The sequence below is a fragment of the Rhizobium sp. CFBP 13726 genome (genome assembly GCF_014841925.1).
GTDB classification, from domain to species: domain Bacteria; phylum Pseudomonadota; class Alphaproteobacteria; order Rhizobiales; family Rhizobiaceae; genus Neorhizobium; species Neorhizobium soli.
Window position 1 is genome coordinate 113,875 of record NZ_JACYUU010000003.1, and the last position, 54,902, is coordinate 168,776.

60 protein-coding genes, 1 tRNA gene and 2 pseudogenes (2 of these 63 only partly in view) are annotated in these 54,902 nt (G+C 59.8%); 30 read left to right on the top strand and 33 right to left on the bottom strand.

What is annotated here, in order from left to right:
• The 14 genes from phnN to phnG form a co-directional block, all read right to left on the bottom strand.
• A protein-coding gene (phnN, locus tag IFT66_RS14510; RefSeq protein ID WP_192078049.1) for a phosphonate metabolism protein/1,5-bisphosphokinase (PRPP-forming) PhnN crosses the window boundary here: on the bottom strand, nucleotides 1-495 show its 5' portion. 99 nt of this gene lie to the left of the window's left edge; 495 of the gene's 594 nt are visible here — the first part of the coding sequence; the start codon lies at nucleotides 493-495; its stop codon lies beyond the left edge, outside the window.
• Complete coding sequence (locus IFT66_RS14515; protein WP_192078050.1) at nucleotides 495-1,634, bottom strand: alpha-D-ribose 1-methylphosphonate 5-triphosphate diphosphatase; 1,140 nt, start codon at nucleotides 1,632-1,634, stop codon at nucleotides 495-497. The genes phnN and IFT66_RS14515 overlap by 1 nt, the downstream gene beginning before the upstream one ends.
• Nucleotides 1,631-2,344 (bottom strand): DUF1045 domain-containing protein, encoded by a 714-nt coding sequence (locus tag IFT66_RS14520; RefSeq protein WP_192078051.1) that lies wholly within the window; start codon nucleotides 2,342-2,344, stop codon nucleotides 1,631-1,633. Before IFT66_RS14520 ends, IFT66_RS14515 begins: the two co-directional genes overlap by 4 nt.
• A 114-nt stretch (nucleotides 2,345-2,458) precedes the next feature.
• Complete coding sequence (phnE, locus tag IFT66_RS14525) at nucleotides 2,459-3,811, bottom strand: phosphonate ABC transporter, permease protein PhnE (RefSeq protein WP_192078052.1); 1,353 nt, start codon at nucleotides 3,809-3,811, stop codon at nucleotides 2,459-2,461.
• The gene (gene phnE / locus IFT66_RS14530) at nucleotides 3,811-4,731 is read right to left on the bottom strand and encodes a phosphonate ABC transporter, permease protein PhnE (RefSeq protein WP_192078279.1); all 921 of its coding nucleotides are present in this window, start codon (nucleotides 4,729-4,731) and stop codon (nucleotides 3,811-3,813) included. Before phnE (IFT66_RS14530) ends, phnE (IFT66_RS14525) begins: the two co-directional genes overlap by 1 nt.
• A gap of 162 nt (nucleotides 4,732-4,893) precedes the next feature.
• Nucleotides 4,894-5,799 (bottom strand): phosphonate ABC transporter substrate-binding protein, encoded by a 906-nt coding sequence (phnD, locus tag IFT66_RS14535; RefSeq protein ID WP_062578625.1) that lies wholly within the window; start codon nucleotides 5,797-5,799, stop codon nucleotides 4,894-4,896.
• 82 nt (nucleotides 5,800-5,881) lie between these two features.
• On the bottom strand, nucleotides 5,882-6,736 hold the full coding sequence (gene phnC, locus IFT66_RS14540) for a phosphonate ABC transporter ATP-binding protein (protein WP_192078053.1): 855 nt from the start codon (nucleotides 6,734-6,736) through the stop codon (nucleotides 5,882-5,884).
• A gap of 113 nt (nucleotides 6,737-6,849) precedes the next feature.
• A complete protein-coding gene (locus IFT66_RS14545; RefSeq protein ID WP_192078054.1) occupies nucleotides 6,850-7,467 on the bottom strand; it encodes a DapH/DapD/GlmU-related protein in 618 nt (205 codons plus the stop codon).
• Nucleotides 7,464-8,174, bottom strand: coding sequence for a phosphonate C-P lyase system protein PhnL (phnL, locus tag IFT66_RS14550; protein ID WP_062578631.1), 711 nt, complete (start codon nucleotides 8,172-8,174; stop codon nucleotides 7,464-7,466). The genes IFT66_RS14545 and phnL overlap by 4 nt, the downstream gene beginning before the upstream one ends.
• A 9-nt stretch (nucleotides 8,175-8,183) precedes the next feature.
• Complete coding sequence (gene phnK, locus IFT66_RS14555) at nucleotides 8,184-8,960, bottom strand: phosphonate C-P lyase system protein PhnK (protein ID WP_062578633.1); 777 nt, start codon at nucleotides 8,958-8,960, stop codon at nucleotides 8,184-8,186.
• Nucleotides 8,957-9,841: an alpha-D-ribose 1-methylphosphonate 5-phosphate C-P-lyase PhnJ gene (locus IFT66_RS14560; RefSeq protein ID WP_113109309.1), complete on the bottom strand. Its 885-nt coding sequence runs from the start codon at nucleotides 9,839-9,841 to the stop codon at nucleotides 8,957-8,959. Before IFT66_RS14560 ends, phnK begins: the two co-directional genes overlap by 4 nt.
• The gene (locus IFT66_RS14565; protein WP_192078055.1) at nucleotides 9,838-10,944 is read right to left on the bottom strand and encodes a carbon-phosphorus lyase complex subunit PhnI; all 1,107 of its coding nucleotides are present in this window, start codon (nucleotides 10,942-10,944) and stop codon (nucleotides 9,838-9,840) included. The genes IFT66_RS14560 and IFT66_RS14565 overlap by 4 nt, the downstream gene beginning before the upstream one ends.
• 20 nt (nucleotides 10,945-10,964) lie before the next feature.
• Entirely contained in the window at nucleotides 10,965-11,564 is a 600-nt protein-coding gene (gene phnH / locus IFT66_RS14570; RefSeq protein ID WP_192078056.1) for a phosphonate C-P lyase system protein PhnH, read from the bottom strand.
• Nucleotides 11,564-12,037: a phosphonate C-P lyase system protein PhnG gene (gene phnG, locus IFT66_RS14575; protein ID WP_192078057.1), complete on the bottom strand. Its 474-nt coding sequence runs from the start codon at nucleotides 12,035-12,037 to the stop codon at nucleotides 11,564-11,566. Before phnG ends, phnH begins: the two co-directional genes overlap by 1 nt.
• A 98-nt stretch (nucleotides 12,038-12,135) precedes the next feature.
• On the opposite strand from phnG, the gene phnF reads away from it, so the two are divergent.
• Nucleotides 12,136-12,861, top strand: a complete 726-nt coding sequence (phnF, locus tag IFT66_RS14580; protein ID WP_446737908.1) for a phosphonate metabolism transcriptional regulator PhnF — start codon at nucleotides 12,136-12,138, stop codon at nucleotides 12,859-12,861.
• Nucleotides 12,862-12,925: 64 nt separating this feature from the next.
• Here the strand turns inward: phnF and IFT66_RS14585 are convergent, their stop codons facing one another.
• From IFT66_RS14585 to mepA, 6 genes are all read right to left on the bottom strand, one after another.
• Nucleotides 12,926-13,561 carry a 2,3-bisphosphoglycerate-dependent phosphoglycerate mutase gene (locus IFT66_RS14585; RefSeq protein WP_192078058.1) on the bottom strand — a complete coding sequence of 212 codons (636 nt, stop codon included), beginning with the start codon at nucleotides 13,559-13,561 and terminating at the stop codon, nucleotides 12,926-12,928.
• A gap of 22 nt (nucleotides 13,562-13,583) precedes the next feature.
• Nucleotides 13,584-14,402 (bottom strand): 4-hydroxy-tetrahydrodipicolinate reductase, encoded by an 819-nt coding sequence (gene dapB, locus IFT66_RS14590; RefSeq protein ID WP_192078059.1) that lies wholly within the window; start codon nucleotides 14,400-14,402, stop codon nucleotides 13,584-13,586.
• 23 nt (nucleotides 14,403-14,425) lie between these two features.
• A complete protein-coding gene (locus IFT66_RS14595) occupies nucleotides 14,426-16,213 on the bottom strand; it encodes an ABC transporter ATP-binding protein (protein ID WP_092663929.1) in 1,788 nt (595 codons plus the stop codon).
• A gap of 134 nt (nucleotides 16,214-16,347) precedes the next feature.
• Nucleotides 16,348-17,367, bottom strand: a complete 1,020-nt coding sequence (locus IFT66_RS14600; protein ID WP_192078060.1) for a glucokinase — start codon at nucleotides 17,365-17,367, stop codon at nucleotides 16,348-16,350.
• A 16-nt stretch (nucleotides 17,368-17,383) separates the two neighbouring features.
• The gene (locus IFT66_RS14605; protein WP_092663925.1) at nucleotides 17,384-17,758 is read right to left on the bottom strand and encodes a methylglyoxal synthase; all 375 of its coding nucleotides are present in this window, start codon (nucleotides 17,756-17,758) and stop codon (nucleotides 17,384-17,386) included.
• A 101-nt stretch (nucleotides 17,759-17,859) separates the two neighbouring features.
• Nucleotides 17,860-18,936, bottom strand: coding sequence for a penicillin-insensitive murein endopeptidase (mepA, locus tag IFT66_RS14610; protein WP_192078061.1), 1,077 nt, complete (start codon nucleotides 18,934-18,936; stop codon nucleotides 17,860-17,862).
• A gap of 177 nt (nucleotides 18,937-19,113) precedes the next feature.
• Here mepA and IFT66_RS14615 point away from each other — a divergent pair, with 177 nt between their 5' ends.
• The 7 genes from IFT66_RS14615 (at nucleotide 19,114) to pncB (ending at nucleotide 27,908) form a co-directional block, all read left to right on the top strand.
• Nucleotides 19,114-20,955, top strand: a complete 1,842-nt coding sequence (locus IFT66_RS14615) for an extracellular solute-binding protein (protein WP_192078062.1) — start codon at nucleotides 19,114-19,116, stop codon at nucleotides 20,953-20,955.
• 201 nt (nucleotides 20,956-21,156) lie between these two features.
• The gene (locus tag IFT66_RS14620) at nucleotides 21,157-22,242 is read left to right on the top strand and encodes a microcin C ABC transporter permease YejB (RefSeq protein ID WP_062454147.1); all 1,086 of its coding nucleotides are present in this window, start codon (nucleotides 21,157-21,159) and stop codon (nucleotides 22,240-22,242) included.
• A complete protein-coding gene (locus IFT66_RS14625; RefSeq protein WP_192078063.1) occupies nucleotides 22,242-23,384 on the top strand; it encodes an ABC transporter permease in 1,143 nt (380 codons plus the stop codon). Before IFT66_RS14620 ends, IFT66_RS14625 begins: the two co-directional genes overlap by 1 nt.
• 4 nt (nucleotides 23,385-23,388) lie before the next feature.
• Nucleotides 23,389-25,017, top strand: a complete 1,629-nt coding sequence (locus IFT66_RS14630; RefSeq protein ID WP_192078064.1) for an ABC transporter ATP-binding protein — start codon at nucleotides 23,389-23,391, stop codon at nucleotides 25,015-25,017.
• Between the two features lie 22 nt (nucleotides 25,018-25,039).
• Entirely contained in the window at nucleotides 25,040-25,990 is a 951-nt protein-coding gene (locus IFT66_RS14635; protein ID WP_192078065.1) for a 2-hydroxyacid dehydrogenase, read from the top strand.
• 109 nt (nucleotides 25,991-26,099) lie between these two features.
• Nucleotides 26,100-26,444: a hypothetical protein gene (locus IFT66_RS14640; protein WP_139283899.1), complete on the top strand. Its 345-nt coding sequence runs from the start codon at nucleotides 26,100-26,102 to the stop codon at nucleotides 26,442-26,444.
• A 159-nt stretch (nucleotides 26,445-26,603) separates the two neighbouring features.
• Nucleotides 26,604-27,908 (top strand): nicotinate phosphoribosyltransferase, encoded by a 1,305-nt coding sequence (gene pncB, locus IFT66_RS14645; protein WP_113109321.1) that lies wholly within the window; start codon nucleotides 26,604-26,606, stop codon nucleotides 27,906-27,908.
• A gap of 43 nt (nucleotides 27,909-27,951) precedes the next feature.
• Here the strand turns inward: pncB and IFT66_RS14650 are convergent.
• Nucleotides 27,952-28,329: pseudogene (locus IFT66_RS14650) on the bottom strand (DUF1236 domain-containing protein); the annotation flags it as partial.
• Between the two features lie 191 nt (nucleotides 28,330-28,520).
• On the opposite strand from IFT66_RS14650, the gene IFT66_RS14655 reads away from it, so the two are divergent.
• The 7 genes and pseudogenes from IFT66_RS14655 (at nucleotide 28,521) to IFT66_RS14680 (ending at nucleotide 33,446) form a co-directional block, all read left to right on the top strand.
• Complete coding sequence (locus tag IFT66_RS14655) at nucleotides 28,521-28,916, top strand: response regulator (RefSeq protein ID WP_062454141.1); 396 nt, start codon at nucleotides 28,521-28,523, stop codon at nucleotides 28,914-28,916.
• 63 nt (nucleotides 28,917-28,979) lie between these two features.
• Nucleotides 28,980-29,987 (top strand): NAD-dependent epimerase/dehydratase family protein, encoded by a 1,008-nt coding sequence (locus IFT66_RS14660; protein ID WP_192078067.1) that lies wholly within the window; start codon nucleotides 28,980-28,982, stop codon nucleotides 29,985-29,987.
• A gap of 311 nt (nucleotides 29,988-30,298) precedes the next feature.
• A pseudogene (locus IFT66_RS23940) lies at nucleotides 30,299-30,502 on the top strand (hypothetical protein); the annotation flags it as partial.
• Between the two features lie 411 nt (nucleotides 30,503-30,913).
• Complete coding sequence (locus tag IFT66_RS14665; protein ID WP_192078068.1) at nucleotides 30,914-31,075, top strand: hypothetical protein; 162 nt, start codon at nucleotides 30,914-30,916, stop codon at nucleotides 31,073-31,075.
• A 149-nt stretch (nucleotides 31,076-31,224) separates the two neighbouring features.
• Nucleotides 31,225-31,491 (top strand): hypothetical protein, encoded by a 267-nt coding sequence (locus tag IFT66_RS14670; RefSeq protein ID WP_192078069.1) that lies wholly within the window; start codon nucleotides 31,225-31,227, stop codon nucleotides 31,489-31,491.
• Between the two features lie 11 nt (nucleotides 31,492-31,502).
• Nucleotides 31,503-31,748 carry a hypothetical protein gene (locus IFT66_RS14675; protein ID WP_192078070.1) on the top strand — a complete coding sequence of 82 codons (246 nt, stop codon included), beginning with the start codon at nucleotides 31,503-31,505 and terminating at the stop codon, nucleotides 31,746-31,748.
• Nucleotides 31,749-32,216: 468 nt separating this feature from the next.
• Nucleotides 32,217-33,446, top strand: coding sequence for a phage major capsid protein (locus IFT66_RS14680; RefSeq protein WP_207105887.1), 1,230 nt, complete (start codon nucleotides 32,217-32,219; stop codon nucleotides 33,444-33,446).
• A gap of 264 nt (nucleotides 33,447-33,710) precedes the next feature.
• On the opposite strand, the gene IFT66_RS14685 is transcribed toward IFT66_RS14680, so the two are convergent.
• From IFT66_RS14685 to IFT66_RS14700, 4 genes are all read right to left on the bottom strand, one after another.
• Nucleotides 33,711-34,382, bottom strand: coding sequence for a hypothetical protein (locus tag IFT66_RS14685; RefSeq protein ID WP_192078072.1), 672 nt, complete (start codon nucleotides 34,380-34,382; stop codon nucleotides 33,711-33,713).
• A 179-nt stretch (nucleotides 34,383-34,561) separates the two neighbouring features.
• Nucleotides 34,562-35,212, bottom strand: coding sequence for a hypothetical protein (locus IFT66_RS14690; RefSeq protein ID WP_192078073.1), 651 nt, complete (start codon nucleotides 35,210-35,212; stop codon nucleotides 34,562-34,564).
• A gap of 41 nt (nucleotides 35,213-35,253) precedes the next feature.
• The gene (locus IFT66_RS14695) at nucleotides 35,254-36,003 is read right to left on the bottom strand and encodes a hypothetical protein (RefSeq protein ID WP_192078074.1); all 750 of its coding nucleotides are present in this window, start codon (nucleotides 36,001-36,003) and stop codon (nucleotides 35,254-35,256) included.
• A gap of 191 nt (nucleotides 36,004-36,194) precedes the next feature.
• Entirely contained in the window at nucleotides 36,195-37,301 is a 1,107-nt protein-coding gene (locus tag IFT66_RS14700; protein ID WP_192078075.1) for a HEPN domain-containing protein, read from the bottom strand.
• Between the two features lie 360 nt (nucleotides 37,302-37,661).
• Here IFT66_RS14700 and IFT66_RS14705 point away from each other — a divergent pair, with 360 nt between their 5' ends.
• Nucleotides 37,662-38,066, top strand: coding sequence for a hypothetical protein (locus tag IFT66_RS14705; RefSeq protein ID WP_192078076.1), 405 nt, complete (start codon nucleotides 37,662-37,664; stop codon nucleotides 38,064-38,066).
• Here the strand turns inward: IFT66_RS14705 and IFT66_RS14710 are convergent.
• Entirely contained in the window at nucleotides 38,032-38,502 is a 471-nt protein-coding gene (locus tag IFT66_RS14710; RefSeq protein WP_192078077.1) for a hypothetical protein, read from the bottom strand. The genes IFT66_RS14705 and IFT66_RS14710 overlap by 35 nt on opposite strands.
• Before the next feature lie 163 nt (nucleotides 38,503-38,665).
• Here IFT66_RS14710 and IFT66_RS23750 point away from each other — a divergent pair, with 163 nt between their 5' ends.
• From IFT66_RS23750 to IFT66_RS14725, 4 genes are all read left to right on the top strand, one after another.
• Nucleotides 38,666-38,800 carry a hypothetical protein gene (locus IFT66_RS23750; RefSeq protein ID WP_274604852.1) on the top strand — a complete coding sequence of 45 codons (135 nt, stop codon included), beginning with the start codon at nucleotides 38,666-38,668 and terminating at the stop codon, nucleotides 38,798-38,800.
• A gap of 45 nt (nucleotides 38,801-38,845) precedes the next feature.
• A complete protein-coding gene (locus tag IFT66_RS14715) occupies nucleotides 38,846-39,325 on the top strand; it encodes a hypothetical protein (RefSeq protein WP_192078078.1) in 480 nt (159 codons plus the stop codon).
• Nucleotides 39,322-39,537: a hypothetical protein gene (locus IFT66_RS14720; RefSeq protein ID WP_192078079.1), complete on the top strand. Its 216-nt coding sequence runs from the start codon at nucleotides 39,322-39,324 to the stop codon at nucleotides 39,535-39,537. The genes IFT66_RS14715 and IFT66_RS14720 overlap by 4 nt, the downstream gene beginning before the upstream one ends.
• Before the next feature lie 189 nt (nucleotides 39,538-39,726).
• The gene (locus IFT66_RS14725) at nucleotides 39,727-40,833 is read left to right on the top strand and encodes a tyrosine-type recombinase/integrase (RefSeq protein ID WP_192078080.1); all 1,107 of its coding nucleotides are present in this window, start codon (nucleotides 39,727-39,729) and stop codon (nucleotides 40,831-40,833) included.
• 32 nt (nucleotides 40,834-40,865) lie between these two features.
• Here the strand turns inward: IFT66_RS14725 and IFT66_RS14730 are convergent.
• Nucleotides 40,866-40,955, bottom strand: a tRNA-Ser gene (locus IFT66_RS14730).
• A gap of 187 nt (nucleotides 40,956-41,142) precedes the next feature.
• Here IFT66_RS14730 and IFT66_RS14735 point away from each other — a divergent pair.
• The 10 genes from IFT66_RS14735 (at nucleotide 41,143) to deoA (ending at nucleotide 50,574) form a co-directional block, all read left to right on the top strand.
• A complete protein-coding gene (locus IFT66_RS14735; protein ID WP_062454139.1) occupies nucleotides 41,143-41,472 on the top strand; it encodes a hypothetical protein in 330 nt (109 codons plus the stop codon).
• A gap of 41 nt (nucleotides 41,473-41,513) precedes the next feature.
• On the top strand, nucleotides 41,514-42,164 hold the full coding sequence (gene msrA, locus IFT66_RS14740) for a peptide-methionine (S)-S-oxide reductase MsrA (RefSeq protein WP_192078081.1): 651 nt from the start codon (nucleotides 41,514-41,516) through the stop codon (nucleotides 42,162-42,164).
• 253 nt (nucleotides 42,165-42,417) lie between these two features.
• The gene (locus IFT66_RS14745) at nucleotides 42,418-43,410 is read left to right on the top strand and encodes a BMP family lipoprotein (protein WP_062580101.1); all 993 of its coding nucleotides are present in this window, start codon (nucleotides 42,418-42,420) and stop codon (nucleotides 43,408-43,410) included.
• Between the two features lie 78 nt (nucleotides 43,411-43,488).
• On the top strand, nucleotides 43,489-45,009 hold the full coding sequence (locus IFT66_RS14750; protein WP_113109323.1) for an ABC transporter ATP-binding protein: 1,521 nt from the start codon (nucleotides 43,489-43,491) through the stop codon (nucleotides 45,007-45,009).
• Between the two features lie 76 nt (nucleotides 45,010-45,085).
• Nucleotides 45,086-46,204: an ABC transporter permease gene (locus tag IFT66_RS14755; protein ID WP_062578673.1), complete on the top strand. Its 1,119-nt coding sequence runs from the start codon at nucleotides 45,086-45,088 to the stop codon at nucleotides 46,202-46,204.
• A 4-nt stretch (nucleotides 46,205-46,208) separates the two neighbouring features.
• Nucleotides 46,209-47,180, top strand: a complete 972-nt coding sequence (locus IFT66_RS14760) for an ABC transporter permease (RefSeq protein WP_062454135.1) — start codon at nucleotides 46,209-46,211, stop codon at nucleotides 47,178-47,180.
• Nucleotides 47,181-47,185: 5 nt separating this feature from the next.
• Nucleotides 47,186-47,590 carry a cytidine deaminase gene (locus tag IFT66_RS14765; RefSeq protein WP_062454134.1) on the top strand — a complete coding sequence of 135 codons (405 nt, stop codon included), beginning with the start codon at nucleotides 47,186-47,188 and terminating at the stop codon, nucleotides 47,588-47,590.
• Nucleotides 47,587-48,375, top strand: coding sequence for a purine-nucleoside phosphorylase (locus IFT66_RS14770; protein WP_062454133.1), 789 nt, complete (start codon nucleotides 47,587-47,589; stop codon nucleotides 48,373-48,375). The genes IFT66_RS14765 and IFT66_RS14770 overlap by 4 nt, the downstream gene beginning before the upstream one ends.
• Nucleotides 48,376-48,487: 112 nt before the next feature.
• Nucleotides 48,488-49,258 carry a deoxyribose-phosphate aldolase gene (gene deoC / locus IFT66_RS14775; protein ID WP_192078082.1) on the top strand — a complete coding sequence of 257 codons (771 nt, stop codon included), beginning with the start codon at nucleotides 48,488-48,490 and terminating at the stop codon, nucleotides 49,256-49,258.
• Nucleotides 49,259-49,263: 5 nt separating this feature from the next.
• On the top strand, nucleotides 49,264-50,574 hold the full coding sequence (gene deoA / locus IFT66_RS14780) for a thymidine phosphorylase (RefSeq protein ID WP_192078083.1): 1,311 nt from the start codon (nucleotides 49,264-49,266) through the stop codon (nucleotides 50,572-50,574).
• Between the two features lie 3 nt (nucleotides 50,575-50,577).
• On the opposite strand, the gene IFT66_RS14785 is transcribed toward deoA, so the two are convergent.
• The 6 genes from IFT66_RS14785 to IFT66_RS14810 all read right to left on the bottom strand — a co-directional run.
• Nucleotides 50,578-51,102 carry a TIGR02281 family clan AA aspartic protease gene (locus IFT66_RS14785; protein ID WP_192078281.1) on the bottom strand — a complete coding sequence of 175 codons (525 nt, stop codon included), beginning with the start codon at nucleotides 51,100-51,102 and terminating at the stop codon, nucleotides 50,578-50,580.
• A 113-nt stretch (nucleotides 51,103-51,215) separates the two neighbouring features.
• Nucleotides 51,216-51,845 (bottom strand): uracil phosphoribosyltransferase, encoded by a 630-nt coding sequence (gene upp / locus IFT66_RS14790; RefSeq protein WP_192078084.1) that lies wholly within the window; start codon nucleotides 51,843-51,845, stop codon nucleotides 51,216-51,218.
• A 59-nt stretch (nucleotides 51,846-51,904) separates the two neighbouring features.
• Nucleotides 51,905-52,891, bottom strand: coding sequence for an adenosine deaminase (locus tag IFT66_RS14795; RefSeq protein WP_192078085.1), 987 nt, complete (start codon nucleotides 52,889-52,891; stop codon nucleotides 51,905-51,907).
• Complete coding sequence (locus IFT66_RS14800; protein WP_192078086.1) at nucleotides 52,888-54,108, bottom strand: phosphopentomutase; 1,221 nt, start codon at nucleotides 54,106-54,108, stop codon at nucleotides 52,888-52,890. The genes IFT66_RS14795 and IFT66_RS14800 overlap by 4 nt, the downstream gene beginning before the upstream one ends.
• Nucleotides 54,109-54,222: 114 nt before the next feature.
• Nucleotides 54,223-54,813, bottom strand: coding sequence for a TadE/TadG family type IV pilus assembly protein (locus tag IFT66_RS14805; RefSeq protein ID WP_062454127.1), 591 nt, complete (start codon nucleotides 54,811-54,813; stop codon nucleotides 54,223-54,225).
• A protein-coding gene (locus IFT66_RS14810; protein ID WP_113109329.1) for a TadE/TadG family type IV pilus assembly protein crosses the window boundary here: on the bottom strand, nucleotides 54,813-54,902 show its end. The gene runs 564 nt beyond the window's last position; 90 of the gene's 654 nt are visible here — the last part of the coding sequence; its start codon lies beyond the right edge, outside the window; the stop codon is at nucleotides 54,813-54,815. Before IFT66_RS14810 ends, IFT66_RS14805 begins: the two co-directional genes overlap by 1 nt.

Consider the following 54,902-nt stretch of genomic DNA (forward strand, 5'->3'; position numbering starts at 1 on the left):
GCCATCGACAGTGAGGGAGCCGCGCTCGAGACGCCGCAGGATGTCCTCGCGGCACTCCCGTCCCCGCGCTTCGAGCCGCGCGGCCAGCACGTCGCGCGAGGCAATGACGTTGATGACCAGCATGGCCGGATACGCTGATTGGAAGTGTGCAAGCGCCGAACGGGAGCCATTGGCGATGACCAGACGGCCATCTTCGACAGCATCGAGCGTATCCTTGGGAATGCCATAGGATAGCCCATGCGCATTCCAGGACACGGCAAAGCGTCCGGCTTTTTCCATCGCAGCGAACTCGTCCTCCGAGACGCCGTCGTGGTCCTCGCCGCCGGAAGCCGGGTCCCGGGTGATTGTGCGGCGGGCAAACACCACGTCGTCACGATCCGCAAAATGCCGCGCAGCCTCCGCCATCAGCGTGTCCTTGCCTGCACCGCTCGGTCCAACCACGACGACGATCACGCCGCTTTTGCCACTGTCGCTATCTGTCGGGCAGCCGTCCATCAGGCGACCCGCCGACCTTCGCGCCAGACGGCGCGCGCCACCGGCACACCCTCCGGACGATGGACCCGGACCAGATCGGCGCGCAGGCCGGTGGCGATCCGGCCGCGATCGTCGAGCCCGACGGTGCGGGCAGGCGTCGCACTCACCATGGCAATGGCCTTCGGAAGCGAAATGCTGTCGACGTCATCGGCCAGAATGAACGGCGCGTAGAGCAGGCTGAGTGGCACGTAGTCGGACGAAAGCACGTCGAGCACGTCTTTCTCAGCGAGATCGCGGGCGGCAATATTGCCGGAATGCGACTTGCCGCGCACGATATTGGGGGCGCCCATCAAAACGCTCATACCGGCCTGATGCGAGGCTTTGGCGGCATCGAGACTGGTCGGGAATTCGGCGAGCTTCACACCGTTGCCGATCGCCTCGTCCACATGCGCAAGCGTCGCGTCGTCATGGCTGGCGACCGTAATGCCGTTATCGGCGCAGACCTTTGCGATGGCGATGCGATGCGGCGTCGAATTGCGCTCGGACTCCTCGACGCGCTTGTCGATGAAGATCTTGAAGGCCTCGTCGGAAAGCCCGCGCTTCTTCTGATAGTAGAAGATGTACTGGTCCATTGTCTGGAACTGGCGCTGGCCAGGAGCGTGGTCCATCAGCGAAACGAGCCGGACATAAGGATCGTTGGCAAAATCGGCGAAGTGATCAAGCACATTGTCTGCCGAAACTTCGCAGCGAAGGTGGATCAGATGTTCGGACCGCAGGCGGCCCTGGCGCTCGGCGGCCTGGATGGCGTCGGCCATTGCCCGCATCTCGCCCTGCTCGAAGCCGCCATCCTCGTCCGAGCCCATCCGCAGGCAATCGAATACGGTGGTGATGCCAGAAGAAGCGATCTGTGCGTCATGCGCCTGGATTGCCGCTGTTGCGTTCCAGCGCACGCCCGGACGTGGCGAATAGTGCTGTTCCAGATGGTCGGTATGGAGTTCGACAAGCCCGGGGATCAGGTAATCGCCCTCGAAGTCCTCGCCAGCCTGTGCCGTGCCACTGGAGATGTCTGCGATCTTGCCGTCCCGGATCTGGATGGAGCCGGTCACGATGCTGTCCTCCAGCACGATACGGGCATTTGTGAATACGGTCTCGACGGTCATGGGGTCGTCTTTCTGATGTCGGAGGCGGGCGCTAAGGGCAGCCAGCGGTGAACTGTAAAATCTGCGCCCCGCTCGGGCTCTACGAAGAGCGCAATTCCGTTGATGGAGAGCGGTGCGTTGGTAAAATCTGCAAATCTGGTTTCAAGTGCCTTGCGCATCGCCGGCGCCTGTTCGGGCGGAACCTGTCCGGTCAGCGTCATGTGAAAGCGGAACTCGTCCATGACGTAGGGGTAGCCCCAGGTCATCAGGTTGCCGCGGTGTTCGGGTGAAAGGTTCTCCGGTTTGCGCCGGGCAATATCGGCATCCGAAAGCGGCGCGCGGAACGGCTCGAAATCTTGGACCACGCGGGCGGCAAAGGCCTGCAGTTCCGGATAGACCTGGTCAGGCACCAGAGCGAAGAAACGGCCGAGCTGGCCGATGACGGCATTCGGAATGTCGAAACCCGGTGTCGCCGCCGCAAACCTCTCGAAACCGTTGAGCAGTTCGGCCTCGCTGCGTCCTTCGGCAAGCTCGAACGGCGCCTTCAGCGTCGCATGAAAGGCGTAGCGCCGCGGATCGGCCGTCAGCGCGTGCACGTCCTCAGTGGAAATGCCTTCCACGACCGCCGTCTCGAAGCGCTCACCGCTGAAGGCATCGCGGCCGAGCCAACGGGAGGCGGTCTTCGTCAGCGGATGATCCGCTGCGGGCGAAAAGTAGAGAGCATATCGCAAGGCATGGTTCCGGAATCAGGAAAAGGGGCGATGTCCGAGACTAACCATCTGTCGCGCCTCGAGACAGCCTTCGGCTAAAAGATTTCCATGACAGAATGATGATGCGGCAACCTTTTAATGTGTCGGGCCACCGATCAGACGGGAGCGGATCGCGTTGGACACATTGTCGAACAGGAAGACCACCATCAGGATGAGCAGAACCATGTAGGCAACCTTGTCCCAGTCCGCATTGGTGCCCATCGCTTCGAGCAGCTTGAGGCCGATGCCGCCCGCACCGACGGCGCCGATAACAGTCGCCGAACGGGTGTTCGATTCCCAGAAATACAGCGACTGCGAGATGAACACCGGCAGCACCTGCGGCACGACGCCGAAGCGGTTGACGATGACGGAGGGCGCGCCGACCGATTTAACACCCTCGCGCTGCTTGTCGTCGACATTCTCGACGGCTTCCGAATAGACCTTGCCGAGCGCACCCGCATCCGTGAAGAAGATCGCCGCGATACCGGGGATCGGTCCGGGGCCGAAGGAGCGGGTGAAGAACAGCGCCCAGATCAGCATGTCGACGGAGCGCAGGAAGTCGAACAAGCGCTTCATGCCCCAGTTGGCGGCCCGGTTGCGGGTAATGTTGCGCGCCGCGATGAAGGCGAGCGGGAAGGCGAACAGCGTCCCGAGCAGCGTGCCGACAAAGGCCATGACCAGCGTCTGAAGCAGTTTCGACAGAATGTCCGCATGCTGCCAGACATTATTGCCAAGGAAGTCGTCGCGCATGTGGCCGATGTTCGAGCGTTCCGGATCCAGCCGCTCGCCGATCGTTGCAAGGTGTGCAAGCTCGCCCCAGCTCTTGCCCCAGAATGCCGACTTGGTGTCGAACAGGAAGTTTGCCCAACCAAGGAAGCGACGCTGCACATAGACTTGTGCCGGGCGGATTTCCGCCTGACCCTCAAAGCCGTAATCGACCAGCACCTTGGCTCCGTCTTGGCGGAGTGCCGAAGGCGCATCGGCTGGCGCCGTCGCTGCGTTGCTGTCGATGGTGACCGGATAGACCGTGCCGTTCAGATAGACATCGACCCGGCCCGGCGTCACATCCAGACGGTCTGCCTCACTGCCATAGGTCACGCGGTAGCCACCGCCTTCGGTTGGCTTCAGCCAAGAGATGTCGGAACCTTCGGCATACTGTCCACGGCTCGACCACTGCGGCTTGACGGTGCCGTCGTCCTGGAACCGCAGGCGCGGCTGGGCGCGCCAGGAATACCAGTCCTGGAGATAGAGCGATGCTCGGTCCCACTGGCCGTTCCTGAAGGCGGGACCGACATTGAAGGCCAAAAAGCAGGCAACCAGATAGGCGAGGATCAGTCCGGAGCCGATCACCAGTCCGTAGCGCTGCAGGAAGGACCGCTGAAACACCTGCGGATAGGTTTCGCGCAGGCGCTCTCTGTCAGATGCGTTGATTGCAGGTACCGATGGCATCAGGCTGCTCCCCTGCCAAGTTCGAAGGACTGCTGACCGATCAGCCGGCGGCGAAGCCAGGACGAGAACTGGTCGATGGCAATGACGCTGAAGAGCAGCAGAATGATGATCGCATAGGTCTTGGCTGCGTGATCGCGACCGATCGCCAGGCGAAACACCTCTCCGATACCGCCGCCACCGACCGCACCGATAATGGTCGAGGCGCGCACGTTTACCTCAGCGCGCAGCAGCGTGTAGGAGACGAAATTCGGAAGCACCTGCGGAACGATCGCGAAGCGCACGCGCTCCACCCAGGACGCACCGGCGGCCCGCAAACCCTCATCCGGCTTCATGTCCGAATTCTCGACCACCTCGAAGAACAGCTTTCCGAGTGCGCCGATCGTGTGGACGGTGATCGCGATGATCGCTGCGATCGGCCCGATCGACAGGATCGCCGTCAGAAGCCCGGCAATGACGATTTCCGGAAAGGCACGCAGGATTTCCATGAAGCGGCGAACGACGAAACGCACAGGCCCGGCGCCGACAAGATTGGTGGACGCGAAGAAGCAAAGCAGAAAAGCGATGGCGGAACCGATGATCGTCGAAACCAGCGCGATATTGATGGTGATGATCAGCTGGTAGAAGAAATTCGGGATGTAGAACGTGTCGGTAATATAGTGGCGATCGGCCGTGTAATCGTATTTCAGCGAGCCGTCGGCGTAAGGGGAGGGAAGGTCGAACATCGCCCGGATGATTTCCATCGGGCTGTCAGGCACGAAGCTGCGAATGAAATCGAACATATAGGGCAGGCGTTCGAAGAACTTGCCCGCATTGGCGTCATTGGCGAATTTCAGCGAGGCGAACAGCACGACCAGAAACACGCCAATCGTAACAGCGGTATAGACGCGGCGGGTTCGCAGCTGCTGCCGGTAATGCTGCATCATCAGCGATGCCGCCGGTCCTAGTCTGCTAGCGGTATCGCCGCCGAGATTTCCGCCGAGGTTTCCGGTCGTCTGTTTGCTGCTCGTCGCCATGCCCGTATCTCTCGTTGCAGAACGGCGGCACCTTCTGCAGATGCCGCCGCCAGGTCTTTTGAAGGATGATCAGCCGCCGATAACTGACTTACGGGCGTCGACGATCGTCTGGTAGAAGGCCGGATTGACTTCGATGTAGTCCTTGTTTTTGCCCTGGGTGAAGGACTGGAAGCAGGCGAGGTTCTTCTTCGGCAGTTCCATGAAGAAGGCCTTGACCTTGGCCTTCATGTCGGCCGGAACCTTGTTGGAGACCATCAGCGGACCGTTCGGGATCAGCGGCGACTTCCAGACCTGGACGATATCGTCCATGTCGAGGTTACCCTTGGCGACCATCTGGTGCAGGTTGCCGCCGCTATAACCTTCTTCCCACTTGCCAACGCCCGAACCGAAGGTCGTGCCGGCATCGAACTTCTTGTCGAGCACGGCGAGAACCAGGTTCTCGTGACCGCCGCCAAAGCCGGTTTCGGAGAAATACTGCTTGACCGGCATGCCGATTTCCTTCGGCAGCGCGACGTTCGGGACGAGATAGCCCGAGGTCGAATCCGGATCGGCGAAGCCGATCTTCTTGCCCTTCAGGTCGGCCAGCGTCTTGATGCCGCTGTCCTTGCGGGCAACCATGATCGAGTAGTAACCGCTGGAGCCGTCCGAACCCGTGTAGGTCAGGATCGGGTCAACGGCCTTGTCGTCCTTGAGCGCGATGGCTGCATAGGAAGCCGCACCCATCGAAGCAATGTCGATCGTGCCGCCGAGCAGGCCTTGGATAACGCCGTTATAGTTCGGCGACGGGAACAGCTTCACTTCGGATACGCCGGTCGCAGCCTTCAGGCCATCGGCAACACACTGGGTGTTGCGGATCTGGTCGGCTTCGTTTTCCGAGCCGTCGAGACCGATGCGCAGAACCTTTACGTCCTGGGCAAGGGCGGAACCGGCGAGCAGGCTGAGCGTCGCGGCAGCAAGCAGAGTTTTTCTGAACATGGTGATCTCCTGTTTCCGGATCATCCGGAGTTGGGTCGTGAAGCAACGCGCCCTTAACGTGGGCAGACGATCTGGATGCGGCTCAGGCCCTGGCGCTTGCCAGGCTGCCTATTCCGGCCGATTGCTTGGCCGCAGCCGCAGTGGCCGCGGGATTGTTGATGCTGGTCGAGGTCATCGTCTCGTCGATGCCGGCACCGTCGCGGTCCGATCCGTAGATCTCGCTGACGGCCTGCGCGTTCAGCTGCGACGGCGTGCCGTCGAAGACGACGCGGCCGCCGGCCATCCCGATGATCCGCTCGCAATAGGCGCGGGCCGTATCGAGCGTGTGCAGGTTGGTGATGACGGTAATGCCCTCGCGCTCGTTGATGTCGCGCAGCGCGTCCATGACGATCTTGGCGTTGAGCGGGTCGAGAGAGGCGATCGGCTCATCGGCCAGAAGCATTTTTGGGGCCTGCATCAGGGCGCGGGCGATGGCCACGCGCTGCTGCTGTCCGCCGGAAAGCGTGCCGGCGCGCTGCATGGCCGTCTGCTCGATACCGAGACGCTCGAGAGCGGCGATCGCAGCCATCCGCTCGTCGTCGGTAAAGATGTTGAGAAGGCTCATGATGGTGGATCGGTGGTTCAACCGGCCAAGCATCACGTTGGTCATGACGTCGAGACGTGGCACGAGATTGAACTGCTGGAAGATCATCGCGCAATCGCGCTGCCAGTTGCGCAAGCCGGCGCCCTTGAGAGCGGAAACCTCGAGATCGCCAAATCGGATGGAACCGGAGCTCGGCTCCTGCAGGCGGTTGATCATGCGCAGGAGGGTCGATTTGCCGGCGCCGGAGCGACCGATGACGCCGACCATCTGACCTTGAGGTATCTCCACGCTGACGGCGTTGACTGCGATATGATCGCCGAAACGTCGGGTGACATTCCTCAATTCAAACTTCATGTTTTTCAATCCGTCCCATTGCCTGGTGAGGATCGGATTAGACTTGGTTGATGAACCCTGAATGTCGGTTTTATGTAGGTTTTGTTACATCTTTGCGCGGCTTGAATGCTTTGCTAAGCCGCATATTTGGCAAGAAAGTCCTCAGCCGAAAGCGCCCGGAAATCGTCGAGTGCGGTGCGCAGCTTGAGGTGATCCCAGTCCCACCACGCCAGCCGGTCCATGCCGTCGCCGACCTCCCTCGTGAACCGCTCCCGGATGAGCTTGGCCGGCACGCCGCCGACGATCGTGTAGGGGGCGACATCCTTTGACACCACGGCTCCGGCGCCGATCACCGCGCCGTTGCCGACCGTCACGCCCGGCAGCAAGGTGGCACCGTGGCCGATCCAGACGTCATGGCCGATCGTCACCCGGTTGTCGCGTCGCCACTCGAAGAAGTCCGTCTCGTCTTCCGCGTCGTCCCAGTAGTTGGCGGCACGATAGGTGAAGTGATGCAGCGTGGCGCGCCATGTCGGATGGTTAGTCGCATTGATGCGCACGGAAGCGGCCATGTTGACGAATTTGCCGATCGTCGCGCACCAGATGGAGCCGTCCTGCATGATGTACGAGTAGTCGCCGATCTCTGCTTCGTCGATGCGGCAGCGCTCGGAAATTTCCGTATAGCGACCGATCGTCGAATTGCTGACGCTCGCCGTCGCGTGGATGACGGGGTTGATACCGACCTTGGCACTCATGCGGCAACTGCCTTTCGTGGTGAAAACGCGCTGACATCGAGAATACGGTCCGCAACGGCCTCGCGCACTTCCTCGTCATGGAAGATGCCGAGCATGGCAACGCCTTCGGCTTTCTTGGCAGCGATCATCTCGATCACCACACGCCGGTTGGTCGCATCGAGAGATGCGGTCGGCTCGTCGAGAAGTAGAATGCGGTGGTTGGTGATGAAGCCGCGGGCAATGTTGACGCGCTGCTGCTCGCCGCCGGAAAAGGTGGCGGGAGGCAGCGACCAGAGTTCGCGCGGAAGGTTCAGCCTGGCGAGCAGTTCGACCGCCCTGTCCTTGGCTTCCGCCGCGTCGATACCGCGGGCAACGAGCGGCTCAGCGACCACGTCGACGGCAGCGACTCTCGGCACGGTGCGCAGGAACTGGCTGACGTAACCCATCGTATGCCGGCGAACCTCGATGATCGTGCGCGGATCGGCTGCCGCGATATCGACGATCTTCTCGCGGTGGTTCACCAGGATCTGGCCTGCATCGACGGCATAGTTGCCGTAAAGCATTTTCAGGATGGAGCTCTTGCCGATCCCCGAGGGGCCGCCGAGCACGACGCATTCGCTGCCGGCCACGGAAAAGCTGACGTCGTTGACGACCGGCAGCTTGATGCCGTCGCGCAGGTGCATGATGAAGCTTTTGGAGACTTCCGAGACGACGAGTGGAGTGGCCATCGGTCTGTCCTATACCTGGAGAATCGAGGAAACGAGCAACTGCGTGTAGGGCTCGCGCGGGTCGTCGAGGACACGGTCGGTGAGCCCCTGTTCGATCACATGACCGTCCTTCATCACCATCATCCGGTGCGAAAGAAGCCGGGCGACGGCAAGGTCATGGGTGACAACGATGGCCGAGAGACCGAGATCGTTGACAAGCCCGCGCACAAGGTCGAGCAGTCTTGCCTGCACCGAGACGTCGAGACCGCCGGTCGGTTCGTCCATGAACACGAGGCGCGGACCCGTGACGAGATTGCGGGCGATCTGCAGACGCTGGCGCATGCCGCCGGAAAAGGCGCGCGGCTGGTCGTCGATGCGGTCTGCGGAAATTTCCACGCGTCCCAGCCAATCGGTCGCCGTCTCGCGGATCTTGCCGTAATGCCGGTCACCGACCGCCATCAGCCGTTCGCCGACATTGGCGCCTGCCGATACCGTCATGCGCAAACCGTCGGCCGGGTTCTGGTGCACGAACCCCCAGTCGGTGCGCATCAGGAACCGCCGTTCGGCCTCGCTCATGTGATAGAGATCGCGGAAGTTGCCGTCGCGCATCCGGTATTCGACGCTGCCGGCGCTCGGCATCAGCCGGGTCGACAGGCAGTTGAGAAGCGTCGTTTTGCCCGAACCGGATTCGCCGACGATGGCCAGCACCTCGCCCGGCCACAGATCGAAACTGACATCCTGGCAACCGATCCGGCTGCCATAGAATTTCGAAACGCCGCTGACTTTGAGAAGGGGATTGTCGCTCATTCCGCAGCCTCCTTGTTGGGGGCGAGCATCTCGCCGACATGGCCGTGTTCGCGTCGGTCTTCGCAATGGTCCGTGTCCGAGCAGACGAACATCCGTCCGCCCTGGTCGTCGAGCACCACTTCGTCGAGATAAACGCCGTGTGCGCCGCAGAGTGCGCAATCCTGCTCGAATGTCTGGATCTCGAACGGGTGGTCCTCGAAATCCAGACTGACCACTTCGGTATGCGGCGGAACCGCGTAGATCCGCTTTTCACGTCCGGCGCCGAACAGCTGCAGCGCATCGGACATGTGCATTTTCGGATTGTCGAATTTCGGGGTCGGCGAGGGGTCCATCACATAGCGACCGTCGACCTTGACCGGATAGGCATAGGTCTTGGAGATGCGGCCGTTATGGGCAATGTCCTCGTATAGCTTCACATGCATCAGGCCGTATTCTTCGAGCGCATGCATTTTCCGGGTCTCGGTCTCGCGCGGCTCTAGGAAGCGCAGCGGTTCCGGGATCGGCACCTGATAGACCAGCACCTGGCCTTCGGTCAGCTTCTGCTCGGGAATGCGGTGGCGCGTCTGGATGATCGTCGCGTCCTTCGTGTGGGTGGTGACAGCGACATTGGCGACCTTCTGGAAGAAGGCACGGATGGAGACCGCATTGGTCGTGTCATCGGCACCCTGGTCGATGACCTTCAGCACATCGTCCGGACCGATGATCGCGGCCGTCACCTGCACGCCGCCGGTACCCCAGCCATAGGGCATCGGCATTTCGCGCGAAGCAAACGGTACCTGATAGCCGGGTATAGCGATCGCTTTCAGGATCGCGCGGCGGATCATCCGCTTCGTCTGTTCGTCCAGATAGGCGAAATTGTAGGTGGCGAGATCGGCACTCATTCGGCAGCATCCTTCATCTCGGTATCGGCATGGCGAGCGGCCTCAATCTCGGCGCGCATCTTGCGCACCATGGCAAGCTCCGCCTGGAAGTCGACGTAATGGGGCAGTTTCAGGTGTTCGACGAAGCCCGTCGCCTGCACGTTGTCGGAATGCGAAATGACGAATTCCTCGTCCTGCGCCGGCGCCGTGATGTCCTCGCCAAGCTCTTCCGCACGAAGGGCGCGATCCACCAGCGACATCGACATCGCCTTGCGCTCGCTCTGCCCGAACACCAGCCCGTAGCCGCGGGTAAACTGAGGCGGTGCTATGGAGGAGCCCTTGAACTGGTTGATCATCTGGCACTCGGTCAGCTGAATGCGTCCGAGCGAGACCGGGAAGCCGAGTTCCGGCATGTCCATTTCCACCTCCACCTCGCCGATCCGGATTTCGCCGACGAATGGATGGTTGCGGCCATAGCCCCGCTGCGTCGAGTAGCCGAGCGCCAGCAGAAAGCCCTCGTCGCCGCGGGCCAGAGCCTGAAGCCTGAGATCACGGCCCATGGGGAATTCCAGCGGCTCGCGGGTCAGGTCTCCTGCCGCGTGGTCATCGGGCAGGTCGCCATCCGGCTCGATCAGCCCCTCGTGTGCGAGGATGTCGGAAACGCGCATGATCTCCTCGCCGGACGGCTCCCTGCGTGCAGGATCGGCGATCGCCTCATCTGTCAGCAGCGAGGGATCGAGAAGACGATGGGTGTAATCGAAGGTGGGACCAAGCAGCTGGCCGCCCGGCAAATCCTTGTAGGTCGCCGAGACGCGCCGCTCGACCTTCATGGCTGCGGTATCGACCGGAACGGAAGAACCGAAGCGGGGCAGCGTGGTGCGGTAGGCCCGAAGCAAAAAGATCGCCTCGATCAGGTCGCCACGTGACTGGCGCACCGCAAGTGCGGCTAGCGACCGATCATAGAGCGAGGCTTCCGCCATCACCCGATCGACGGCAAGACCAAGCTGTTCGGCGATCTGCTCGATCGTGAGTGCGGGAAGCGCCCGGTCGCCGCGACGGCGGTCGGCAAGCAATGCGTGAGCGTTGGTAATGGCGGCCTCGCCACCCTTGACTGCAACATACATGGGGTTTGATCTCCTTCGGCTCAGCCGGCAATCCGGGTGGTGCGCGGCAGGCACAGGAACTGCGCTCCGGCGGTGAGGATGACGTCGACTCCGCGGGGAAAGAGCGCCCTGTTGTCGTCCCAGAGCCTCCCGAACATATCCGGCAGTCCCGAGACTGCGACCGTCCTGGTGCCGAGGATCCCCGGTCCGGTCAGGCTCAGTTCTTCGCCGCCGCCAAGAGCTGAGACCTCGATGATCAGCGTCGTGGATCGGTCAGGGTATTCCTGGGTGCCGGCGGCAAACAGGCCGAGGGAAGAGGGCGCTGTCCCGGCTTCGATGAAGGCGAAGCTGCTCTGCGCCTTTTCGCGGGTGATCGGTGCACCCGTATGAAAGCCGATCCATTCCGGCATCGCAGACTTTGCAAGACCGGCACTCAGCCAGACGGGGGTATCGTGATCGCAGAGCGTCAGAGCAATCGCGCCGGCCGCATTGCCGAGCGGTTCCGGCTGGCCGGCCTGAAGAACGGTGTCATAGATCGTTCCGGGCCGCGCCATTCCGTCCATCAGCGTTTTGAAGACAGTCTGGGACTGGAAGACCGGATCGGTGAACCCACCGGCGAGGGCTTGTGCATGAACGGCCATCAATCGTCTCCCCGTACCATTGTGAAGAAGTCGACGCGGGTCGCCGAGGTCTCTTCGGCTTTCTGTCTGTCGTCAGTGGCGATGCGGCTTTCGGTCGGTGAAAGAAGCGCCGTTTCGACGAAGTCGCGGGTCTCTGCTTCCTGCCACAGCGCATGGAAGATCGCAGACAGCCGCGCCTTCTCCTTGTCGGTGCCGAGCGCCTGGGCATGGCCCGCCGTGCCGGAGGCAAGAAGGATCGTTGCGCGGGTGACTGTTGCTTCACCCAGATTGAAGGGCGAACCGCCGCCACCGATCCGGCCGCGAACCATCACCAGACCGGTTTCCGGTCCACGCACCGGCTTGACGGTTGGCTTTTCGGATAGCCCGTTCCACGCGGCCTTCAGTTCGTCGCACGAAGTCTGCGCCAGAAGTTCGATGCAGCGGCGCCGCTGTTCCGGTTCCGCCAGCGCCTTGTGATTTCCCGCAAGATCCATCGGTCATCTCCTAAATGTCTATTTATATAGACAACCATACAAATTACATGTACCAATAAAGGTGGCGTATAACAAGCGTGTGACAGGGGTACCGACTGGTGATTGTTCAGAGGCAGAGCGGCGTCGCGTTGTGGCGGCAGATAGCCGACCGTATCCGCACGGCGATCGCGAACGGCGATTACGACGCGACCGGCAAGGTGCCGCCGGAGATTTCGCTGGCGGCGGAATTCGGCGTCAACCGCCATACGGTCAGAAGCGCGCTGGCAGCGCTGGCGCAGGAAGGCATCGTGCGGGCTGTTCAGGGCCGGGGAACGCTGATCGAGCGAAAGGAGCGGCTGAATTTCCCGATTTCCAGGCGCACCCGGTTCAGCGAGGGCATCGGCGATCAGGCCAAGGAAAAGGAAGGTCTGCTGCTGGCGGCATCCGAGGAACCGGCGACATCGGATCTGGCGTCGCGACTGCAGCTACCTGTCGGTGCTGCCGTGATCCGGCTTGAAACCTTGCGCAAAGCGGATCGCCGTCCGGTCTCACGGGCAACCGCCTGGTTCCCGGCCGAACGCTTTGCAGGGATCGCAGATGCATATCGCGACAGCGGCTCCATCACGGCGGCCTTCGCGGCGCTCGGCCTGACCGACTATCTCCGCGTCTCGACCGAAGTCACGGCGGTGCACGCAGACAGCGGCGATCTTGCGGATCTGGAATTGTCGCCGGGTGCGATCATGCTGGTAACGCGTGCGTTGAACGCAGATCCGGATGGCGTGCCCGTGCAATATGCAATCAGCCGCTTCCCGGCCGACATGGTGCAGTTCACGATCGAGAACTGACAAATGCAAACGCCGGCCCGCATTGTCCATGCGAGCCGGCGCGATCTTGAAGACTTGGCGCGTATTAATGCGCGGCGGACATGTCGCCCAGAACCTTTTTCGACGCGACGGTCGAATCCGCGTTCAGCAAGTAGACCATCGGCACGCCGGTCGCGAGGTTGAGCTTGAGGATCTCTTCCTTGCTGAGACGGTCGAGAACCATCACCAGCGAGCGCAGCGAATTGCCGTGGGCGGCAACGAGAACCTTCTCGCCGCGCAGCACGCGCGGCAGGATCTCGGTCATGAAATAGGGCCATACGCGGGCACCGGTGTCGCGCAGGCTCTCGCCGCCCGGTGGCGGGATGTCGTAGGACCGGCGCCAGATATGGACCTGTTCCTCGCCCCATTTCGCCCGCGCGTCGTCCTTGTTGAGGCCGGAGAGATCGCCGTAGTCGCGCTCGTTCAGGGCCTGGTCGCGGATGGTTTCAAGGTCGGTCTGGCCGAGCTTGTCGAGCACGATCTTCAGCGTATCCTGCGCGCGCTTGAGGTCGGAGGTGAAGGCGATATCGAACTTGATGCCGGTATCGGCAAGCGCCTGGCCGCCGGTCTCGGCTTCCTGAATTCCGAGCGGGGTAAGCTCCGGATCCTTCCAGCCGGTGAAAAGGTTCTTCAGGTTCCAGTCGCTCTGGCCGTGGCGAACGAGGACGAGTGTACCGCTCATGAATTGAATTCCTCCGATAGTGTCAAGAAAGCCCGAGTACGTCGAGCATGGAATAGAAACCCGGCTTTTCGTTGCGCGCCCAGACGGCCGCAGCAACCGCGCCGCGGGCAAAGATCGAGCGGTCGCGGGCACTGTGCGACAGCGTCACCAGCTCGCCTTCGCCGGCGAGGATGACCGAATGATCGCCGACAACGGAGCCGCCGCGAAGCGTCGCAAAGCCGATCGTGCCGGCAGGGCGAGGGCCGGTATGGCCGTCGCGCACCCGAACCGACTGCGTGGCAAGATCGATGCCACGACCAGTAGCCGCGGCTTCGCCAAGCAGCAACGCGGTGCCGGATGGCGCATCCACCTTGTGCTTGTGGTGCATCTCGACGATTTCGATATCCCAACCGATAGCCGGAAGCGCTTTCGCTGCATCCCTGGTCAGAACGCCGAGCAGGTTGACGCCGAGGCTCATATTCCCGGATTTGACGACCCGTGCATGCCGGGCGGCAGCCTCGATTTTTTCCTCGTGCTCCGGTCCGCAGCCGGTCGTGCCGATCACATGCACGATGCGCGCCTGTGCGGCGAGCCCGGCAAACGTCACGCTTGCGTCAGGTGCCGTGAAATCCAGAACGCCATCGGCGTCGAGAAACGCCTTCAGGGGATCGGTGGTAACGGTAACGCCAAGCGGCCCGGTTCCGGCAAGATCACCGGCATCCTTGCCGACGAAAGCTGAGCCTTCCCGTTCGATTGCGGCATGAAGCGTGACGCCGTCGGTCTCGTGGATGATCCGGATCAGGGCCTGGCCCATACGGCCTGCCGCGCCAACCACTACAAGCTTCATGTCGTTTGCGGCCATGGGCGACGGGTTTCCTAGAGAGTTTACGAAAAATCTTTGACGGGCAGTTGCAGGTTGTTGAGGCGAGCGTAGAGCCCGTCCTTGCGCTGCGCAAGAACCTCATGCGTGCCTTCTTCCATCACCCGGCCTTCGTGCATCACGATGATCTTGTCGGCCTTGACGACGGTCGAAAGCCGATGCGCGATGACGATGACGGTGCGTCCGCGCATGGCGGTATCGAGCGCCTTCTGAACGGCGGCCTCGGACTCGTTGTCGAGCGCAGACGTCGCTTCGTCGAGCAGCAGGATCGGCGCATTCCGCACCAGTGCGCGGGCAATCGAAAGCCGCTGCCGCTGGCCGCCGGAGAGGCTCATGCCGTTTTCGCCGACAGGCGTTTCATAACCGAGCGGCTGCGCCAGGATAAAGTCGTGGGCATAGGCAAGTCTTGCTGCCTCTTCCACTTCTGCATCCGTCGCTTCCGGCCGGCCGTAGCGGATGTTGTCGCGGATCGTGCCTTCGAACAGGTAGGGCTGCTGCGAGACATAGGCGAGCTGATGGCGCAGCGACGACTTGGTGACCTCGGCAATGTTTTGCCCGTCGATCAGGATGGCACCTTCCGCGGGGTCGTAGAAACGTGGAATGAGGCTGATGATCGTCGATTTTCCGGCGCCGGATGGACCGACCAGCGCCGTCGTCTGGCCACCTTCGGCCACAAGATCGACACCGCGCAGAATCGGGCTGCCGGTCCCATAGGAGAACACGACGTTCTTCAGTTCGACGCGCGCCTTGTCGACGACGAGGTCCTTGGCACCGGCCATTTCCCGCTGTGCCGGCTGCATATCGAGAAGGGCATAAATCATCTGCGCGTTGACGACGGCACGGTCGAGCTGCACCTGAAGCTTGGCCAGCCGTCGTGCCGGGTCATAGGCCATCAGCAGCGCGGTGACGAAGGCAAAGAAAGCGCCGGGCGGCACGTTGTCATAGATCGAGCGGAACGCCGCATAGGCCAGCACGCTGGAGATCGCAAAGCCGGCAAAGGTTTCCGTCAGCGGCGACGTGCGCTCCGACAGACGGGCGATACGGTTGGCGCGGCCTTCTGCCGCTTTGATGATCCGGCTCACCTTGCTGTCGAGTTCGCCTTCCATCGTGAAAGCTTTGACCACGGCAATGCCCTGGATGGTTTCCTGCATGGCGCCAAGCACGCGGCTGTTCTGTTCAACAGCCTCTCTTGTGGCGGCGCGAAGGCGCTTGGAAACATAGCGCAGCGCATAAAGAAGCGGCGGTGCGACGGCAAAGACGATGAGCGACAGGACCCAGTCCTTCGTCACCATCACCCCGATCAGCGCGACCAGCGTCAGGAGATCGCGCGCCGTGGAGGTGACCGTCAGGTTGAGGACGTCACGAACGCCGTTGATGTTCTGGCTGATCTGGGCTGCAAGATGGGCGGATCGGGCTTCGGCAAAGAAGCCGACCGACAGCGACATCAGGTGCGAGTAGATCCGGCGCTGATAGCGGGCGACGATATTGTTGCCGATCTTCGACAGCGTCACGGCCTGGCCGTAGGTGGCAAAGCCGCGCAGCACGAAGGCGGCAAGGATCGATCCGCAGATCAGCCAGACGATATCCGCCCGCTTGTTTGCGAACGCCTCGTTGACGACCTTTTCCATGATCCACGCCGTGAAGGCTGTCGAAAGGGCGACCATGACAAGGCAGGATATTGCAAACGCGTAGGATCGCACGTGATCCCGGCCATTCTCGGCGATCACCCGCTTGAGCACGCTCACGATGGTGACGGAATCCACGTGGCGCTTCTTGTCTTTTGCGGCGTTCAATAGGGCGTTCCCGTTTCGGCGTCATGCCGGAGTATATTTCCGAAGGCGCTATTAAACGCTTGGGCAGGCTTTTGCCAGCCAATCGCGGGTGATTCCATCGCGCTGTTGCATTCGGGCACGTCGGCCCGGCGCAACTACCGCTGCCAGCAACGGCCTTCCAGCGCAATTCCGTAGGTCGCAGGCGAGCGCGCAAAGCTGGCGAGACCGGCAAGGGCCGCCTGCGGATGCGTGACGACGAAGGTCGGAATGGTCTTCATCAGCTCGTTGTGCGGCGCCTTGTCTTCGAACTCTTCACGAAACTCGGGTTTCTTCAATGCATCAAGGATCCGCGGCGAGATGCCGCCACCGAGGAAGACGCCGCCGCGTGCCATGAAGATGAGCGCGAGGTCACCGGCAAGGCGACCGAGATAGCGGACGAAAAGCTCAATCGTTTCCGCCGCCTGCGGGTTTTCGCCGGAAAGTCCCTGTTCGGTCACTTCGGGCGGAGCGTCCAGGCTCGGGGCAATGCCATCGGCAGCACAAACGGCGTTGTAGATGTTGAGAAGACCGCGGCCGGAAATGATTTCTTCGGCCGACACCCGGCCGTCGATGCGACGCAGATGCGGGAAGATCTCGAAATCCCGCTTCGAACGCGGACCGATATCCACATGCCCACCTTCGCCGGGAACCGGGAACCAGGTGTTACGGGCATGGACAAGCCCTGCAACGCCGAGACCTGTCCCGGGACCCAAGACAACGCGCGAAGCCTCGGTCGCTTCGGCGATCGGACCGATCGGCTGGCGGTCGGCTGCAGTGAGCGAAGCGACAGCCAGTGCCTGCGCCTCGAAATCGTTGAGCACCAGAACCGTATCGAAGCCGAGTTCCCCGATCATCTTCTTCGGACGCACGACCCATTCGCAGTTGGTGAGGTCGATCTCGTCACCATCGATCGGGCCGGCGACCGCAAGGATCGCGCTGCGTGGCTTGTGCACGGAGTTCTTCAAGACGACATCGGCGATCGCATCGTCGATCGTTTCATAGTCTGCCGTCTGCACATGCGGGAACTGATCCGGCGCACTCGTTGCATCAACGAGGATGGAGAAGCGGGCATTGGTGCCGCCGATATCGCCGATCAGGATCGGGAAGGCGAATGTGTGCGGTTGCACTTCAGCCATGGCGAATTCTCTCCTCCTACTGGAAATCAACAAGCTTTTCGGCCGTGGCGCGGTTGAGCGCCATCGGAATATCGTAGACGGTCGCAAGCCGGGTCAACGCCTTGACGTCGACGTCATGGGGAAGGGCACTCAGCGGATCGATGAAGAAGATCAGCATGCCCACTTCGCCGGTGGCGATCATCGCGCCGATCTGCTGGTCCCCGCCAAGCGGCCCGCTTTTCAGGCGGGTGACATCGAGATTGGGAGCGGCTTCAAGAACGCGGCCACCGGTCGTGCCGGTCGCGACGATACGGAAGCGGGACAGCGCCGCCTGATGCCGGCGCGCAAATTCCGCCATCTCGTCCTTCTTCAGGTCGTGGGCAATAAGCGCAATGCAGGGAAGCGTCGACATGGAATTCCTCTGCAAAGCCGTCGATCGGATTGCTGGCGATTGATGCTGGCCTTCTAGCCTGCCTCCGGCGGGAAGAAAAGATGGTCCCGACGGAATCCCGGTCAGCGGGAAGGGCGCGGGCTCGGCAGCGGAACGTCGGAGCCCGGGCCGGGCATCTCGCCGTCCGTCATCGTATCCAGACTGCTGGCCGCGGCAGGAAGCGGTACCGATGGCGAGTAGGCCATCCCGCCGCCACCCTGGCCACCACCCTGGAAAGTCGCGTCCTGCTCGGAGCGGGAGGGGGCGCTAAGAACCGCAGCGCAGGCCTTGGGAAGGTTGGACAGCATGACCTGGCGCGGCTTTACCGGCTTCTTGTTCGGATCCGCAGGCTTCGGCGGCGCCCAAGGCTCCTTGGTAAACCACCAGGCGAGCGCCTTGCTGTTGCAGTCGTCGGTGGAAGGCGTCGATGCCTGGCGTTCGCAGCCGGCAGCGCCCGGCGGGCAGTTCATGCGGATATGAAAGTGTTCGTCATGGCCGTAAACCGGCCGCACCTTGCCAAGCAGGCTCCGGTCGCCGGTCCAGGTCTCGCACAGCTTCTTCTTGATTGCCGGATTGACGAAAACGCGCTGCACCTGCGGATAGCTGGCAGCCTGCATCACCAGACGGGCATGGGTGGGACTCCAGCGGCGGCTGTCGACCGTGAGGAACTTGCTCTTGTCGAGCATCGAGGTGAACGGAATGTCTTCGCGCTGCGCCGGCGAAAGTGGCCGCTGCGGCTTCGGCGTGAACCAGATGTCGGCATCGAGCCCGATCTGGTGCGAGGCATGGCCGCTTGGCATCGGGCCGCCGCGCGGCATCGAGATGTCACCCACCAGAATGCCCGTACCCCAGCCGAGACCGGCCGCATCGCGTGAGAACTGTTCCAGCAGGGAGATCATCGCCGGATTGCCCCAGCGGCGATTGCGCGAAAGGCGCATCGCCTGCCAGGTCGGCCCGTCCGTCGGCAGGGCCACGGCGCCGGACTGGCAGCCCTTGGCATAAAAGCCGAGCGGTTCGGCATCGCCTCGGTTGGGCAGTTTCACGGATCCGAACAGCTGTTTTGCAGTCTTTTCTTCCTGGGCGAACGTCGGTTCGGAAATCGCGCCGCAAAACAAAGCGGCAGCAGCCAGGCCCAGAATGGTCTTAGAAATCGGTCTCATGCACATCCGCCGCAAATCAAATCAGTCCTTCTTCTACCGTGGAATGCGATTTTGTTGAAATGTAGATCGCATCCGCTGCCGGATTTCGCGGATAAATCGCTTGTGACAGCGGCTGCCTGTCTTTTGCTGTTATTTGCCCTATGCTTCACTGCAACACGAATGACAAAGGGATGTTGCATGGGCTTGGCTTGGTGGAAGATGGGTTTTGTAACCGTGGCAGCCGTCGCGGTCATTGGCACATCCGTTGCGGCACAGGATGCAGGCACCAGATGGCGGCATGGGATCGCCGTCATCGGCGATCTTGCTCTGCCCCCAGATTTCAAGCAACTGCCCTATGTGGATCTCAACGCTCCGAAGGCAGGCGAACTGCGTCTGGCGGATGAGGGGACGTTCGACAACCTCAACCCGGCGATAGACCGCGGAGCTTCCGCAGCCGGTGTCGGTATGATTTACGACACGCTGATGAAACGGTCCGAGGACGAGGTCTTCAGCACCTATGGTCTCCTGGCCGAAGCGGTGTCTTATCCGGAGAACATGTCGACTGCTACGTTCAGGCTGCGAGCGGAAGCGACATGGGCTGACGGTCAGCCGGTCACGCCGGAGGACGTTATCTTCAGCATGGCGAAGCTCAAGGAGCTGAGTGCCATGTATTCCGGCTATTATCGCCATGTCGCAAGCGTCGAGAAGACCGGCGACCGCGAAGTAACCTTCCGGTTTGACCAGGAAAACAATCGCGAGCTGCCATCTATCGTCGGTGACTTCCCCATCCTCCCGAAACATTGGTGGGAAGGCAAGGATGCGGCCGGCAAGCAACGCGACATTTCCCGCACGACGCTTGAGCCCACGATGGCGTCCGGGCCCTACAAGATCGCTTCGGTGCAGCCCGGATCCGCCATCCGCTTCGAACTGCGCGACGACTACTGGGGTAAAGACCTGCCCATCAACCTCGGCCAGAATAATTTCAGGACCGTCAGCTACACCTATTTCTCCGATGCCGATGTCGAGTTCGAGGCTTTCCGAGCCGGCACGATCGATTACCGGCAGGAAAACAGTTCCAGCCGGTGGGTCACCCGCTATGATTTCGACGCTGTGAAGGACGGGCGCATCAAAAAGGAAGCGCTCGCCAATCCATTCAGGGCAAGCGGCATCATGCAGGCGCTCGTGCCGAATGGCCGGCGCGATATGTTCAAGGACGCGAGGGTCCGTGAGGCACTGAATTACGCGCTCGATTTTGAAGATTTGAACAAGAACCTCGCCTTTGGTGGTCTCAAGCGTGTCGATAGTTTCTTCTGGGGAACCGAACTTGCTTCGTCCGGTCTGCCGCAGGGACGCGAGCTTGAGATCCTGAACGAAGTGAAGGACCAGGTTCCCCCATCGGTCTTCACCACCCCGTTTACAAATCCGGTCGGTGGCGACCCCAACAAGGTTCGTGACAATCTGCGCAACGCAATCAGCCTTTTCAAAGAGGCGGGCTGGGAGTTGAAAGGCAACCGGATGGTCAATGCCAAAACCGGACAGCCGATGAGTTTCGAGATCCTGCTCGGCAGCGCCTCGCTGGAGCGTACCGTCAATCCCTTTGTGGCAAGTCTGAAAAAGATCGGGGTGGAGGCACGGCTTCGCACCGTTGATTCCTCGCAGTATATCAATCGAACCCGCAGCTTCGATTATGACATGATCTGGAACGTATGGGGACAATCGATGAACCCCGGCAACGAACAGGCGGATTACTGGGGATCGGAGTCGGTCGATCGCAATGGATCGCGCAACTTTGCCGGCATCGCCGATCCGGCGGTTGATACCCTGATCAAGAAAATAGTCTTCGCGCCGAACCGGGACGACCAGATTGCCGCAGTCAAGGCGATGGATCGCGTGTTGCTGGCAAAACGTTACGTGGTTCCACTCTTCTACTCCGGCGAAGCAAAGATCGCCTACTGGAACCGGATCACCCATCCTGCAAAGCTGCCGGAATATGGTATCGGCTTCCCCTCGTCATGGTCGTCGACCGCGGCCAAGAAATGATCATAGAAACTGACGGGCTTGCGTGGCTTCTGCGCACCTGTTCCAAATGACCCTATTGATTCGCACCTACGATGAGGATTGCCGTTTGACCCCTGCGCCGGATTTCGGTGATGCGAGAGCAGTCCCAGCAGACGTGCGAAGCGGACGTGCGTCCGGAGTTTCGTCCGATATCAGGCCACAGCCGAAAAGCAGGGTGCTCTGATGGGCGCCTATATTCTTCGTCGCCTGCTGCTGATGATCCCGACGCTGGTCGGCATCATGGCAATCTCCTTCCTTGTCGTGCAGTTTGCGCCCGGCGGTCCTGTCGAGCAGATCATTGCGCAGGTTCAGGGACAGGATAGCGGCGACCGCCTTTCGGGCGGCGGTGGCGATCTCATGGGTCAGGGCGGCGGTGGCGATGAATCGCGCTATCGCGGCGCCCAGGGGCTCGATCCGGAATTCATCAAGAAGCTCGAGCAGCAATTCGGTTTCGACAAGCCGCCGCTCACTCGCTTTCTCGACATGATGTGGAATTACGCGCGCTTTGATTTCGGCGAAAGCTTCTTCCGCAACACATCCGTGATCGACCTGATCATCGACAAGCTGCCGGTGTCGATCTCGCTCGGTTTCTGGATTCTGATCGTGTCCTATCTGATCTCGATCCCGCTCGGCATTCGCAAGGCGGTCAAGGACGGCTCGACCTTCGACGTCTGGACGTCGGGCATCGTCATCGTCGGCTATGCGGTTCCGGGCTTCCTGTTCGGCATCCTGTTGATCGTGATGTTCGCAGGCGGTTCCTTCCTCGACTGGTTCCCCCTGCGGGGCCTCGTCTCTGATAATTTCGACCAGCTCACCTGGTGGCAGAAGATCATCGACTATTTCTGGCACCTGACGCTGCCGCTGATCGCGCTGTCGCTATCGGCCTTTGCCACGACAACGCTTCTGACCAAAAATTCCTTTATCGACGAGATCAAGAAACAGTATGTCACGACCGCCCGCGCCAAGGGTCTCAACGAGCGGCAGGTGCTTTATGGCCACGTCTTCCGCAACGCCATGCTGATCGTCATCGCCGGTTTCCCGAGCGCCTTTATCTCGGCCTTCTTTACCGGCTCACTGCTGATTGAGAACATCTTCTCGCTGGATGGGCTCGGCCGCCTCGGCTACCTCTCCATCATCAACCGCGATTATCCGATCGTGTTCGGCACGCTCTACATCTTCTCGCTGATGGGCCTTGTCGTCAGCCTGATCTCCGACCTCGTCTATACCTGGATCGATCCGCGCATCGATTTCGAGCGGAGGGACGTGTGATGCAGACACCTGCCGTGACACCGTCCGAGGCAATCCCCGTCAAGCGCCCGCTGATGTCGCCGACCAATCGGCGACGGCTGGCCAATTTCCGTGCCAACAAGCGCGGCTTCTGGTCCTTCTGGATCTTCATGGTGTTGTTCGTTCTGGCGCTGTCCGCCGAGTTCATCGCCAATGACCGGCCGATCATTGCGTCCTACAAGGGCGAAATCCTCTATCCGGTGATGATTGACTATCCGGAAGAGAAATTCGGCGGCTTTCTCGCCACGACGGATTACCGCTCCGACTTCATCCAGCAGGAAATCGAGGCCAATGGCTGGATGATATGGCCGCCGATCCGCTATTCCTATCAAACGGTGAATTCGCAGATCCCCCATTCGGCGCCGACAAAACCCTTCTGGCTGATGTCTGCCGATGAACGCTGCAAGGCCTATCCGCAGGGCACACAGGATCCCAATTGCAGCCTCGGCAACCTCAACTGGCTCGGCACGGATGACCAGGCGCGCGACGTGACGGCGCGGATGATCTACGGGTTCCGTCTCTCCGTCCTGTTTGGCCTTGCGCTCACCATCTGTTCGGCCGTCATCGGCGTGACATCAGGCGCCATTCAGGGCTATTTCGGCGGCTGGGTCGATCTTCTGATGCAGCGCTTCATCGAGATCTGGTCGTCCATGCCGGTCCTCTATATCCTGCTGATCATCGCAGCCATCCTGCCGCCGGGCTTCTTCGTGCTGCTCGGCATCATGCTGTTGTTCTCCTGGGTGGGCTTTGTCGGCGTCGTGCGTGCGGAATTCCTGCGCGCCCGCAATTTCGAATATGTCCGGGCTGCCCGCGCCTTGGGGGTCGGCAATGCCACGATCATGTATCGGCACCTTTTGCCGAATGCGATGGTCGCGACCCTGACCTTCCTGCCCTTCATCCTGTCGGGCTCGATTGCGACACTGACCTCGCTGGACTTTCTGGGCCTCGGCATGCCGGCCGGATCGCCGTCGCTGGGTGAAATGATCGCCCAGGGCAAGAACAACCTCCAGGCTCCATGGCTCGGCCTCACGGCCTTCTTCACGATGTCGATCATGATGTCGCTGCTGATCTTCATCGGCGAGGCTGTGCGCGATGCCTTCGATCCGAGAAAGACGTTTGGGTGAAACCATGACCGAACCGCTTCTCTCCGTGCGTGATCTCTCCGTCGCCTTCCATCAGGGCGGCGCAACGACGCTTGCCGTCGACAAGGTGTCGTTCGACATTAACCCGGGCGAGGTTCTGGCGCTTGTCGGTGAATCCGGTTCCGGCAAGTCGGTAACGGCCAATTCCATCCTCAAGCTTCTGTCCTATCCAGCGGCAAGCCATCCCTCCGGCGAGATCCTGTTTGATGGCCGCGATCTCCTGAAGGCATCGGAACCTGACCTGCGCCGCGTGCGCGGCAACGACATCACGATGATCTTTCAAGAGCCGATGACGTCGCTCAATCCGCTTCACACGATCGAGAAGCAGATCGGCGAGATCCTCGACCTGCATCAGGGCGTCTCCGGCCAGACGGCGCGGGATCGTACGTTGGAACTGCTGAACCAGGTCGGTATCCGCGATCCGGAAAAGCGCCTACAGGCCTATCCGCACGAGCTTTCGGGCGGCCAGCGCCAGCGCGTGATGATCGCCATGGCGCTTGCCAACCGGCCGAAACTCTTGATCGCCGACGAACCGACCACGGCGCTCGACGTCACGGTACAGGCACAGATCCTCGATCTGTTGCGCGCGCTAAAGGGCGAGCATGGCACGTCGATGCTGTTCATCACCCACGATCTCGGCATCGTGCGCAAATTCGCCGATCGTGTCTGCGTCATGACGAAGGGCAAGATTGTCGAGGCCGGCAGCGTCGAGGACGTCTTCACCAAGCCGCAGCACCCTTACACCCAGCATCTCCTGGCATCCGAACCGCGCGGCGAACCGCCGGTCGTCGATCCGCAAAGCCCTGTGGTAATGGAAGGCAAGGACATCCGTGTCTGGTTCCCGGTCAAGGCCGGTTTCATGCGCAGGGTGGTCGATCACGTCAAGGCGGTCGATGGTGTAGACCTGACGCTGCGCGCCGGTGAAACGCTCGGCGTCGTCGGCGAATCCGGTTCCGGGAAGACGACGCTGGGCTTGGCGCTCGCCCGGCTGATTTCGTCGGAAGGCCGCATCGTCTTCATCGGCAACGATATCGGCAACTATTCCTTCAAGCAGATGCGGCCGTTCCGCGACCGGCTGCAGGTCGTGTTTCAGGATCCGTTCGGGTCGCTCAGCCCGCGCATGCCGGTCGGCGAGATCATTGCCGAGGGTCTCAAGGTCCACGAGAGCCAGCTTTCGGCCGACGAGCGGGATGCCCGCGTCGTCTGGGCGCTTGGCGAAGTGGGGCTCGATCCGGCCACGCGCTGGCGCTACCCGCATGAATTCTCCGGCGGCCAGCGGCAGCGTATCGCGATTGCCCGCGCCATGGTGCTGAAGCCGCGCTTCGTCATGCTCGACGAACCCACATCGGCGCTCGACATGACGGTGCAGGCGCAGGTCGTTGATCTTCTCCGCGACCTGCAGAAGAAGCATAACCTCGCATACCTCTTCATCAGCCATGACCTGAAGGTGGTAAAGGCGCTCGCCAACCACGTCATCGTTATGCGGCTCGGCAAGGTGGTCGAAGAGGGGCCGGCCGATCAGATTTTCCGGGCTCCCCGCGAGGATTATACCCGTGCCCTCATGGCCGCAGCCTTCAACCTGGAAGCCGTCGAAGCCGGCGCCATCAATCAGTAATCTCAAAATCCGGGAATAGGACATGTCCGAAAAAGGCGCGGTCGTCATCGATCTCAAATTCGAGCAGCGTGAAATGCACGCGGCCCTCGAGGGCGCCTTCCCCGGGCGAACCATCCTGCATGCCGCAGACAAGGCGGCGGATCTGTCCCAGGCGCGCTATGCGGTCATGTGGAAGCCGGATGTCGATCTCTTCCAGCGCGCGCCGAACCTCGACGTGCTCTTTTCCGGCGGCGCCGGCGTCGATTCCATCCTCGCCACCCCCGGATTGCCGGATCGCCCGATCGTCCGCTTCGTCGACCAGAGCCTGACGACACGCATGAGCGAATGGGTAGTCTTGCAGGCGCTGAGTCATCTGCGACAGATGCCGACCTACCTTGCCCAGCAGCGTCGCAGCGAGTGGCGCGAACTCGCCCAGCCGGAGGCAAAGGACCTGACGGTTGGCGTCATGGGTCTCGGCAAGCTCGGTCTCGATTCTGTCGCCAAGCTGAAGATCATGGGCTTCAATGTCATCGGCTGGTCGCGCAGTGCCAAGGTGATCGAGGGCGTCGAGACGTTCGATGCCGATGGGCTGAATGCATTTCTCGGCCGCACCGATATCCTTGTCGGCCTCCTGCCGCTGACGCCGGAGACCCGCGGCCTGTTCGATTCCTCGCTGTTTGCAAAACTTCGCCAGGGCGGCGCTCTTGGCAAACCGGTCTTCATCAACGCCGGCCGCGGCGGCAGCCAGGTCGAGGCCGATCTCGTGTCGGCGCTCGAGACTGGCATGCTGGGTGGAGCGTCACTGGATGTCTTCGAACAGGAGCCATTGTCGAAGGAGAGCCCTTTCTGGTCCATGGACAACGTCATCGTGACGCCGCATGCAGCCTCCGCATCGGATATCCGCGCACTGTTTCGCAATGCCGAGGTGCAGATGCAGCGGTTCGAAGCCGGTGAGGCACTGCAGCACGTCGTGGACCGCACAGCCGGCTATTAGCCCCTGTTCCCAATCCCGCGGGGCCTAAACGGAACCATTCGCACCAACCCGCGGTTTAGCTGGCATGGACCGGCGTGACGACGATGATGCCGGCAATGGAGGAGTGATCATGAACACCCGTTTCGATGCCGACAAACCCACACCGAACGTCTCGCGCGGCACAAGTTCCAACCCGAACGGCGCACCGGTTCAGGAAACTGCGACCGAAGCGCGTCAGGGTTCCTACGGCAAGCCGATGCTGATCGTGCTGGTTTGCGGTCTCGTTCTTGCGGTCGTCGCCTGGAGCGGCGCCGAGTGGTGGGGCGAATCGACAGATGCTCCGACGGAGCAGACCGCCACGCCGCCGGCTGGTAGCACGACACCTGGCAACTCCACCGGCGCAGCACCCAGCAACGCGCCGGTCACCCAGCCGCAGGCCCCGACAACCAATGATCGTCCCTCCGGAAATCCATGATTGGCCCGTCTCGTTCGGCCGCGATCTCGCGGCCGAATTGCGTTCTGGACTTGCCAAGTCATTTGCCGATAAGACTTTGCCCGGGATTGGCGCAGGGTTTCGAAATCTCGCGAGACGCCGATGTGGTGGAGCCGGCCGTCTGGCCGGGCAGGGGCAGGCATGACGAAGACTGATATTGCGACCAGGGTTTATAACCACACCTGGAAGCTGGACCCGATCATACGCAGTCTGATCGACACCGATTTCTACAAGCTGCTGATGCTGCAGATGATCTGGAAACTTTATCCGGACGTCAACGCGACTTTTTCGGTCATCAACCGGACGACGAGCGTCAGGCTCGCCGAGGAAATCGACGAGGCTGCCTTGCGCGAGCAGCTCGACCATGCCCGCACTGTCGGTCTTTCCAAGAAGGAAATGATCTGGCTCACCGGTAACACCTTCTACGGCAAGAAGCAGATTTTCGAGCCGGAATTCCTGACCTGGCTGTCGACCTTTAAACTGCCGGAATACGAACTTTCCAAGCATAACGGCCAATACGAGCTGACCTTCCACGGCAAGTGGATGGAGACGACGATGTGGGAAATCCCGGCATTGGCGATCATCAACGAGATGCGGTCCCGCTCGGCCATGCGGACGCTCGGCTATTTCACCCTCGATGTGCTCTATGCCCGTGCCAAGGCCAAGATGTGGGAGAAGGTCGAGCGTCTGCGCACGCTTCCCGGTCTTCGTATCTCCGATTTTGGCACGCGGCGCCGCCACAGCTTCATGTGGCAGCGCTGGTGTGTCGAAGCCCTGAAGGAAGGGATCGGCGGCGCCTTTACCGGGACGAGCAACGTGCTCCTGGCAATGGATTCCGATCTCGAAGCCGTCGGCACCAACGCGCACGAACTTCCCATGGTGGCCGCAGCCTTGGCGGAGACAGATGAGGACCTGCGCCAGGCACCCTATCAGGTGCTAAAAGACTGGAACCGGCTTTATCACGGCAACCTCTTGATCGTGCTTCCCGATGCGTTCGGCACGGCCGCCTTCCTGCGCGACGCTCCGGACTGGGTTGCCGACTGGACCGGCTTCCGGCCGGACAGCGCACCGCCCATTGAAGGCGGCGAAAAGATCATCGCCTGGTGGAACAAGATGGGGCGTGATCCGCGAGAGAAGCTTCTGATCTTTTCGGACGGTCTGGATGTCGAAGCAATCGTCGATACCTACCGCCATTTCGAGGGACGGGCACGCATGAGCTTCGGCTGGGGGACAAACCTCACCAATGATTTTGCCGATTGTGCGCCACAGGAAATCGCCGGTCTCAAGCCGATCTCGGTCGTCTGCAAGGTGACCGAAGCGAATGGCCGCCCCGCCGTCAAGCTTTCCGACAATCCCCGCAAGGCAACCGGCGAACCGTCGGAAGTCGAGCGGTATCTCAAATTCTTCGGTCAGGAAGACCGCGTCGACCAGAAGGTCGTCGTCTAGTCATTTCCGCAATCAAAAAGGCCCGGCGAGGAAGCTCGCCGGNGGTGTTGGTTTCCGGATCAACGATGACGCGCTGGTTGTTGACGACCGTGTACGCGTATTTCGGATTGCTCGGCACAGGTGTCACGACGACGGTCTGCGGGATCCGCTTGCCGACGGCGATCGGCTGCTCGACCCTGTAGGCGGTGGTAGGCAGCGGCTGTTCCTGGACGTAGGTCACGACTTCGCGCGGTGGCGGGTCGATTGCTGTCCCGGCAACGGCGCCGATAACGCCACCAACTGCAGCGCCAACCGGGCCGCCAACGATCGCGCCGGTGACCGCGCCGCCTGCGGCGCCTGTAACAGTACCCTGCTGTGCAAAGGCTTGGCCGGTAAAGGCTGTCGCGAGGATGATGCAGGAAGCAAATGTCAGCTTCTTCATGGTGGTTCTCCTTTTTCTATACGCTCGGGCCTAACAACGGTAGAACTTGCAAACTCGTTCCGGAGCGGTTGTCACCTTTCGTAACCGGATGTAACGTTGTGCGGCGCTCTTGGCATCGGCGGATGTGGAGCAGGGCTTGCCTCTGCCGCGCTTCCGCCTATGTTTTCCTTCAACGCGCAGAGGAATTTGATGTGGAATACCGATTTCTGATTGTCGAAGACAGCTTGCTTGTCGCCATGGACATCGAGGATGCCGTCCATCGCAGCGGGCACGATGTCGTGGGCATTGCACCCGACATGACCGTTGCCTTGAACTACACCCGCGAGACCGACATCGCTTTCGTGGATGTCAGGCTGGCGGATGGGGAGACGGGTCCTGAAATCGCCAAGACGCTTGCCGAATTCGGCATCATCGTCATTATGATCACGGGCAATCCGGGTCTTGTCGCATCCGGAGTTTCAGGCGTTGTGGGCGTTATGGCGAAGCCCCTGACCGATCAGGCCTCCATGGATCTCATCCAGTTTGCGGTGGATCGCAAGAATGGCCGTCAGGGAACGCCGCCGGCAAGGCTGCGGCTGTTCCACTAATTGGTCTGTCCATAGTCGCATCAAGCGGTTATGACGTTACGCAAAGCAATTGCGGGACGATCGATGCGGTATTTCATCACTGGCACGGCGGGATTTATCGGCTTCCATCTGGCGCGGCGTCTGCTCCAAGATGGTCAAGAGGTTCTCGGCTTCGATGGAATGACGCCCTATTACAGCCTCAAGCTCAAGGAAGCGCGCGTCGCCGGCCTCGTGCAGTTTCCCTCCTTCCGCCCCGTCGAGGCGATGCTGGAAGACCGGGAAACGCTGCAGGCGGCAATCCGCGAATTCAAACCTGACGTGATCGTCCATCTCGCCGCCCAGGCGGGCGTCCGCTATAGTCTCGAAAACCCCAAGGCCTATCTGGACAGCAATCTGATCGGCTCGTGGAACGTGCTCGAAGCGGCCCGCGAAGCCAATGTCGGCCACCTTCTGCTGGCCTCGACCTCCTCGGTCTACGGTGCCAATCCGGATATTCCCTTCCGCGAAACCGACAAGGCCGACGAGCCGCTCACCTTCTATGCGGCCAGCAAGAAGGCAATGGAGGCGATGGCCCATAGCTACGCCCATCTCTACAAGATCCCGACCACGGCCTTCCGCTTTTTCACCGTCTACGGCCCCTGGGGCCGGCCGGACATGGCTTTGTTCAAATTCGTCAAGGCGATGATTGAGGATCAGGAAATCGAGATCTACGGCGAAGGCAAGATGAGCCGCGATTTCACCTATATCGACGACCTCGTCGATTCGATCGTGGATCTCGCGTCGATCATTCCGTCTGAAGACAACCGCGTCGCCGGTATCGACACGCTGTCGCATCAGGGTCCGTTCCGCATCGTCAATATCGGCGGTGGTCAGCCTGCCGGTCTGATGGATTTCGTCGAAACGATCGAGAAGATCATGGGCAAACCGGCGAAACGGAAAATGCTGCCGATGCAGCAGGGCGACGTCCCCCGCACCTTCGCAAGCCCCGACCTGCTGCTCGCACTGACCGGCCGCAAACCCGAGATCGGCCTTAACGAAGGCGTTCGCGCTTTCGTCGAATGGTATCTGGAACACCGCAGCCAGATCGACTAGCGCTCGGGATGTTCAACGGGGGAAGTCTGAAGATTGGGTTGGGAAGTGATGGCGGACAGAGCGGAAGTCTCCCGCCTCTTTCCCACCAGATACTTAGCAAGCCCAACAGCCAGATTTGCCTCATTGAAAAGACTGCTGTTTCTAACGGCGTTCCCAACAAAATAGAGGCCGCAGCCAAGTGGCTGGTGAGAAATCGCGATGCTGTGAGGGGACCTGTACTCCCCTTCCTGCGGCGCACGTTCGACCTGACAAGTTTGCAGGCGATTGAGGCGTCTAAGCTCGCTCACCGGATGGAATATGAGGGCTGACAGGTGGCCCTCAAGCCCAATGACATCCTCTTTGCATACAAGGCGATCAGTCTCTCACCGGTAAGCGCTGCGGCTCACCGGGTAGGCAGCGCGTTGATAGATCATTTCAATCGAAAGACTGGTCAATGCGATCCCGGCACAGAGCGCTTGGCGCGCCTCCTCGGCATTGACACCAAAACCGTGAAGACGGCTACAGCGCAGCTCTGCGAGGCAGGGCTGTTTACGAAGAGCAGTCACGGAGGGAATGGGCATCGCGCCAGCTACGCCCCACAGTGGCACGAATTCAACCGTCTAGTGCGCGATTGGGATGCCAAGATGAGGGGTGGCAACGGGGCGAAAACGCCCCATTCGGATGCTGGTCCAAACGGGGCGGAAACGCCCCATTCAACGGGGCGAAAACGCCCCTTCAAAGGGGGCGAAAACGCCCCACAAACCAATACGAGTAACCAATCTAATAAACCAATACGTCCCTCTCAGGCTTCACACACTGCCGCTGAGAGCATCATCCCGAGAAGATCGGAGCAACCGTTGCAAGGGCTTTGGAGAGGGAGTGAGAGGCGAACGCCGTCACACCATCAGGTTGCAAGGGAGCAAGCGTTGAAGCGGTGGAACCTAGACATGATGCGCTGCTGCGGATCGGGTTACGATCGCTTCATCGAGTGGATCACCGAAGACGTCAGCGAGCTGGCAACGGCGGCTGAGATGAAGCGTCGCGGCGAAGGCGCAGTGCTCCTGGTCAACCGGATGCATGCCTCGGGGTTGACGGTGGGGGGCGGGTGAAAAGTCTGAAAACCCTCGTTCGCCTGCACCCGCGTCCCCCTCACTCACACATTTTATTTTGCGGCCCGTTTAATTTTCCCGCAAAGCCCGCACTGAACTCAATTCCGACCTATGCAGATTGCTAACGCATTGAGGAGATTTGATAAAACATGCCCACGAGCAATGATTTGGGGAATATTTCCCGATTAAGTTTACGGCCTCTGATCACGTGCAGTTGCACGATCTGTGGCGCCGATTTCGAGAAAGCCGAAGGCTCGCGTCGCGAGGTGTGTTCCTTCCAATGCAAGGCAGAACGAAGTCGCCGCTACAGCCGAAAGTACCAGGCGGATGGCCGGCGCGTGCTGGCGGAGTTCCGCAGCCGCTTCGACGGTCGAGATCCGACCGACGAGGAAATCCTCCAGCTTCTCGACAAGTGAAAGCCAAACACATGACCCATAAAATCCAATCACAGACTGACGAGCAGAAGGCACTCTGCGACCGGCTCATCACGGGCGCGGCACACATGATGGTCGATGACGCTGGCGTACCAGTACCGCTGATGCTCGACCGGATCTTGACCTTTGCGGCCGCGCAATCCTGCGCGAATGAAGGCAAGGCGCGCACGGCCGCTGCGTTCCGCGACCTGGCGGCGCGCATCGAGGCCGGGGCGCTCGATCGGAAGGGTCTGCAATGACGCGCGTCCTCAAAGCTCGGCAGCCTGGACAGAAAACGCGGCGCTCCGCTGTCGTCTCTCGGCCGGCGGCAGATCCGAACAAGCCTTCCGCCGTCCGTATCGTCGAGCATGCGTTGCGGGCGAAGGGCTGGCCGATGAGTGCGCGGCGGAAAATGCTCAGCCTCATCAAGACGGGTAACGGCGATGCGCCGTTTTCCCACGACGAAGGCGACGAGGCCCGCTTGACAGAAATCGGCGCGTCCCCTACCTGTGAACCAACGCATGCTTCGCGCTGCGAGTGTCAGAGCCTGGTGCCTGACACGCTTGGACCACCGGCATGGCCTCGCGCTGCCGACCCAATCGACAAATGACCGCCTATCAGCGGTTTTTTCCCACCGTTCAATTCAACGGCGGCGATTGGTAGCGCTATCTCAGTTCATGCACCGGTCCCGCCTCACGTAGAGGCAAACTCTCATGCAAAAGCACCGCATGCCTTCCGTATCTCTCGCGCTTATGAGCGGCGCGGCACCCTTGGCTGTTCGTGGATCTGTCCGCAACGACGAAGGCACATCGCGCAGTGAGCAGCGCCAGCTCAATCGCCTGATGGGCGACGTTAAGCAGGAGCTCCAGCGGGTCGGGACAGAAATCAAGTCTCAGGTCGACGAACATGCCGACCGTATCGAAGCACTCGAAACACGCCAGCTGGACGTCGAGCAGAGTGCGGTCGGCCGCGCTCGCAATCGCGGCGGAAGTGGTGTTGCAGCGACTTGGGGCGAAACCGTCGCCGCCAGCACCGACTATCAAGCCTTCGTGGCCAACAGCTGCAAGGGCAAGGCTAAGATCCCCGTTGCCAACGCGATCACTTCCGTAAGCACGTCCGGGGGCGCTTTGGTCTCGCCGGATCGCCAGGCGTCCGGCGTGATGCTTCCGCGCCGTCGCATGACAATCCGCGCACTTCTCGGGCAGGGCCGGACTAACTCGGGGTCAGTCGAATACTTCAAGGAAACGCTTTTCGTGAACAATGCGGCCGTTGTCGCGGAAACAGCGCAGAAGCCGGAAAGCAACATCCAGTACGAACTCGATCAGGCCCCTGTCCGCACGATTGCTCACTGGATCCCGGCATCTCGGCAGGTCATGGAAGATGCGCCGCAGCTCGCAACCCTGGTCGATGGATCGCTCCGCTACGGCCTGGCCTTCGCGGAAGAAACGCAGCTCCTGTACGGCGACGGCCTCGGCCAGAACCTGCGTGGCATGGTTCCCCAGGCGACCGCGTTCGATATCACCCGTGTAACGGATGGCGATACCCGGATCGACGTGATCAGCCATGCGCTCAGCCAGGCCGAAGAAGCCGATCTGCCGTCCTCCGGCATCATCCTCAACACTCGGGACTGGCTCGATATGCTGCGCCAGAAGGATGCGAACGGTAACTACCTCTCGAATGGCCCGTGGTCAGGTGGTCCGAACACGCTGTGGGGCCTTCCGGTGGTCTGGACGAACAGTATGGCGCGGGGTGACTTCCTCGTCGGCGCTTTCGAGACGGCAACCCAGATCTGGGACCGCATGGACCCGGAAGTGTTGGTTTCCGATGAGGACCGCGACAACTTCATCAAGAACATGCTGACCATTCGCGCCGAAGAGCGCCTGGCCTTTGCGGTCAAGCGTGCGGCGGCTCTGATCCATGGTGACTTCGAAGACGCTCTGGCCGCGATCGCTGGCTAGGACGAGTGGGGCGGCGGCTTCGGTTCAATTCCGCCGCCCCATGACAGATGCAAGCGGATCGGACGCCTACACTGGCGATGGTGTTTCGGAGATTGCTGCCTACGGCGTCGACGTTCGTTAGCCCACCACCCGAACATCTACCTAGTAAGAATCATCCAAGTTTTTCCAGCATCATTTACGAAGGAAAGAAGGCATACGCCGAAAATTTCTGCACCAGTTTTTGCAGTAGTTCGCAATTTTCGCAGCACACCGAGATGCGTGATGCTACGCGTCCACCGCATATTCTGCGGCGAGCTTGCGCATCCCGGCAATAATTTCAAACCCGCGGCTGTTCTGAATGAACAGCGCAATTTGATCTTGCCCGTCAATCAGCCGTTCGTCAGAAGCAAACATATCCGCGTCGCTATATGACCCAAGATCTTCAAACTCGGCCACGTCAGCGATCAAAGTCGCTGTGTCATCGAGGATGGATTTCAGTTTTGTGATACTGCCGTAAAGGGGACCATCGAAGAGAGGCAGACAATCCTCCACCGCCCTATCGTTGAGCATCGCAGCGATTGTCTGGTGTAACGACAACAGATGATACGCGTTTATTCGGATAAACGTGCGGTGCTCTTTTCTTGGGCGATCTTTGGGAAAAATCGTCCAAAGATGCTCCAATTTTTTGAAACTCAAAGCTAACTCTTCGGCCAGCGGTTTTGTTGCGCGCTCAACGCGAAGCCTATCTGCCCGAAGTGATAATTCCAAGATTTGCGTGTGCCGGGCATTACTTTTTTCGTCGGTTCGACGCGCTTGCCAAACTGCCAATGCTGCCGCAGCAACTGCCAGCAGACCTGTGATCAGGGTTTGATAGTCATACACGAAGCGGCCCACGCGATCGCTAGTACCCGACCATATAGCAGCGGGAACGGTTGCAGCAGCTACTACTACAAACATCAGTCCGATTAGCCACAGCACATACCGTTCCGACATAAGTCCTCTAAACCACGAGCAGAAAGGGCGCAATTTTAGCCTGTGAAGGCGAAAAATACAGTATCGGAAAACAGCGTTTCAGAAATTGACGCTATGCTTTGACATTCGCTGAAAACGGCTTGGCTCATTCATATGCCAGCTGCTCAGTTAGGCTCAAACCATACATTGAAAGCACCGGCACCCGTCCCGCAAGTCACAAAGAATACGGGCCTGCCAGGCAAGCTTCTTGTCGGCGACATCGCGATGGTATCAGGCTGAATCTCTCTGCATCTGGTCTCACGGCTGATCTCATTGATTTTGGCAACAATAGATCTTTTGTAAGGGCTGCTGTGTTCATCCCAGTATAAATCCGTATCTACATAAATGCGTGCTCCGTCGCTGGATCGCTCGATGTTCCGAAAAACGATGTTCGGCGCCCATCCTTCTCGATCGGCCAGCCACGTTGGAGACGTGATTTTGACGAGCGTCCAGTCGCCATCTGCACATTTCTGTTCAACTGTCGTCGAGGTGTCGATCTGGTAATAGTACGGTCTCTTCAAAGCCTCAGAAGCGACGGGATTGTATTTTTTTTCGCCGTTTGGAGCATTTCGGATTTCATAAGCGCTGTTTAACGCAAGCTCTTTCCTGTCGACCTTATTGCCTATGAGGCACCCATCATCAACGGCCGAAGACTTGGAAATGGTCGCATACCGAGCAAGGTTCTCATCCCTAATCCTTTTCATCTCCTGGACTTCATCGCTATCGCCGCAGCCAGCAAGCGCTAACATCGTCACTAGAGCTAGTAATCTCTCCATCTCGCCCCCCAGGCAACAGTAGCAACACTGAAATCATCATGTCACGTTTCAGATGTTGTGCGAAGTTTCGACGGTTGATCCCATTCTTTAAGAAATTCTGACGTCGCGTTGGAATATGAAATCCAGCACTTACGTGAGAAGCCGCTAGTATATTTTAAGTTCAGTTCACACTTATAAAATAGATCTTTTAGGGCATATATGTCGTCTGACCGTCGTGTTTTTATAGCTATGTCCAGCTCTCGTGCAGCATCAAAGTTATTTATAAGCTTTTCCAGCCGCTTTACCTGCATGGAAACACTAGGTTTCACAGGGGGCATTACCTCGAAAAGCTCCATTATCTCGGTCCCGTAGCTTTGCTGTAGCTGGCGAGCTGAATCGACGACACGTGAGCAGCCAACGTGGTTCCATTCGAAAGCCTTATCGGCCATATCTCTGTTTATATCCTCCAAACTAATCAAGTATTCCTCTGCACTAAACAACTGCTGCTCAACTACATGCGCTAACGCAAAATCGCGCCTCATCGAAATTTTCACATTTTGCTTTTGGAATTTAAGTGCATCTTCCGAGTCTCTTTTCATCCTCTGTATGGTGAGGTAGGCCGCTGCGAATGCAAAATACCCTCCAAGCACGGATGCCCACTCGCGGATACAGGCTTCATCTTTTGCGCAGAGCATATCAGCAGATATACGAGGGCTTACCCACGCAAAACCAACGCAGCCCAGAAGGACGAAAAGGGCGACCAAGCCTGCCCGAAGAGCTAGCCACTCTTCTGTCGATTGAGGTTTCCTCATCCTATCCATACTCCAGGTTTGACACTTGGTCCGACGCAGGAAGTGGATATTCGTCCTGCGAATCTAGATAGTGTTGAGAAACTCTTTCTTGTAAAAAAATGCCAGTTGTTATCGCAAAAATGGGAATAGCAAAAATCTGCGTTGCGAAGACTTCAGGGGCCGTGCGCGGGAGGTCACCGTCAGTTACTTTGTTAGGGTGTTATTGAATTGAAGCGGTTCCACGGTGGGCCGCCGGTAAGCTCCCATTCTTCAGGGGCGGGAGCAGTTTTATTTTCGATAACGGCGCGAAGGACTGCCAGGCAGAGCTCCAAGCCATCTTCTGCCGTCCGTCGGTCATCATCTGGCCTTTTCCGCTTTGTGCTTCCGTGAACAACAGCGCTGCGAAGGCTATAAAAGTCGCGCACTCGCTTTCGAATCTCTTTACGCTCATTAAGCGATTTGCCCAGCAGAAGCGCAGTTCTCACCGAAACTTTGTGAGTAAGTTCCCCGGATCCTTGCCCAGAAAGAAGTGTCTCAAGGCAGATCGCGCCGTCGAGAGCCTTATCACCGGCGGACAGGCGCCGCCGTGCGGTATTCAGGCGCTCCAAAGGGATCTTGCAGGCGTCCATAACTTCTTTTGGACACTGCAAAAATTTTTCTACCCAATGAACTTCTCGCCAAGACAGAGTAAGTCCACCTAAGGGAAGAGAACCCTCAGTTTCGCTTCTGCTCCATATCCGAAAATACTCAGCAGCTTGCAAGTCAGGGTCTAGGAAATTGATCCAGGTCTCCGCAACGATAGGGTTGCATTTTTCAGATAACGACAATGAATTGACCGTAGCCCTCAGTTGCTCTTTTGCGTTACTCACACGCTCGATACCATTATCATAGACGCTGCCACCATCGGCAGCTCCGATGTCTATGCTTGCGACCGAAGTTCGATCGATGGACCATTTCGCCCCATCAACTTTCAGTGCGTTGAAGTTCTCCGTATCCGGCAATTCAGCTAGATCTCTGAAGCTGACGCCGTTACTGAAGCGGTGCGAGGAGCTGACGGCGAGGCCCAACACACGGCCCGCTAATTCGAGATTTGTTTTTTCGGTTTTTAGTACTCGATGATACCAAGCAACGGCATCTGGAGATCCTTGGCGGATAGAAAAGCGAAGTAGGTTTATAGCCTGGTCCTGAGGTCCGATTACGAGTTGCTTCGAGCAAAAGTAGCGGTTGTAACCTACTGAAAATTCTGGATGATCTTGCATTGCGTCGATGAGCGGTGCAGCTATCGTGAATATATTTGGGACGCCAAGTGCGTCCGACATGCCTGGATGTCGTCTGAGTTTAAACCATGTCTCTGCCTGCGGTCGCAGGCTATTCAGCACACTTCTAACATCATCATCGGTTGCCACAGATACTGCCTTTCTGACTTTGGATAGCTAAAAGTCGAGATTTACAAATGCCTGCGCACTCGCCCATGCTGGACCATTCCAGATCGCAACGTCATGGCAAACTTTGCCGCCACGTCCGTCCGCTGCCCGTTCGCCAAATTCGCGAGACGGGCAAAGCATTCCAGCCCGCCACAGGGTTCCAAAAGTTTTGGTACCCTCCAAACCGCAAAGAGGAGTCGCCAAGTTGGCGACTCTACTTCGACCGCACCATGCGAGCGACAACTTGTCGTTTGCATGACCAGCTTTGCCAAGTTGGCGAACCTTCGCCTGTTTCGGCCGGCCGAGCAGCGTTTAAATCTTCCCAACGAGAATGTTTTAATCAAGAGGCTACAAATGAATTTCAGAGACGAGCGCAAGCGCCGGAGGTGGGCAGGCGAGGGGATTGCGCCTGAAGAATGGTATGGGAGCTACACCGAAGGACAGATGGCAGTTGTCAGCGTCATTTGCGACGAGATCCTGAAAAGGGGAAAGTGCTCCCTATCCCACGCGGAGATATCAGAGATCGCTGGCGTCGGAAAAAGCACGATCCAATCGGCGGTGCGGGTGGCAGTGAAGCACGGCCACTTCCAGCGAACCATTCGGCCGGAAGATGGGCTGTCCAACGTTATTCGGATTGGGGAGGGGTGGTCTCGGATCTGAGGTCGTCGCCCCTATCCTCGTCGATTGCCAAGATTTCTTTCGCCTCCGCCATGATTTCTTCAATCTGGCGTTCTGACTTAAAGTTGTTCGCTAAACCGGTTGTCGTGCGAATTACAGGAAGCAACGAGGCAGATGCCATGACCACATCAAGTGATCTCATTATGAGTGTCCGCTCTAGCTCGGATAGCTCACTTGGATCTTTCTCGCTGATACTTCGAACAACCGCCATTAGGCTGAACACAGCATCAGTTTCTGCTTGATATTTTTCGACCAGCTTCCTCCGATTTTCATCAAAGATTAGTCCGATCTGACAAAGCCGCCGTATCGCCTCAGATCTTGTGGCGACTCTGTGCTGAAATCGCCAGTCATCGATCGCGTCCTTCTCGTCATTCGACAAATACATATGGACACGGTTTTCACGTGGCTCGACCATCATTCACCTATAAAACGGCACACATTGCGCCCGTATGTATTGACTAACCCTTAAAAAAGATCAATTGATTAAATATCGGCACATGCAGTGCGGATTGCATCGTTTTTGTAGGACTTCGAGAATGCAAGTTAAAACGGTACGGCTTCCGGTCATGATGGAGCCCAACATGGTCGAACAGATTGATGATTGGAGTTTTGAAAATCGCGTCCGGACGCGTGCCGGTGCGGTGCGTAAGCTTATCCTGCTGGGCCTCGCGGCACAGCAGATCAACGAAAATGAAAAAGCCGAAGCGCGGTCCTGAGAAAACATCGCTTCGGCTTTTCTTGCATCCTGAAAGGATTAGCAAATGCAAGGAAGTCATATAACGAAAAACCGCAAGAGTTCAACCCTCTCGCGGCGTAACTTCATTTCCATCGCCGCCGCCAGCACGGCGGCAACGTTGCCGACCGTGGTGCTCGCTGAGGTAAGCGAGAAAATGGACCGCTTACCTAAGCCATCAGAGCCTCCTATCGATCACTTCAATCGCCTGGCTTCGGAGATGTCTGGGGTTCTCAATGACTACCTAGACGGCGACTTTTTTGCCTGCGTCTATCCGGAGAAAATCCACAGCGGCAACGAAGATTTGTCCGGGATGGTCATCCTCAAAAGCTTGCAGCGTCCTCCGCTCGAAAAGCGGTTTGAGATGGCACTGCAAAGCCTTTGTGAAGTGGTGCAAGAGATGCATCCGAATGCAGATCGCATCCGACGACAGGTGGCGGTAGCGGAAGATAGCGAGACTTTTTCAGTGTGGATTGGCGCGTTCTACGAGGAAGGCGGTGCGGCATGAGCACCGTGGATGAACGAGCGGTATATAGCTGCATCGACGCTCTTGGCATTGTCAGGACATACATTCATGCCGCCAGCATGGCGTCTCATGCGCTGGAAGGGGAGGACCGAGAGGCATTCTGGAAGCTATGCGATTTGGCTGATGAACAGATCATGTGTGTTCGCTACATGCTCTACGATGCAGTCGGTGAAAAACCGCCAGGGGGCGCGTGATGGATGAAGCTCCTGGAGCAAGTCCCCGCAAATCGCGGAACACAGGTATCCGTCAGTCCGACATTGCTCGCACCATTCGTGGTGCGATGCAGGCGGGAATGGAGATCGGTGAGGTCATCGCTACCCGTGACAGCATCCGGATCTTGTCTAAGTCCTCATCACCTCGGGCCGGCTCTGACAACTCGTGGGATGACGTTCTCGATGGCTAGACGCTCCCGCACTGCCTTGCCCAAATACGTCTCGCCGGCACGGGATCGCTACAAGAATGTGCGCTTGCGGTTCCGCAAAGGCCTGTTCTCAACCTATCTGAAATCTGACTTTCCTTCTGACGCGTTCGACGAGGAATATCAGGCGGCGCTCCGCAGCGAGAAAGCTGCGCATGGCGAAATAGGGAAGGCGCGCACAAAGGCCGGCAGCATGGCCGCGCTGGTGGTCTCTTACTATGCCTCGCCGGAATTCAAGGGGACCGCGAGCAGCACACAGACGACATATCGCGGGATCTGCGAAAGGGTGCGCCAGGACCACGGCGACCGCATGGTGAAGGACCTGCGGCGGCAGCACGTGAAAGCGATCATCGGCAAGAAAAGCGCCACGCCGGCCGCTGCGAACAATTATCTTCGCATGCTGCGCATTCTTATGCGGCATGCGATCGACATTGAGTGGATTGCCCGAGACCCGACGCTGGCGCTGAAAGGCTACAGCAGTAAGACCAAGGGTTTTCACACGTGGACAGAGGCGGAAATCGGAGCTTACGAAGCGATACACCCTATCGGAACAAAGCCGCGTCTCGCTATGGCGCTGATGCTCTACACGGGGCAGAGGCGGGGCGATGCAGTTAAGCTCGGCTGGAAAGACGTAAGTAAAGACCGGATCTCTGTTCGGCAGGAAAAGACCGGGACGCCTCTCAAAATCAAAATGCATGGATCTCTTATGGAGGCGCTGGAAATGGCGCCACCAGACAAACCTGCGTTCTTGCTGACGGCGTTCGGCAAGCCCTTCACGCCGGCCGGCTTCGGCAACTGGTTTCGTGATCGATGCAATGAGGCTGGATTGCCTCACTGCTCATCTCACGGACTGCGCAAGGCCGCAGCTCGACGACTTGCTGAGGCGGGTAACAGCGCTAACCATATCGCGGCGGTGACGGGACACCTCTCACTTAGAGAAGTTGAGCGGTACACCCGCGATGCAGATCAACAAAAAATGGCAGATGCGGCCGTCGACACGATGCCGGAAAGATCAGACCGGCAAAAGAAAATCGCCCAACAAATCGAGATTGTTGGACAAAACGACGCTTAAGGAGTTGAAATGATTACGAAAGTTAATGGGGATGGCGGACAGAGCGGGATTCGAACCCGCGATACGCTCTCACGTATACACACTTTCCAGGCGTGCGCCTTCAACCACTCGGCCACCTGTCCTTAAAACCGACGCAAGCCTTGGGCGAAGCAGCGGTCGGCGCGATATATACCAATGAATTTCCAAGGATCAACCGGAATCTGGACGATTTGCGCCAGTTGCACAAATCTTATGTCATGCGTTGTCACGGATCAGGCTTGCCACTATTTTGCTTCCTGCAGCGATTGAGTGCCATCAGGGGAGCCTGCGATGAGGACGGTAAGGTTTCTGATGCGGGCTTTGAGCCTCGCGGCGCTCATCGCAGCCGTCGTCGCCGGCGCGATGGACTCGGTCAATTCGGTTTCCTCCTCCTCGGTCGTCATGACGAGCCTCGGCAATGCCTGGCTGAACTTCGATCCCGAAGGCCTGACGATGGCGGAGATTTCCGCCAATTCCTATGTAGGCTCGGATATCTGGCGTCCCTACGTGGCCCCGGTTCTGGCGCAGCCGGCCTTTGCGATCTTTCTCGGGCTGGCACTGTTTTTCTGGATGGTCGGATACAGGAAACCCGCGCCGTTCGGGCGTTTTTCTGCTAGATAGGGCAAGAGGCAGGCGAGGCGCGCCTCACTCGGGAGGTTGAAATGTTCTTGATCGATATGTTCAGCAAGAAAACTGTCATGCCATCGGTCGAAAAGGCCCTGCCCGGCAGAGAGACACCGGTCGCAACGTCGGACCATCATTTCGTCAACGGCCGCGCGCTGAAGGAACCCTATCCGGAAGGTCTGGATGTGGCGTATTTCGGCATGGGTTGCTTCTGGGGCGCCGAGCGGCTGTTCTGGCAAGTCCCGGGCGTTCATGTCACCTCGGTCGGCTTTGCGGGCGGCTTGACCCCGAACCCGACCTATCACGAGACAACAACCGGGCTGACCGGGCACGCGGAAATCGTGAAAGTCGTGTTCGACCCGGAGATCGTCTCCTACCGTCAGCTTCTGAAGCTGTTTTTCGAGGAGCACGATCCGACGCAAGGGATGCGGCAGGGCAATGATATCGGCACGACCTATCGGTCCGCGCTCTATACCACGTCGGCAGAGCAGGTGGTTGCGGCAGGCAAGGCGCTTGCCGCGTTTCAGGCTGCATTGACTGCTGCGGGGCGTGACGTCTCGATCACGACCGAGATCGCGCCGATTGGCAATTACTACTACGCCGAAGAGTGCCATCAGCAGTATCTGGCGAAGAACCCCGGCGGCTATTGCGGCTTGCGCGGAACAGGGGTGAGCTATCCCGTCGCCTAGCCGGGCTGGCTGCCTAAAATCATCCCAGGCCGCCATGGATTTGAGCGACGCCGGCGCGAATTTGGTGAAGCCTTGAGCAGGGTTGCGACCTGCCTGTGGTTTTTTACCAAACGAAAAAAATCTCGTGAAATTTTCCAACACCCATGCAAGAGTATTCGACAGCCAAGCCTTCGAAGAGGGGGGCAGGTGACCGTGAGCGATACCTTTGTGAGGCGCTGCGGGAGGACCTAACTTAAAAAAACAGGGCTGAATGATGAAAAAAACACTTTTGAGCCTCGTCGCCGTGGCCGCGCTGTCGTCGACAGCGATCGCCGCTGAAGTCAAGCCGGCGCTCGTCTATGGCACCGGCGGCAAGTTCGACAAATCGTTCAACGAAGCAGCCTATGCCGGCGCCGAGCAGTTCAAAAAGGAAACCGGCACCGACTATCGCGACTTCGAGCCGAAGGACGATACGCAGGGCGAGCAGGCTATCCGCAACTTCGCAAGCCGCGGATATAACCCGGTCGTCGCCGTTTCCTTTGCCTGGACATCGGCGATGGAGAAGGTTGCCGCGGAATTCCCGGACACCAAGTTCGTCATCGTCGATTCCGTCGTTGACCTGAAGAACGTGCGTTCCGTTCTCTACAAGGAAGAGGAAGGCTCGTATCTCGTCGGCGTTCTCGCAGGCCTCGCCTCGAAGACCGGCAAGGTCGGCTTCATCGGCGGTATGGATATTCCGCTGATCCGCAAGTTCGGTTGCGGCTATGCCCAGGGCGTCAAGGCAGCAAAGCCTGATGCGCAGGTGTTCCAGAACATGACCGGCACGACCGGCGCTGCCTGGAACGACCCGGTTCGCGGTGGCGAGCTCACCAAGAACCAGATCGATCAGGGTGCCGACGTCGTTTACGCGGCAGCAGGTGCGACCGGTCTTGGCGTGCTTCAGACGGCGGCCGACAACAAGAAGTTCTCGATCGGCGTCGACAGCAACCAGAACCATCTGCATCCGGGTTCGGTCCTGACCTCGATGGTCAAGCGCGTCGATCTGGCTGTCTACAATGCCTACAAGGATCTCAAGGACGACAAGTTCACGGCCGGCATCCAGTCGCTCGGCGTCAAGGAAGACGGCGTTTCGGCTGCGATCGACGACAGCAACAAGTCGCTGATCACCCCTGAAATGCAGGCAGCCGTCGACAAGGCCAAGGCTGACATCATTGCCGGCACCGTCAAGGTTCACGACTACATGTCGGACAACGCCTGCCCGATGTAAGCAGGTAACCATCAAAGGGCGCATGGCGATCGATGTCGTCATGCGCCCTTTTTGTATATCCAGTGGAAGGGCGGATCATTGAGCTTCGAACCTGCGAAAGAGCCGGCGATCGAACTTGTCGGGATCGACAAGAAGTTTGGCGCTGTGCATGCGAACAAGAACATCAACCTCACGGTTGCCAAAGGCTCGATCCACGGCATTATCGGCGAAAACGGCGCCGGTAAGTCGACGCTGATGTCGATCCTCTACGGATTCTATCAGGCCGATGAGGGCGAGATTCGCATCTCCGGCAAGCCGGTGACGATCCGCGACAGCCAGGCCGCGATCTCGTCGGGCATCGGCATGGTGCACCAGCACTTCATGCTGGTCGAAAATTTCACGGTGCTCGAAAACGTCATGCTGGGCGCCGAGGGCGGCCAGTTGCTGCGCCGGGGCGTGGCCAGTGCCCGCAAGGAGCTGAAGCGTCTGGAGGATGATTACGGCCTCGACGTCGATCCTGATGCGGTGATCGAGGAATTGCCGGTCGGACGCCAGCAGCGTGTCGAGATCCTGAAGGCCCTCTATCGCGGCGCCGAAATCCTCATTCTCGACGAGCCGACCGGCGTGTTGACACCGCCCGAGGCGGACCACCTGTTCAAGGTCCTGCGCGTGCTGCGTGACCAGGGCAAGACGATCATTCTCATCACCCACAAGCTGCGCGAGATCATGGCGATCACCGATACGGTCTCCGTCATGCGCCGCGGCGAGATCGTGGCCACGCGCAAGACTGCTGAGACGACGGTGGAAGAACTTGCCGAACTGATGGTCGGTCGCCGCGTTTTGCTGCGTGTCGAAAAGGGCGAGGCCGATCCGGGCAAGGTTCTGCTGTCGGTCAAGAACCTCACCGTCAAGGACAGCCGCGGCGTGACCATGGTCGACGACGTGTCGTTCGAGGTCCGCGCCGGAGAGATCGTCGGCATTGCGGGTGTTGCCGGAAACGGCCAGTCGGAACTGCTGGAGGCCATCGCCGGCATCCGCAAGCCTTCATCCGGCGAGATCATCGTCAACGGCCAGTCGATTGCCGGTTCAGATCCCGCCATGTTGCGCGCGCTTGGCCTCGCGCACATTCCCGAAGACCGCCATCATATGGGCCTGGTCCTCAAATTCGAGGAATATGAGAACTCCATCTTGGGCTATCATCGCGACCGCCGCTATGGCGGGGCGATGCTGGATCTCGATGCGATCCGCAAGCAGGCTGAGGAACAGATCGTCAAATACGACATCCGCCCGCCGAATGCGCGGTTGAAGACCGCCAATTTCTCCGGTGGCAACCAGCAGAAGATCGTCGTCGCCCGCGAGATCGAGCGCGATCCGGATGTGCTGATCATTGGCCAGCCCACCCGCGGCGTTGATATCGGCGCGATCGAGTTCATCCACAAGCGCATCATCGATACGCGCGATGCCGGCAAGGCCGTGCTTCTGGTCTCCGTCGAACTCGACGAGATCCGCTCTCTGTCAGACCGCATCCTTGTCATGTTCGCCGGCAAGGTCGTCGGCGAAAAGTCGGGCGAGGCGGGCGAGCAGACACTGGGCCTGATGATGGCCGGGATCGCAGCATGATCCGGCCGGGAATGATATTTTTGGAGTTTACGATGCCTGGGCTTCTCCCTGCAAACGACTGGAAGGGAGAGGGCGCATGAGCACCGCATCCGTGCCCCTGCCTGGCTGGATCAATTACGGCGTCATCCCGCTGATCAACCTCGCGCTCGCGTTCTTCTTCTCCGGTATCGTGGTGTGGGCGATCGGCGAAAACCCGTTCGAAGCGCTGCAGCTGCTTCTGGTCGGTGCGCTTGGCCGCGGCGAAGGCATTGGCTTCACGCTGTTTTACACCACGAGCTTCATCTTCACCGGCCTGTCGGTCGCAGTCGCCATCCATTCGGGCCTGTTCAACATCGGCTCGGAAGGCCAGGCCTATCTCGGCGGTCTCGGCGCCGCACTGGTGGCGCTTTCGCTCGATGCCTATGTTCCCTGGTATGTGACGATGCCGTTTGCGGTCATTGGCGCAGCACTCTTCGGTGCCGCCTGCGCCGCCATCCCTGCCTGGCTTCAGGCAAAGCGCGGCAGCCACATCGTCATCACCACCATCATGTTCAATTTCATCGTGTCGTCGCTGATGAACTACGTGCTGGTGCACATGCTGATCGTGCCCGGCAAGATGGCGCCGGAAAGCCGCACCTTTCTGCCGGGCGGCCAGTTGCCGAAGCTCGATTGGCTGATCGCGATGTTCGGCGGCAAGCTCGGTGCGGCTCCGCTTAACTTCTCGTTCCTCATCGCACTCATCATGTGCTTCCTGGTCTGGGTCCTGATCTGGCGCACCAAGCTCGGCTATGAAATGCGCACGCTCGGCATCAGCCCATCCGCCGCAAGCTATGCCGGTATCGGGTATTCGAAGATCGTCATGATCACGATGCTGATCTCCGGAGGCCTTGCCGGCATGATGGCGCTCAATCCGGTCATGGGCGCATCCGCCCGTCTGCAGATCGAATTCGTCGGTGGCGCCGGCTTCGTCGGCATTGCGGTGTCGCTGATGGGACGCAACCACCCGGCCGGCATCGTCCTTTCGGCGCTGCTGTTCGGCATCCTCTATCAGGGCGGTGCCGAGCTTTCGTTCGACATGCCGGCGATCACGCGCGACATGATCGTCGTCATCCAGGGCATGGTCATCCTGTTTGCCGGAGCGCTCGAATATATGCTTCGACCGGCAATCGTGCGTGCCTACCAGCAGTTTGCCCGATCACCGGCAGGGGGGAGATAGGCGCATGGATTATTTCGAAGTTTTCATCAGCATTCTCGGTTCTGCGATCCGCCTGTCGATCCCACTGCTGTTTACTGCACTCGCTGGCCTGTTTTCCGAGCGCGCCGGTATTTTCGACATCGGGCTTGAAGGCAAGATGCTGGTATCGGCATTCGCCTCGGCCTGCGTCGCCTATTACACCGGCAATGCCTGGGCCGGACTAGGTGCGGGCATCGTCACGGCCATCCTGTTCTCCATGCTGCACGGCTTTGCCTCGATCACCAACCGCGGCAACCAGATCGTCTCCGGCGTGGCACTGAACTTCATCGCGGCGGGCCTCACCATCGTGCTCGGCCAGGCCTGGTTCAGCCAGGGCGGACGCACGGGACAGGTTCCGGCATCCGGCCGCTTTTCCAGCATCACTCTACCAGGCGCAGACATGATGCGTGAGGTGCCGATCATCGGTCCGCTCTATGCGAACGTCATCTCGGGCCACAATATCCTGACCTACATCGCCTTCCTGATGGTGCCGCTGTCGTGGTGGATCCTCTACCGCACCCGCTTCGGCCTTCGTCTTCGTGCCGTCGGTGAAAATCCCGGTGCGGTCGATACGGCCGGCATTTCAGTCAGCTGGCTGCGCTACAGGGCGTTGATCGTCACGGGCTTCCTCGCAGGCTTTGCCGGTACCTATCTCGCGATCGCCCAGTCGGCAGCCTTCATCAACAACATGTCGGCCGGCAAGGGTTACATCGCGCTTGCGGCGCTCATCTTCGCCAAGTGGAAACCGGTGCCGGTCATGTTCGCATGCCTGCTGTTCGGCTTCCTCGATGCCTTCGCGAATTTCATGCAGGGCAAGTCGCTTCCGCTGATCGGCGAAGTGCCGGTGCAGATTTTCCAGGCGCTGCCCTATATCCTCACCTGTGTGCTACTCGCCGGCTTTATCGGCATTGCCCGCCCGCCCAAGGCCGGCGGTGTCCCCTATACCAAGGAGCGCTGATCGCGATGTCCGAATTTTCGCCACACGACCTCTTCGAAGCTGCCCGCGATGCCATGTCGAAAGCGCATGCGCCCTATTCCAAGTTCCCGGTCGGGGCCGCAATCCTTGCCGATGACGGCAAGGTCTATCTCGGCGCCAACATCGAGAACCTGTCCTTCCCTCAAGGCTGGTGCGCCGAACCGACGGCAATCGGCGCCATGATCATGGGCGGCGGCAAGAAGGTGAAGTCGCTTGCGGTGATTGCCGAAAAGCTTCCGCTCTGCACGCCCTGCGGTGGCTGTCGCCAGAAGATCTCCGAATTCGCCTCGGCCGATACGCTCATCTATCTCTGCGATGACGCCGGCGTGCAGAAGACCGTGACGATGGCAGAACTTCTGCCCTACGCCTTTGAGACGGATACGATCGGATGAGAGACGTCATCGATCTGCTCGTCGATCGGCTGGACGGCCTCATTCCGCGCCATGCGATCGTGCTGGGCTCCGGCCTCGGCACGCTGGTGGAGGAAGTGCGCGATCAGGTCCGTATTCCCTATACGATGCTGGAAGGCTTTCCCGTCAGCGGCGTCACGGGTCATGCCGGCGAACTGGTCGCCGGCTACCTCGGCGAAGAACCTGTGATCATGCTGTCCGGCCGTGCGCATTATTACGAGCACGGCGATGCCAAGGCGATGCGTTTCCCGATCGAGGTGATGCGCGGTCTCGGTGTCCAGACCATGATCCTCACCAATTCCGCAGGCTCGCTCCGGGAAGACATGCCGCCGGGCTCGGTCATGCAGATCTCCGATCACATCAACTATTCCGGCATGAACCCGTTGATCGGCGAACGCGGCGACCAGCGCTTTGTCGGCATGACCTCGGCCTATGATGCGGGCCTGACGCTGGATATGCGCAATGCCGCCATACGAGCCGGCATTCCGCTGTTTTCCGGCGTCTACATGTGGTTCTCAGGCCCCAGCTTCGAAACGCCCGCGGAAATTCGCATGGCGCGAACGCTCGGCGCCGATGCCGTCGGCATGTCCACCGTGCCGGAAGTCATCCTCGCCCGCTATTTCGGTATGAAGGTCGCTGCAGCCTCCGTGATCACGAATTTCGGCGCCGGAATGACAGGCGCCGAACTCAGCCACGATGAAACCAAGGATATGGCACCGGTCGGCGGCCAGCGGTTGGCAGCCGTGCTCAAGGAAATGCTCGCCTGATTCCTGTTTTAATTCAGCTGGATAGCTGTCCGTCGGTGGCCGCACGGGTCCCGACGGCTTGCATATAATCCTTTCAACGATAAATATGTCCGCTCTTTAAGGGAGGCAGATCATGGAACTGCATAGTCCACGCGAAGCAGCATCCTTTGCGCTCTCGCTTCTTGACCTTACGAACCTGCGCGACGACTGCGACGATGCCGCGATCGAGACATTGTGCACGCGGGCGCAGACCCCGTATGGGGCCGCGGCCGCAATCTGCATCTGGCCACGCTTTGTCGCCCATGCGCGCGGGATCCTGGGGCACGGGCACAAGGTTCGCATTGCCACGGTGGTGAATTTTCCAGGTGGTGACCTGCCGGTCGCCGCCGTGGTCGAAGAGACCCGGAAGGCGGTGGAAGATGGCGCCGACGAGATCGATCTGGTCATTCCCTATCGCAAGCTGATGGCGGGCGATGAGCAGGCGGTGACCGACATGGTCGAGGCCGTTCGCGCAGCCTGCCCGCAGTCCTGCCTCAAGGTCATTCTTGAGACCGGGGAACTGAAGGACGCATCGCTCGTGGGACGCGGCTCGGAACTGGCAATCGCTGCCGGTGCCGATTTCATCAAGACCTCCACCGGCAAGGTTTCCGTCAACGCGACGCTGGAAGCGGCAGACAGCATGCTGCGTGCCATCCGCGCGTCCAAGAAGCGCATCGGCTTCAAGCCGGCCGGTGGCATCAGTACGGTGGCGGATGCAGACCTCTACCTCCGGCTTGCCGAATCGACCATGGGTCCGAACTGGCTCATGCCGTCGACATTCCGCTTCGGCGCGTCCAGTCTTCTCGACGATATCCTGGGCGTGTTGAGCGGCGCACCCGCATCCCGCGCTTCCACCGGCTACTAGGCGCCATGATCCCGCAGGAGATCATCCGTCGCAAACGCGATGGCGAGGTTCTGTCATCGAATGACATCGCCGCATTCATCGCGGCGATGACGGATGAGACGATCTCCGAAGGGCAGGTTGCAGCCTTCGCCATGGCCGTCTTTTTCAAGGGCATGTCGCGGGACGAAACGATCGCGCTGACGCTGGCGATGCGCGATTCCGGTCGTGTGCTGCAATGGTCGGATGCCGGGCGCCCGGTGGCCGACAAGCATTCGACCGGTGGCGTCGGCGACAATGTCTCGCTGATGCTTGCACCGCTTGCGGCCGCCTGCGGCCTCGCCGTTCCGATGATCTCCGGTCGCGGCCTTGGCCATACCGGCGGCACGCTCGACAAGCTTGAGGCCATACCCGGTTACGACGTGATGCCGGACGAAACGCGCCTGCGTGCCGTCGTCAGGGATATCGGTTGTGCCATCGTCGGCCAGACACAGGAACTGGCACCGGCCGATCGCAGGCTCTACGCGATCCGCGATGTCACGGCGACGGTCGAAGCCGTCTCTCTGATCACAGCCTCGATCCTCTCGAAAAAGCTCGCAGCCGGTCTCGAGACTCTGGTCCTCGACGTGAAAGTCGGCAGTGGTGCCTTTATGCGCTCCACGGCCGAAGCTGAGCTTCTGGCGCGCTCGCTGGTCGATGTCGCCAATGGCGCAGGCCTGAAGACCGTGGCTCTGCTGACGGATATGAACCAGCCGCTTGCCGATGCAGCCGGCAATGCGCTGGAGATCAGAAACTGTCTCTCGGTCCTCAGGGGACAGAAAGCAGGGACGCGACTGGAAAGCGTCGTGATTGCCGAAACCGCGGAAATGCTGGTTCTGAGCCATCTCGTTGCGACCATGCCAGAGGCGGAAGAGGTTGCTCGACGGGCGCTGGCATCCGGCGCCGCCCTCGAACGGTTTGCCCGCATGACCCATGCGCTCGGCGGTCCAGCAGATTTCTGCGAGAGGCCAGATGTCTATCTTCCGGCCGCACCGGTCATTCGCCCGGTCCTCGCCCCCGCCGATGGCTTCCTCGCCAGCTGCGAAACACGAGCACTCGGCATGGCGGTGGTGGAGCTCGGCGGTGGCCGGCGCCGTGCCGGAGACGCGATCGACCACCGTGTCGGCATCGTTGCCATTCTCCCGCTCGGCACCCAGGTCTCCAAGGGACAGCCGATCGCCATGGTCCATGCGGCGACGCAAGAGGCTGCAGCACGCACTGCTGCCGACGTCACCGCCTGCTATTCGGTGTCGGACGAAGCGCCTGTCCTGCCGCCGGTCACTCTTGGCCGGGTCGAGTAATCGCTAAGGGATCAGCGTCAGGCTTCCATCTTCGACCTGGAAGGATTTCAGTTTCTTCAGGAAGGTCATGCCGATCAGCGTGCCCGAAAGTGCCTCGTCGCGCAACACGAAGGCATCGACCTGTCTGACGCGCACATTGCCGATCTCGATGCGATCGAGGATGATACGCGCGCCGTCCGTCTTCCCGTTCGCCGTATTCATCTGATACCGGAAATCGAGACTGTTGACGCCGAAGCCCAGTTTGCGGGCCGTGCTTTCGTTGATGGTGACGGCGGACGCGCCGGTATCGACCAGCCCTTCCACTGTCTTGCCGTTGATCCTGAACTGGCCGTTGAAATGGCCTCTGCCATCGGCCGACAGCCGCACCCGGCCGGGGGACACGGAAGCGGGTTGGGCCTTCGCAGAGCTCGGCGTTTCCGCAGTGCCGCTCGCAGGCTCCGGCACGCGATCAACAAGCGTCATCACCGCCGGGATCTGCGTTGCAAGCAGAGCTGCGAGGCCAGCGAAAACAAGGGTGCGCAGAAGCATGGTCATCCTTTGCGAGTTCGCCTTGAAGGTAACAAAGGACAATGAAAAAATGGCCCGCGAAAAGCTCCGCGGGCCATTGGCATGAAATCTAGGTAAGCAAAGTCTGAACTGCGTTACTTCGTGCCGTACATCCGGTCACCAGCGTCGCCGAGGCCGGGCATGATGTAGCCCTTTTCATTGAGGTGGCTGTCGATCGAAGCCGTATAGATCTTCACGTCGGGATGCGCGTCCTGGAAATTCTTGAGACCTTCCGGGGCTGCAAGAAGGCAGAGGAAACGGATGTTCCTTGCCCCACGCTCCTTGAGCTTTTCGATCGCGGCGATCGCCGAATTGCCCGTCGCGAGCATCGGATCAACGACAATCAGCAATCGCTCATCGAGATTTTCAGGCGCCTTGAAATAGTATTCCACTGGCTGCAGCGTGTCATGGTCTCGGTAGAGGCCGATATGGGAGACACGTGCGGATGGCACCAGCTCGAGCATTCCTTCCAGAAGGCCGTTGCCGGCGCGCAGGATGGACACGAACACGAGCTTCTTGCCTTCGACGACAGGCGCCTGCATCTGCGTCAGCGGCGTCTCGATCGTCTCCATGGTGAGGTCGAGATCCCGCGTCACTTCATAGCAGAGAAGCATGGAAATCTCGCGCAACAGCCGCCGAAAGCCGGCCGTCGAGGTTTCCTTCTTGCGCATGATGGTCAGCTTGTGCTGCACCAGCGGATGATCGATGACAGTCACGCCGTCCATGGTTTTACCTCTCTGTTGTCCGTGTCTTCATCCGGGAAAATGACCGCGCGCGCAAGTCGTCATTGTGCCGCGGTAGCGTCAAACCGGGCAAGCAGCGCGCCGCGGGTCGCCTCGTCCACAAAAGCCGCCTCGATCGCGACACGGGTCATGGCATCGATTTCGGCATCGCTAAAACCCATGACCTCCGCCGCAATGTCGTATTCCCGGGCAAGCGAAGTCTTGAAGAACGGCGGGTCATCGGAATTGATGCACACGCGCACGCCCGCAGCCTTCAGGGCTTTCAAGGAATGGCTCTCGAAATCCGGAAAAACCTGCAGCGCAATATTCGAACCGGGGCAGACTTCCAGCACGGTTCCGAGCTCGACCAGCCGCTCGACCAGAGCGGGATCTTCGATGGCGCGAACGCCGTGGCCTATCCGCGATGGACGCACGAGATCGAGCGCGTCGGACACGCTGAATGCCCCGCAGACTTCGCCGGCATGGATCGTCAGACCAAGACCCGCGTCGCGAGCAATATCGAATGCACGCGCATAATCGGCAACGCGGCCCATACGCTCCTCGCCGGCCATGTTGAAACCCGTGATCAGCGGGTTCCGGCATCGGGCGGCATATTCCGCGGCGGCAATCACGCTGTCAGGGCCGAAATGCCGCTCGCCGGTCACGATGATGCGTGTCTCGATCCCGGTCTTTTCCTTCGCGGCGTGAATACCATCGCAGAGACCGGCGAGATAGGCGTCGGCACCGAGCCCGATGCGGTCGCCATGATCAGGCGATACGATGATCTCGCTGTAGATCGTGTTGCAGGCGGCAAGCTCGCAGAGATAGGTCTCCGTCAGCAGCGCATAGTCGGCTTCCGTTCGGAACAGCGAGGCGATGGCGTCGTAGCTCAGGATGAACTCGGAAAAATCCTTCCAGGTATAGGTGTCACCGGAGAGGAGAGGGGCGATGTCCACGCCGTATTTCTGGGCTTGCGTCCGTGCCAGATGCGGGGGCGTAGCACCTTCGATGTGGCAGTGGATCTCGGCCTTCACAAAGTTCTTCGTCACAGAAAACTCCATCCGTGTCTTCCGGTAGGAATGCCGAGATGGGCAGCGACTGTCTCACCGATGTCGGCGAAAGTCGGCCTGAGCCCGATCGAGCGGGAGCGAATGCTGGAACCGAACGCCATGATCGGCACCCGCTCGCGTGTGTGGTCGGTGCCGCGCCAGGTCGGATCGCAGCCGTGGTCGGCGGTGATGATCACCATATCGCCCGGCTGGAGGCGGCGATGCACTTCCGGAAGAGACCGGTCGAACTCTTCGAGAGCGGCCGCATAGCCCGCGACGTCGCGGCGGTGCCCGTAGAGCATGTCGAAATCGACGAAGTTGGTGAAGACGAGATCACCTTGCTCGGCTTGCGCCATCGTGTCGAGCGTCGCATTCATCAGGGCGTGGTTGCCGTTTGCCTTGATCACGCGGCTGATGCCCTGGTGCGCGAAGATATCACCGATCTTGCCGACGGCGTGGACGGTTCGGCCCGCCGAAACCAGCCGGTCGAGCAATGTCGGCTCCGGCGGCAGCACTGAATAGTCGCGCCGGTTGCCGGTTCGCTCGAACGTCTCCGGCGTGTCGCCAGTGAATGGTCGGGCAATTACCCTTCCGATATTCAAGGGATCGAGCAGCGTCCGCACGGTCTCGCACAGCTTCAACAACCGCTCCAGCCCGAAATGGGTCTCGTGCGCGGCGATCTGGAAGACGCTGTCGCTGGACGTATAGCAGATCGGCTTGCCCGTCCGGACATGCTCTTCGCCAAGTTTTGCGATGATGTCTGTGCCCGAAGCATGGCAGTTGCCGAGAATACCGGGGATATCGGCCTCGCGGCAGATCGCCTCGATCAGTTCAGGAGAAAACGCATCGCCCTCGGTCGGAAAGTAACCCCAGTCGAAGGTGACAGGCGTGCCGGCGATCTCCCAGTGCCCCGATGGCGTGTCCTTGCCGCGCGAAAGTTCGTTTGCGGCGCCGTGAAGGCCAAAGACGCGTTCCGGCAGCGGCATGCCGGCCGGGTAGTCGCCGCTGGCAAGCTTTGCGATTTCGAGCAGGCCGAGCGAGGACATGTTCGGAAGGCTGAGCGGTCCCTGCCTCAAGCCGGCTCGGTCCGCGGCACCGGCGGCACAGAATTCGGCAATATGGCCGAACGTGTTGGAGCCAAGGTCATTATACGCCTGCGCATCCTGGCCGCCGCCGACGCCGAAGGAATCGAGAACGAAGAGGAAGGCCCGTGCCATCTGTCACCCGGAAATTGAAATCGCCTGTGCGGACAAGTGACACAAATCACCTGCCCGGATGGCGATACATATAGTCGCGCAATCATGTTGGCAAAGGGGAAGCAGAGGACCGCGTCAGCAGCCGTTACAGTCGATACTGGTTCCGACGCGTTGACGGTAGTAGTACTGGCGGCTGAGCGTGATCGTCTGGAGCTGAGGTGGAAGCAGTCCCGGCATGATCATCAGCAACTTGTGCGTAACCGATAGCTCTGTACGCACCAGAAACGTGCTGGCTGTGCGCATGTCGCTCGGAACGTTGACGGTGCTGCCCACCGCGTACGGCTTGCCGTTAGACTGATCCCACGACCAGGCAACGGTCGGATTGCTGTTTGCGTCCAGCTGCACGCCGGTGATCTTCAGGCTCAGGTTCTGCGGCGCGTAGGGCGCAAAGATGCTTCCCGTCACATCCTTCATTGTGGCAAGCCACGTCGGGGTCACGCTCGCCTGCTGGGTCGTAATGTCGGCAATCGTGCTTGCGGAACTCGCGGTTCGCTTGGAGACACTGAGCGCAATCGTCAGCTCGAATGCCGTGATGTAGAGAAAGATCAGAAGCGGCACGATCAACGCGAATTCGACGGCGCCCGCGCCCTTCGTGTCAACGATCAATGCCCTGAAGCGGCAGAGCCATCCGGTCTGTGCAGCCCGCCTGGTTGTTGGGGTCGCCATCACGGATAGTCCTCGTTCTGGAATGCAGCCGTTTCGACGATCAGGAAGTAGTTGGGCCGTGTCCCGTTGGTTGGCCGGACATTGGTTAT

Bases quoted from the DNA above. Each gene is read 5' to 3' on its own strand.
- IFT66_RS14640 (WP_139283899.1), top strand. From the start codon at position 26,100: ATGAACACCCGTTTCGATGCCGACAAACCCACACCGAACGTCTCGCGC.
- IFT66_RS14680 (WP_207105887.1), top strand. From the start codon at position 32,217: ATGCCTTCCGTATCTCTCGCGCTTATGAGCGGCGCGGCACCCTTGGCT.
- IFT66_RS23750 (WP_274604852.1), top strand. From the start codon at position 38,666: ATGGTCGAACAGATTGATGATTGGAGTTTTGAAAATCGCGTCCGGACG.
- IFT66_RS14765 (WP_062454134.1), top strand. From the start codon at position 47,186: ATGTCCGAATTTTCGCCACACGACCTCTTCGAAGCTGCCCGCGATGCC.
- IFT66_RS14805 (WP_062454127.1), bottom strand. From the start codon at position 54,813: ATGGCGACCCCAACAACCAGGCGGGCTGCACAGACCGGATGGCTCTGC.
- IFT66_RS14585 (WP_192078058.1), bottom strand. From the start codon at position 13,561: ATGAGCGGTACACTCGTCCTCGTTCGCCACGGCCAGAGCGACTGGAAC.
- phnC (WP_192078053.1), bottom strand. From the start codon at position 6,736: ATGAAGTTTGAATTGAGGAATGTCACCCGACGTTTCGGCGATCATATC.
- msrA (WP_192078081.1), top strand. From the start codon at position 41,514: ATGTTCTTGATCGATATGTTCAGCAAGAAAACTGTCATGCCATCGGTC.
- IFT66_RS14725 (WP_192078080.1), top strand. From the start codon at position 39,727: ATGACGTTCTCGATGGCTAGACGCTCCCGCACTGCCTTGCCCAAATAC.
- IFT66_RS14785 (WP_192078281.1), bottom strand. From the start codon at position 51,102: ATGCTTCTGCGCACCCTTGTTTTCGCTGGCCTCGCAGCTCTGCTTGCA.
- IFT66_RS14755 (WP_062578673.1), top strand. From the start codon at position 45,086: ATGAGCACCGCATCCGTGCCCCTGCCTGGCTGGATCAATTACGGCGTC.
- IFT66_RS14710 (WP_192078077.1), bottom strand. From the start codon at position 38,502: ATGATGGTCGAGCCACGTGAAAACCGTGTCCATATGTATTTGTCGAAT.
- IFT66_RS14665 (WP_192078068.1), top strand. From the start codon at position 30,914: ATGATGCGCTGCTGCGGATCGGGTTACGATCGCTTCATCGAGTGGATC.
- phnE (WP_192078279.1), bottom strand. From the start codon at position 4,731: ATGCAGCATTACCGGCAGCAGCTGCGAACCCGCCGCGTCTATACCGCT.
- phnD (WP_062578625.1), bottom strand. From the start codon at position 5,799: ATGTTCAGAAAAACTCTGCTTGCTGCCGCGACGCTCAGCCTGCTCGCC.
- pncB (WP_113109321.1), top strand. From the start codon at position 26,604: ATGACGAAGACTGATATTGCGACCAGGGTTTATAACCACACCTGGAAG.
- IFT66_RS14675 (WP_192078070.1), top strand. From the start codon at position 31,503: ATGACCCATAAAATCCAATCACAGACTGACGAGCAGAAGGCACTCTGC.
- IFT66_RS14690 (WP_192078073.1), bottom strand. From the start codon at position 35,212: ATGGAGAGATTACTAGCTCTAGTGACGATGTTAGCGCTTGCTGGCTGC.
- IFT66_RS14630 (WP_192078064.1), top strand. From the start codon at position 23,389: ATGACCGAACCGCTTCTCTCCGTGCGTGATCTCTCCGTCGCCTTCCAT.
- IFT66_RS14615 (WP_192078062.1), top strand. From the start codon at position 19,114: ATGGGCTTGGCTTGGTGGAAGATGGGTTTTGTAACCGTGGCAGCCGTC.
- IFT66_RS14745 (WP_062580101.1), top strand. From the start codon at position 42,418: ATGAAAAAAACACTTTTGAGCCTCGTCGCCGTGGCCGCGCTGTCGTCG.
- IFT66_RS14770 (WP_062454133.1), top strand. From the start codon at position 47,587: ATGAGAGACGTCATCGATCTGCTCGTCGATCGGCTGGACGGCCTCATT.
- phnK (WP_062578633.1), bottom strand. From the start codon at position 8,960: ATGAGCGACAATCCCCTTCTCAAAGTCAGCGGCGTTTCGAAATTCTAT.
- IFT66_RS14605 (WP_092663925.1), bottom strand. From the start codon at position 17,758: ATGTCGACGCTTCCCTGCATTGCGCTTATTGCCCACGACCTGAAGAAG.
- mepA (WP_192078061.1), bottom strand. From the start codon at position 18,936: ATGAGACCGATTTCTAAGACCATTCTGGGCCTGGCTGCTGCCGCTTTG.
- phnE (WP_192078052.1), bottom strand. From the start codon at position 3,811: ATGCCATCGGTACCTGCAATCAACGCATCTGACAGAGAGCGCCTGCGC.
- IFT66_RS14620 (WP_062454147.1), top strand. From the start codon at position 21,157: ATGGGCGCCTATATTCTTCGTCGCCTGCTGCTGATGATCCCGACGCTG.
- IFT66_RS14565 (WP_192078055.1), bottom strand. From the start codon at position 10,944: ATGTATGTTGCAGTCAAGGGTGGCGAGGCCGCCATTACCAACGCTCAC.
- IFT66_RS14545 (WP_192078054.1), bottom strand. From the start codon at position 7,467: ATGAGTGCCAAGGTCGGTATCAACCCCGTCATCCACGCGACGGCGAGC.
- IFT66_RS14635 (WP_192078065.1), top strand. From the start codon at position 25,040: ATGTCCGAAAAAGGCGCGGTCGTCATCGATCTCAAATTCGAGCAGCGT.
- IFT66_RS14600 (WP_192078060.1), bottom strand. From the start codon at position 17,367: ATGGCTGAAGTGCAACCGCACACATTCGCCTTCCCGATCCTGATCGGC.
- IFT66_RS14715 (WP_192078078.1), top strand. From the start codon at position 38,846: ATGCAAGGAAGTCATATAACGAAAAACCGCAAGAGTTCAACCCTCTCG.
- IFT66_RS14660 (WP_192078067.1), top strand. From the start codon at position 28,980: ATGCGGTATTTCATCACTGGCACGGCGGGATTTATCGGCTTCCATCTG.
- IFT66_RS14720 (WP_192078079.1), top strand. From the start codon at position 39,322: ATGAGCACCGTGGATGAACGAGCGGTATATAGCTGCATCGACGCTCTT.
- deoA (WP_192078083.1), top strand. From the start codon at position 49,264: ATGATCCCGCAGGAGATCATCCGTCGCAAACGCGATGGCGAGGTTCTG.
- phnL (WP_062578631.1), bottom strand. From the start codon at position 8,174: ATGGCCACTCCACTCGTCGTCTCGGAAGTCTCCAAAAGCTTCATCATG.
- IFT66_RS14625 (WP_192078063.1), top strand. From the start codon at position 22,242: ATGCAGACACCTGCCGTGACACCGTCCGAGGCAATCCCCGTCAAGCGC.
- phnH (WP_192078056.1), bottom strand. From the start codon at position 11,564: ATGGCCGTTCATGCACAAGCCCTCGCCGGTGGGTTCACCGATCCGGTC.
- upp (WP_192078084.1), bottom strand. From the start codon at position 51,845: ATGGACGGCGTGACTGTCATCGATCATCCGCTGGTGCAGCACAAGCTG.
- IFT66_RS14695 (WP_192078074.1), bottom strand. From the start codon at position 36,003: ATGAGGAAACCTCAATCGACAGAAGAGTGGCTAGCTCTTCGGGCAGGC.
- phnG (WP_192078057.1), bottom strand. From the start codon at position 12,037: ATGGATCTTGCGGGAAATCACAAGGCGCTGGCGGAACCGGAACAGCGG.
- dapB (WP_192078059.1), bottom strand. From the start codon at position 14,402: ATGGCCGCAAACGACATGAAGCTTGTAGTGGTTGGCGCGGCAGGCCGT.
- IFT66_RS14700 (WP_192078075.1), bottom strand. From the start codon at position 37,301: ATGTCGGACGCACTTGGCGTCCCAAATATATTCACGATAGCTGCACCG.
- deoC (WP_192078082.1), top strand. From the start codon at position 48,488: ATGGAACTGCATAGTCCACGCGAAGCAGCATCCTTTGCGCTCTCGCTT.
- IFT66_RS14760 (WP_062454135.1), top strand. From the start codon at position 46,209: ATGGATTATTTCGAAGTTTTCATCAGCATTCTCGGTTCTGCGATCCGC.
- IFT66_RS14670 (WP_192078069.1), top strand. From the start codon at position 31,225: ATGCCCACGAGCAATGATTTGGGGAATATTTCCCGATTAAGTTTACGG.
- IFT66_RS14560 (WP_113109309.1), bottom strand. From the start codon at position 9,841: ATGAGTGCCGATCTCGCCACCTACAATTTCGCCTATCTGGACGAACAG.
- IFT66_RS14800 (WP_192078086.1), bottom strand. From the start codon at position 54,108: ATGGCACGGGCCTTCCTCTTCGTTCTCGATTCCTTCGGCGTCGGCGGC.
- IFT66_RS14735 (WP_062454139.1), top strand. From the start codon at position 41,143: ATGAGGACGGTAAGGTTTCTGATGCGGGCTTTGAGCCTCGCGGCGCTC.
- IFT66_RS14515 (WP_192078050.1), bottom strand. From the start codon at position 1,634: ATGACCGTCGAGACCGTATTCACAAATGCCCGTATCGTGCTGGAGGAC.
- IFT66_RS14685 (WP_192078072.1), bottom strand. From the start codon at position 34,382: ATGTTTGTAGTAGTAGCTGCTGCAACCGTTCCCGCTGCTATATGGTCG.
- IFT66_RS14705 (WP_192078076.1), top strand. From the start codon at position 37,662: ATGACCAGCTTTGCCAAGTTGGCGAACCTTCGCCTGTTTCGGCCGGCC.